The 57,671-nt window shown below is 61.6% G+C and carries 50 protein-coding genes (1 of these 50 running past the window's edge); 26 read left to right on the plus strand and 24 right to left on the minus strand.

The features are described 5' to 3' along the window. Nucleotides 1-452: 452 nt before the first annotated feature. The 3 genes from AC1DYF_RS16100 to AC1DYF_RS16110 form a co-directional block, all read right to left on the minus strand. The gene (locus AC1DYF_RS16100; RefSeq protein ID WP_477877748.1) at nt 453-1,217 is read right to left on the minus strand and encodes an ATP-binding cassette domain-containing protein; all 765 of its coding nucleotides are present in this window, start codon (nt 1,215-1,217) and stop codon (nt 453-455) included. A 2-nt stretch (nt 1,218-1,219) separates the two neighbouring features. After that, nucleotides 1,220-2,206 (minus strand): ABC transporter permease, encoded by a 987-nt coding sequence (locus AC1DYF_RS16105; protein WP_477877749.1) that lies wholly within the window; start codon nt 2,204-2,206, stop codon nt 1,220-1,222. A 69-nt stretch (nt 2,207-2,275) separates the two neighbouring features. Then, nucleotides 2,276-3,217 (minus strand): substrate-binding domain-containing protein, encoded by a 942-nt coding sequence (locus AC1DYF_RS16110; RefSeq protein ID WP_477877750.1) that lies wholly within the window; start codon nt 3,215-3,217, stop codon nt 2,276-2,278. Between the two features lie 350 nt (nt 3,218-3,567). Between AC1DYF_RS16110 and AC1DYF_RS16115 the strand changes: the two genes are divergently transcribed. Continuing rightward, entirely contained in the window at nt 3,568-3,912 is a 345-nt protein-coding gene (locus tag AC1DYF_RS16115) for a hypothetical protein (RefSeq protein WP_477877751.1), read from the plus strand. Between the two features lie 7 nt (nt 3,913-3,919). On the opposite strand, the gene AC1DYF_RS16120 is transcribed toward AC1DYF_RS16115, so the two are convergent. The 6 genes from AC1DYF_RS16120 to AC1DYF_RS16145 all read right to left on the minus strand — a co-directional run bounded on the left by AC1DYF_RS16120 (nt 3,920) and on the right by AC1DYF_RS16145 (nt 12,797). Next, the gene (locus AC1DYF_RS16120; RefSeq protein WP_477877752.1) at nt 3,920-5,002 is read right to left on the minus strand and encodes an ABC transporter ATP-binding protein; all 1,083 of its coding nucleotides are present in this window, start codon (nt 5,000-5,002) and stop codon (nt 3,920-3,922) included. Then, on the minus strand, nt 4,999-6,588 hold the full coding sequence (locus tag AC1DYF_RS16125) for an ABC transporter permease (RefSeq protein ID WP_477877753.1): 1,590 nt from the start codon (nt 6,586-6,588) through the stop codon (nt 4,999-5,001). The genes AC1DYF_RS16120 and AC1DYF_RS16125 overlap by 4 nt, the downstream gene beginning before the upstream one ends. 78 nt (nt 6,589-6,666) lie before the next feature. Next, nucleotides 6,667-7,683, minus strand: coding sequence for an iron ABC transporter substrate-binding protein (locus tag AC1DYF_RS16130; RefSeq protein ID WP_477877754.1), 1,017 nt, complete (start codon nt 7,681-7,683; stop codon nt 6,667-6,669). Between the two features lie 147 nt (nt 7,684-7,830). Then, on the minus strand, nt 7,831-10,983 hold the full coding sequence (locus AC1DYF_RS16135; RefSeq protein ID WP_477877755.1) for an efflux RND transporter permease subunit: 3,153 nt from the start codon (nt 10,981-10,983) through the stop codon (nt 7,831-7,833). 60 nt (nt 10,984-11,043) lie between these two features. Then, on the minus strand, nt 11,044-12,174 hold the full coding sequence (locus AC1DYF_RS16140; RefSeq protein WP_477877756.1) for an efflux RND transporter periplasmic adaptor subunit: 1,131 nt from the start codon (nt 12,172-12,174) through the stop codon (nt 11,044-11,046). A gap of 14 nt (nt 12,175-12,188) precedes the next feature. Next, on the minus strand, nt 12,189-12,797 hold the full coding sequence (locus AC1DYF_RS16145) for a TetR/AcrR family transcriptional regulator (RefSeq protein ID WP_477877757.1): 609 nt from the start codon (nt 12,795-12,797) through the stop codon (nt 12,189-12,191). A 177-nt stretch (nt 12,798-12,974) separates the two neighbouring features. Between AC1DYF_RS16145 and ppk2 the strand changes: the two genes are divergently transcribed. Further along, nucleotides 12,975-13,889, plus strand: coding sequence for a polyphosphate kinase 2 (gene ppk2, locus AC1DYF_RS16150; protein ID WP_477877758.1), 915 nt, complete (start codon nt 12,975-12,977; stop codon nt 13,887-13,889). 69 nt (nt 13,890-13,958) lie between these two features. Here the strand turns inward: ppk2 and AC1DYF_RS16155 are convergent, their stop codons facing one another. From AC1DYF_RS16155 to AC1DYF_RS16175, 5 genes are all read right to left on the minus strand, one after another. After that, nucleotides 13,959-15,242, minus strand: a complete 1,284-nt coding sequence (locus AC1DYF_RS16155) for an NAD(P)/FAD-dependent oxidoreductase (RefSeq protein ID WP_477877759.1) — start codon at nt 15,240-15,242, stop codon at nt 13,959-13,961. After that, complete coding sequence (locus AC1DYF_RS16160; RefSeq protein ID WP_477877760.1) at nt 15,239-16,201, minus strand: branched-chain amino acid ABC transporter permease; 963 nt, start codon at nt 16,199-16,201, stop codon at nt 15,239-15,241. Before AC1DYF_RS16160 ends, AC1DYF_RS16155 begins: the two co-directional genes overlap by 4 nt. Then, nucleotides 16,198-17,106: a branched-chain amino acid ABC transporter permease gene (locus AC1DYF_RS16165; RefSeq protein ID WP_477877761.1), complete on the minus strand. Its 909-nt coding sequence runs from the start codon at nt 17,104-17,106 to the stop codon at nt 16,198-16,200. Before AC1DYF_RS16165 ends, AC1DYF_RS16160 begins: the two co-directional genes overlap by 4 nt. 283 nt (nt 17,107-17,389) lie before the next feature. After that, nucleotides 17,390-18,154 (minus strand): ABC transporter ATP-binding protein, encoded by a 765-nt coding sequence (locus tag AC1DYF_RS16170; RefSeq protein ID WP_477877762.1) that lies wholly within the window; start codon nt 18,152-18,154, stop codon nt 17,390-17,392. Then, complete coding sequence (locus AC1DYF_RS16175; RefSeq protein ID WP_477877763.1) at nt 18,151-18,948, minus strand: ABC transporter ATP-binding protein; 798 nt, start codon at nt 18,946-18,948, stop codon at nt 18,151-18,153. Before AC1DYF_RS16175 ends, AC1DYF_RS16170 begins: the two co-directional genes overlap by 4 nt. A gap of 137 nt (nt 18,949-19,085) precedes the next feature. Here AC1DYF_RS16175 and AC1DYF_RS16180 point away from each other — a divergent pair, with 137 nt between their 5' ends. From AC1DYF_RS16180 to AC1DYF_RS16205, 6 genes are all read left to right on the plus strand, one after another. Further along, the gene (locus AC1DYF_RS16180; protein WP_477877764.1) at nt 19,086-19,820 is read left to right on the plus strand and encodes a GntR family transcriptional regulator; all 735 of its coding nucleotides are present in this window, start codon (nt 19,086-19,088) and stop codon (nt 19,818-19,820) included. Then, entirely contained in the window at nt 19,817-20,302 is a 486-nt protein-coding gene (locus tag AC1DYF_RS16185; RefSeq protein ID WP_477877765.1) for a DUF3830 family protein, read from the plus strand. The genes AC1DYF_RS16180 and AC1DYF_RS16185 overlap by 4 nt, the downstream gene beginning before the upstream one ends. Beyond that, nucleotides 20,303-20,647, plus strand: a complete 345-nt coding sequence (locus AC1DYF_RS16190; protein ID WP_477877766.1) for a TIGR04076 family protein — start codon at nt 20,303-20,305, stop codon at nt 20,645-20,647. Nucleotides 20,648-20,841: 194 nt separating this feature from the next. Further along, entirely contained in the window at nt 20,842-21,894 is a 1,053-nt protein-coding gene (locus tag AC1DYF_RS16195) for an aldo/keto reductase (RefSeq protein ID WP_477877767.1), read from the plus strand. Further along, nucleotides 21,891-22,319 (plus strand): hypothetical protein, encoded by a 429-nt coding sequence (locus AC1DYF_RS16200; RefSeq protein ID WP_477877768.1) that lies wholly within the window; start codon nt 21,891-21,893, stop codon nt 22,317-22,319. The genes AC1DYF_RS16195 and AC1DYF_RS16200 overlap by 4 nt, the downstream gene beginning before the upstream one ends. Before the next feature lie 47 nt (nt 22,320-22,366). Then, nucleotides 22,367-23,629 (plus strand): ABC transporter substrate-binding protein, encoded by a 1,263-nt coding sequence (locus AC1DYF_RS16205; RefSeq protein ID WP_477877769.1) that lies wholly within the window; start codon nt 22,367-22,369, stop codon nt 23,627-23,629. Between the two features lie 774 nt (nt 23,630-24,403). On the opposite strand, the gene AC1DYF_RS16210 is transcribed toward AC1DYF_RS16205, so the two are convergent. Then, nucleotides 24,404-24,658 (minus strand): hypothetical protein, encoded by a 255-nt coding sequence (locus AC1DYF_RS16210; RefSeq protein ID WP_477877770.1) that lies wholly within the window; start codon nt 24,656-24,658, stop codon nt 24,404-24,406. Nucleotides 24,659-24,824: 166 nt separating this feature from the next. Further along, on the minus strand, nt 24,825-25,820 hold the full coding sequence (locus AC1DYF_RS16215; protein WP_477877771.1) for an aldo/keto reductase: 996 nt from the start codon (nt 25,818-25,820) through the stop codon (nt 24,825-24,827). Between the two features lie 920 nt (nt 25,821-26,740). On the opposite strand from AC1DYF_RS16215, the gene AC1DYF_RS16220 reads away from it, so the two are divergent. Continuing rightward, nucleotides 26,741-29,434 (plus strand): glycoside hydrolase family protein, encoded by a 2,694-nt coding sequence (locus AC1DYF_RS16220; RefSeq protein ID WP_477877772.1) that lies wholly within the window; start codon nt 26,741-26,743, stop codon nt 29,432-29,434. A 185-nt stretch (nt 29,435-29,619) separates the two neighbouring features. On the opposite strand, the gene AC1DYF_RS16225 is transcribed toward AC1DYF_RS16220, so the two are convergent. Continuing rightward, nucleotides 29,620-30,291 (minus strand): FadR/GntR family transcriptional regulator, encoded by a 672-nt coding sequence (locus tag AC1DYF_RS16225; protein ID WP_477877773.1) that lies wholly within the window; start codon nt 30,289-30,291, stop codon nt 29,620-29,622. Between the two features lie 429 nt (nt 30,292-30,720). On the opposite strand from AC1DYF_RS16225, the gene AC1DYF_RS16230 reads away from it, so the two are divergent. The 13 genes from AC1DYF_RS16230 (at nt 30,721) to AC1DYF_RS16290 (ending at nt 46,939) form a co-directional block, all read left to right on the plus strand. Continuing rightward, on the plus strand, nt 30,721-31,593 hold the full coding sequence (locus tag AC1DYF_RS16230; RefSeq protein WP_477877774.1) for a fumarylacetoacetate hydrolase family protein: 873 nt from the start codon (nt 30,721-30,723) through the stop codon (nt 31,591-31,593). Then, nucleotides 31,593-32,375: an alpha/beta fold hydrolase gene (locus AC1DYF_RS16235; RefSeq protein WP_477877775.1), complete on the plus strand. Its 783-nt coding sequence runs from the start codon at nt 31,593-31,595 to the stop codon at nt 32,373-32,375. Before AC1DYF_RS16230 ends, AC1DYF_RS16235 begins: the two co-directional genes overlap by 1 nt. 48 nt (nt 32,376-32,423) lie before the next feature. Next, entirely contained in the window at nt 32,424-33,755 is a 1,332-nt protein-coding gene (locus AC1DYF_RS16240; RefSeq protein ID WP_477877776.1) for a metal-dependent hydrolase family protein, read from the plus strand. Then, the gene (locus AC1DYF_RS16245) at nt 33,752-34,804 is read left to right on the plus strand and encodes a branched-chain amino acid ABC transporter permease (protein WP_477877777.1); all 1,053 of its coding nucleotides are present in this window, start codon (nt 33,752-33,754) and stop codon (nt 34,802-34,804) included. The genes AC1DYF_RS16240 and AC1DYF_RS16245 overlap by 4 nt, the downstream gene beginning before the upstream one ends. After that, nucleotides 34,801-35,829: a branched-chain amino acid ABC transporter permease gene (locus tag AC1DYF_RS16250; RefSeq protein ID WP_477877778.1), complete on the plus strand. Its 1,029-nt coding sequence runs from the start codon at nt 34,801-34,803 to the stop codon at nt 35,827-35,829. Before AC1DYF_RS16245 ends, AC1DYF_RS16250 begins: the two co-directional genes overlap by 4 nt. Nucleotides 35,830-35,872: 43 nt before the next feature. Then, nucleotides 35,873-37,117: an ABC transporter substrate-binding protein gene (locus tag AC1DYF_RS16255; protein ID WP_477877779.1), complete on the plus strand. Its 1,245-nt coding sequence runs from the start codon at nt 35,873-35,875 to the stop codon at nt 37,115-37,117. Between the two features lie 13 nt (nt 37,118-37,130). Beyond that, a complete protein-coding gene (locus AC1DYF_RS16260; protein WP_477877780.1) occupies nt 37,131-37,925 on the plus strand; it encodes an ABC transporter ATP-binding protein in 795 nt (264 codons plus the stop codon). Further along, nucleotides 37,918-40,125 (plus strand): Tm-1-like ATP-binding domain-containing protein, encoded by a 2,208-nt coding sequence (locus AC1DYF_RS16265; RefSeq protein WP_477877781.1) that lies wholly within the window; start codon nt 37,918-37,920, stop codon nt 40,123-40,125. Before AC1DYF_RS16260 ends, AC1DYF_RS16265 begins: the two co-directional genes overlap by 8 nt. Beyond that, nucleotides 40,125-40,958 (plus strand): phosphoenolpyruvate hydrolase family protein, encoded by an 834-nt coding sequence (locus tag AC1DYF_RS16270; protein ID WP_477877782.1) that lies wholly within the window; start codon nt 40,125-40,127, stop codon nt 40,956-40,958. The genes AC1DYF_RS16265 and AC1DYF_RS16270 overlap by 1 nt, the downstream gene beginning before the upstream one ends. A gap of 24 nt (nt 40,959-40,982) precedes the next feature. Next, entirely contained in the window at nt 40,983-43,601 is a 2,619-nt protein-coding gene (locus AC1DYF_RS16275) for a flotillin family protein (protein WP_477877783.1), read from the plus strand. A 6-nt stretch (nt 43,602-43,607) separates the two neighbouring features. After that, nucleotides 43,608-44,042 carry an SRPBCC family protein gene (locus AC1DYF_RS16280; RefSeq protein WP_477877784.1) on the plus strand — a complete coding sequence of 145 codons (435 nt, stop codon included), beginning with the start codon at nt 43,608-43,610 and terminating at the stop codon, nt 44,040-44,042. A 289-nt stretch (nt 44,043-44,331) separates the two neighbouring features. Further along, nucleotides 44,332-45,897, plus strand: a complete 1,566-nt coding sequence (locus tag AC1DYF_RS16285; protein ID WP_477877785.1) for a zinc-binding dehydrogenase — start codon at nt 44,332-44,334, stop codon at nt 45,895-45,897. A 166-nt stretch (nt 45,898-46,063) separates the two neighbouring features. Continuing rightward, a complete protein-coding gene (locus tag AC1DYF_RS16290; RefSeq protein WP_477877786.1) occupies nt 46,064-46,939 on the plus strand; it encodes a L,D-transpeptidase in 876 nt (291 codons plus the stop codon). On the opposite strand, the gene AC1DYF_RS16295 is transcribed toward AC1DYF_RS16290, so the two are convergent. Together AC1DYF_RS16295 and AC1DYF_RS16300 are read right to left on the minus strand one after the other, a co-directional pair. After that, on the minus strand, nt 46,926-47,405 hold the full coding sequence (locus tag AC1DYF_RS16295; protein WP_477877787.1) for a DUF2938 domain-containing protein: 480 nt from the start codon (nt 47,403-47,405) through the stop codon (nt 46,926-46,928). The two genes, AC1DYF_RS16290 and AC1DYF_RS16295, sit on opposite strands and share 14 nt — an antisense overlap. Nucleotides 47,406-47,559: 154 nt before the next feature. Then, nucleotides 47,560-48,591 (minus strand): trans-3-hydroxy-L-proline dehydratase, encoded by a 1,032-nt coding sequence (locus AC1DYF_RS16300; protein ID WP_477877788.1) that lies wholly within the window; start codon nt 48,589-48,591, stop codon nt 47,560-47,562. 193 nt (nt 48,592-48,784) lie between these two features. Between AC1DYF_RS16300 and AC1DYF_RS16305 the strand changes: the two genes are divergently transcribed. The 3 genes from AC1DYF_RS16305 to AC1DYF_RS16315 are packed head-to-tail and all read left to right on the plus strand — an operon-like array spanning nt 48,785 to nt 51,473. Further along, nucleotides 48,785-49,807 carry an Ldh family oxidoreductase gene (locus tag AC1DYF_RS16305; protein ID WP_477877789.1) on the plus strand — a complete coding sequence of 341 codons (1,023 nt, stop codon included), beginning with the start codon at nt 48,785-48,787 and terminating at the stop codon, nt 49,805-49,807. Then, nucleotides 49,804-51,051, plus strand: a complete 1,248-nt coding sequence (locus tag AC1DYF_RS16310; protein WP_477877790.1) for an aconitase X — start codon at nt 49,804-49,806, stop codon at nt 51,049-51,051. Before AC1DYF_RS16305 ends, AC1DYF_RS16310 begins: the two co-directional genes overlap by 4 nt. After that, nucleotides 51,048-51,473, plus strand: coding sequence for an aconitase X swivel domain-containing protein (locus tag AC1DYF_RS16315; protein ID WP_477877791.1), 426 nt, complete (start codon nt 51,048-51,050; stop codon nt 51,471-51,473). The genes AC1DYF_RS16310 and AC1DYF_RS16315 overlap by 4 nt, the downstream gene beginning before the upstream one ends. On the opposite strand, the gene AC1DYF_RS16320 is transcribed toward AC1DYF_RS16315, so the two are convergent. The 5 genes from AC1DYF_RS16320 to cyoA are packed head-to-tail and all read right to left on the minus strand — an operon-like array spanning nt 51,461 to nt 56,303. Further along, a complete protein-coding gene (locus tag AC1DYF_RS16320; protein WP_477877792.1) occupies nt 51,461-52,129 on the minus strand; it encodes an SURF1 family protein in 669 nt (222 codons plus the stop codon). The two genes, AC1DYF_RS16315 and AC1DYF_RS16320, sit on opposite strands and share 13 nt — an antisense overlap. Before the next feature lie 11 nt (nt 52,130-52,140). Continuing rightward, the gene (gene cyoD, locus AC1DYF_RS16325; RefSeq protein ID WP_477877793.1) at nt 52,141-52,542 is read right to left on the minus strand and encodes a cytochrome o ubiquinol oxidase subunit IV; all 402 of its coding nucleotides are present in this window, start codon (nt 52,540-52,542) and stop codon (nt 52,141-52,143) included. After that, nucleotides 52,539-53,159: a cytochrome o ubiquinol oxidase subunit III gene (gene cyoC, locus AC1DYF_RS16330; RefSeq protein WP_477877794.1), complete on the minus strand. Its 621-nt coding sequence runs from the start codon at nt 53,157-53,159 to the stop codon at nt 52,539-52,541. The genes cyoD and cyoC overlap by 4 nt, the downstream gene beginning before the upstream one ends. Before the next feature lie 4 nt (nt 53,160-53,163). Beyond that, nucleotides 53,164-55,164: a cytochrome o ubiquinol oxidase subunit I gene (gene cyoB, locus AC1DYF_RS16335; RefSeq protein ID WP_477877795.1), complete on the minus strand. Its 2,001-nt coding sequence runs from the start codon at nt 55,162-55,164 to the stop codon at nt 53,164-53,166. 50 nt (nt 55,165-55,214) lie between these two features. After that, a complete protein-coding gene (gene cyoA / locus AC1DYF_RS16340) occupies nt 55,215-56,303 on the minus strand; it encodes a ubiquinol oxidase subunit II (RefSeq protein ID WP_477877862.1) in 1,089 nt (362 codons plus the stop codon). 409 nt (nt 56,304-56,712) lie between these two features. Here cyoA and AC1DYF_RS16345 point away from each other — a divergent pair, with 409 nt between their 5' ends. Next, nucleotides 56,713-57,671, plus strand: the 5' portion of a protein-coding gene (locus AC1DYF_RS16345; protein ID WP_477877796.1) for an MFS transporter. 394 nt of this gene lie beyond the right edge of the window; the window shows 959 of its 1,353 coding nt (coding positions 1-959); it begins with the start codon at nt 56,713-56,715; the stop codon falls past the right edge of the window.

Below are 57,671 nucleotides of genomic sequence, written 5' to 3' on the forward strand. Positions count from 1 at the left end.
CCTGCAATTTCAAGCACTTAGGCGGCGTGGGGAAATAAGTGAATCGCTTTTTCGATGGCAGGCAGTCTGCACGCGGATTTCTAAGCCAAAAGTCGATGCAGTTATTCCTCGAAATTTCCTTAGTCTTTGCGAGCAACCCTCCCGGGTTTGGCCTTCGTCACGGACGCAAAGGCTAAATGCATGAAATTGTTTCCTGTCCCGCAAGGGGCGAGGAAGAACAGTGGCACCGCCTTTGCCACATTCGCAACGTCGCGATTGGCCGCGAGGTAGCCGCGATTTTACCGCTCCCCTTGCGGGAGAGGAAGCAAAATCATGGGGTTAGCGAATGCGAAACAAACCTGGCGATTAACACAGCCAGCAGACGCATTTGCTAACCCCTTGATTTTGCCGGTGAGGGGCTAACGTTCATCCACCAGTTTGAAGAGCTCGGCGCATCAACTCACCCCACACCCTCAATGCACCACCGCCAGCAACTCCTCGCCGGTGATCACCCGCTCCACTTCCTCGATCGTCGTCTTCTTCGGATCGATATCGTCCGCCACCACCCTGCCCTGACGCATGACGATGATGCGGCTCACCACCTGGAAAACGTGGTGGATGTTGTGGGCGATGAAGATGCAGGAATGGCCGGTGTCCCGCGCCTCGCGCACGAAGCGCAACACTCCTTGCGTCTCCGCCACGCCGAGATTGTTGGTCGGCTCGTCGAGGATGATCAGGTCGCTGTCGAAATGCATGGCGCGGGCGATCGCCACCGCCTGGCGCTCGCCGCCGGAGAGCGAACCGATCGGCGTGTTCGGCGGGATGTCCTTGGTGATGCCCACTTTTTTCAGGAGATCGCGCGCCACCGAATTCATCGCCTCGTGGTCAAGCCGGTTGAGAATGGCCGGCCCCCTCAGCGGCTCGCGGCCGAGGAACAGGTTGCGGGCAATGGAGAGCTGCGGCACCAGCGCTGAATCCTGGTAGATCGTCTCGATGCCATTCTTGATCGCATCCGTGGTCGAATGCATCTCGACGCGCCGGCCCTTGACATAGATGTCGCCGCTGGTGATCGGCACGGCGCCCGAGAGCACCTTGATCAGCGTCGATTTGCCGGCGCCGTTGTCGCCCAGAAGGCCGACAACCTCGCCCCGGTCGACCCTCAGGCTGACATCGCGCAACGCATGCACGCGGCCATAATATTTGTCGATATGTTCCATGCGGATCAGTTCTTCTGCCATGATCAGGTCCCCGCATTGTGACGGCGTTCGAGCCAGGAATGCAGCGCCATCATGCCGAGGATGATCGCACCGATGAAGATGTTGTAGGCAAGTCCGTCCACGCCGACCATGACAATGCCGTTGCGCATCAGGCGAAGGATGAAGATGCCCAGCACCGTGCCGAGGATCGTACCGCGTCCGCCGGTCAACACGGTGCCGCCGATCACCACCATGGCAATGACTTCAAGTTCGTAGCCCGTACCGCTGTTTGGATTGGCGGTGCTCACGCGTATCGAAGACGTAATGCCTGCGAACGCAGCCATGGCAGCTGAGAACATGAACAGCATAACCTTGACGCGATCGACATTGACACCGCGATTGCGCGCCGCATTGGCGTTGCCGCCGGAGGCCTGAATCCAGTTGCCGGCTCTGGTCCGCGTTAGCAGGTAGTGCGTTATGACGGTGAACAGTATGAACCAGAGAACGGACATGTAGACCCGAAAACCACCGATATAGAAGTCGCCAACGAGAACATCCGCGAAGACGGAACCTTCGGCACTCCCGGGACGCTGGGGAAAACCGCTGGTGATATAGAGCGCCGAGCCACGCACGATCAGCAGCATGCCGAGGGTGACGAGAAACGATGGCACCTTCAATCGTGTGACGTAGGCGCCATTCACCCAGCCGATGAACAGCGCAATCGCGATGGCGATCAGGAAGGCAGCCCATATGGGCATGGAGCCTACATTATGGAAAGTCCACATTATCACGGCGGAAAAGCCGAACACGGAGCCGACAGAGAGGTCAAATTCTCCCGCCGTCATCAGCAACGTCATCGCAAGCGAGATCATCCCGAGCTCGACAGTGAACGCCAAAGTGTTTGAGATATTCAGCGGCGACAGGAAAGCAGGATTGATAGCTGCGAAGACAACCATTTCAACGATCAGGAGAACGAGCGGGCCGAATTCGGGCGCGCCGATGAAGCGCTGCAGAAATGTGCGATTGTTCATGGATATCCGCCAGCAGAAGCCTCGAAATCCACCCGGCCGGTCAAGGCCGGGTGGCACACGCGCGGCAAATCACTTCGCCGACATGATCTTGTCGTAGAGCGGCGCGGCATCCTTCTCGTAGAGCGTGCCGACATAGACGTTGAAGCCCGGAGGAATGCCGTCGGCAGCCATCGCGGCCATGGAGAGGCCGATATAGCTGGTCGCCTGCGGGTCCTGCCACATGGCGGCATTCACATAGCCGCCGATGACTTCCTGCGTCGTGTCCTGGCTGTTGCCCCAGCCGACAGCCGGGATTTCGCCGGCCTTGACGCCAACCTGGTCGAAGACGCGCTTGACCGAGCCGGTGACGAGGTCGCCCAGGCCGATAATCGCCTTGACCTTGGCGCGGTTGGCGGTCAGATAGTCACTCATGCGGGTGATGATTTCAGCCTGGTCGAGCGTCGTATCAGTCACTTCCCAGGTGATGCCGAGCGGCTTGAACACCGTAGCAATACCCTGCTCTTCCTGAACGCCATAGGTGGCGCCGGGCACTTCGACCGGCATCCAGACGAAATCGCCCTTCTTCACCAGCTTGTGGTCGACGAGATATTGCGCCCATTGGGCGCCGGCCTTCTGCAGGTCCATGCCGACATAGGCGTTGAACTTCACCGTCGGGTCCGGCGTATTGATGTTGATCACCGGAATACCGGCGGCGCGGGCTTCGTCCACGACCTTCACCAGGCTGCCCGGATCCGGGCTGGACGTGACGATGCCATCAGCCTTGGCGGCCACGGCCGCACGCACGGCTTCCTGCTGCGACGGCACGTCGCCGCTATGGAACGAGGTGTTCACCTTGTTGCCGGTGTCGCTCTCCCATTGCTTGGCGCCGGCGAGAAAGTAGGTCCAGACCGGATCGGTCGGGGCGCCGTGCGAAATCCAGTAAAACGTCTTGCCTGCCGCAAATGCCGGCGAGAATGCGCCGGCCGCGATGGTCACCGCCGCGGCGATGCCAAGAAAAGTCCTTCTGAGCATGAGTATCCTCCTCCAATCGAGCCGACCCATTCGACCCGTTTTTCTCTCCCGAGCGGCGACGGCGAAAACCGCGCAGCGATCGCCGCCCCTCCAGGCGGCGAAACGTCGTCATACAACCCATGAATGCAGTTGAGCCCCGGAGATCTGCTCCGAAACGATCAGGCAGCCATGCATTTGATGTCAGTCAACGCATTTTGAAGCCTCATTTTGATTTGATGTCAAGCTGCAAACGCAGCAGCGATGACGCCACGGCATGCCGCTGCGATCAGATCCGGCATAGCTTGCCTCGAATTCGGAACAACCCATATGAGTGAATAGCGCGTCGCCTGCGCCATCCGGAGATTCATGCGATGACGAAGACCAGCACCATCACCCTCCTGTCCGCCCTTGCGCTGGCGCTTGCAGCACCTGTCGCCAATGCCGAACCAGCATTCTTTGCCCGCGCGCCGATCCATGCATGGCAAGGCCAGCATTTCTCCGTCATTCGGATAGATCAGATGGACCGTTTTGACGGACTGAGGGCGATGCTGGAAAACTGGACAAGCAGCTTTCCGGATCAGGTCGAGGCGATGCAGGCCGGCATTCGCCAGAACAGGGCGCTGGCCGACGCACTGCGTGCACGCGGAGTCCAGATCGTCAACGTCGTGGCGATCCAGCAGGGTTTTAACGGAAACCTGGTCTTCTATTTGCGTTGAGCGATGCTCAGTCGAAGGCGTGAACGCTGCCGTTTACCGCAAGCGACACCGTCTCGCCTGGTTCAGGCAGGCTGAACGCCGAGGCATGAAGGACGAATTGCGGCAGGCGCAGAGCACCTTCGCCGTTGAAGCCGGCTGCCGGCTGAATGAGATCCAGAGTCATCAGGCATTGGGCGCCAGCAAACTCGGTGGCGGCCACCTTGGCGAGAATGCCATTCGAATCCGCGCCTGCACCTGCAATGCCGCGGCGGACGGCGATCTGCTCGGGCCGGATCATCACATGCGAGGCACTCCCCGCATGATTCTGGTGCACCGGCAAGGCGCCAAGCACCGTCGAAGCCACCCCGCCCTCGATGCGCGCCGGTACGATCACGGCCTCGCCGAGAAACTCGGCCACCATGCGGCTTTCGGGGCGGAAATAGAGCTCGCGCGGCGCGCCGGCCTGGATGATGACCCCATTGTTCATCACCGCCACCTGATGGGCGAAGGAAAGCGCCTCCGCCTGGTCATGAGTGACGAGGATCGTCGTCACCTGGGCATTGTCGAGAACCTCTCCGACCGCCTTGCGCATGGCGCTGCGCAGCCCGGTATCGAGCGCGGAGAACGGCTCGTCGAGCAGCATCAATTTGGGCTTGCGGGCAAGCGCGCGGGCGATCGCCACGCGTTGCTGCTGGCCGCCGGAGAGTTCGTCCGGGCGGCGCTTGAGCATGGCCTGATTGAGACCGACAGTCTCGGCCAGGCCGGCAATCAGGCTGGTGCGGTTCTTCTCGTCGCGGGGGATTGCGAAACCGATATTGTCGCCGACGGAAAGATGCGGGAACAACGCGCCGTCCTGGGCAATGACGCCGATGCCGCGCAGATGCGCCGGCTTGGTCTGCTTGCCCTGTGCCAGATCCTCGCCATTGAGCGTGATCGAACCTGCATCCGGCACGTCGAAACCGGCAATCAGGCGCAGCAGCGTCGTCTTGCCGGAGCCGGACGGCCCGACGATCGCGGTGCGGCTGCCGGCATTGGCACTGAGGCTGACGCCATCGAGCGCGGTGACCGCGCCAAAGCGTTTCACGAGACCTTTCAACTGCAGGAATGTCACCTTCCGGCCATCCTCTTGGACTGATGATAAAGAATGAGGGTGAGCGGCAGCGATGACAGAACCATCAGCAGCGCATAGGGTGCTGCGCCAGCGTAATCAAGCTCGCCGGAAAGCGCCCAGAACGCCATGGCGAGCGTGCGCGTGCCGTTCGGCGCCAGCATCTGCGTCGCCGTCAATTCGTTCATGATACCCAGCGCCGAGAGCGCCACGCCGGCGGCGGCGCCCGGCGCCGCAAGGCGGATGGTGATCGACCAGAAGGCATGCAGGGGCGACCGCCCGAGGCTGCCCGCCGCCCATTCGAGCTCGACCGGCGCCTGCGACAGGCCGGCCCGCAGGCTTACCAGCGCTCGCGGCAGGAACATGATCATATAGGCCGCAAGGATCGTCGCCAGCGTCTGGTAGAAGGGATGAGCAAAACGCACGGTGATCGTCACCATGGCCAGCGCCACGACCACGCCCGGCAGCGCGCTGGTGAGATAGTTGCAGCCTTCGATCAGATGCGACAAACGGCCGGGTGTGCGGATGGAAAGCCAGGCCGTGGGGATCGCCACCAGCGTCGTCAGAATACCGCCGATCACCGCCAGATAAGCGGTCTGGTAGAGCGCAAACCCGATTTCATCCCATTTCCAGATTTCCGCGCCGCCGGCGAGAAGCCATTTCGTCAGCGTGAACAGCGGCACGCCGATCGACAGCAGCGCCAACAGCATCGGCAAGGCCAGTGCTGCGGGCGTCCAGCTCCCAAGTGAAAACCGCACACGCTTCCGCGCAGCACCCGGCCCAAGGCGGGCATAGCGCCGGTTGCCGCGCAGGCCGAATTCGGTGCCGAGCAGCAGGATCGAGAACACTGCCAGCACACCGGCCAGCATATTGGCGGCCGAACTGCTATAGGTCGACTGGAACTGATCGACGATCGCCGTGGTGAACGTGTCGAAGCGAATCATCACATAGAGACCGTATTCGGCCAGCAGATGCAGCCCGATCAGCAGGCTGCCGCCGCAGATCGCCACGCGCAATTGCGGCAGCACGACGCGCAGCCAGATTTCCGACGGCGTCAGGCCGAGCGATGCCGCCTGGTCCTCCAGCCCTGGATCAAGCCGCCGCAGCGTCGCCGAAACCGGCAGGTAGAGAAACGGAAAATAGGCGAGCACGGAGATGAAGATGCCGGCCGAAAGCCCCGCCATGTCAGGCTTGACGCTGACCCAGGCATAGGAATGGACGAAGGCCGGAATAGCCAGCGGCGCAACCGCCGTCCAACTCCAGAGACGTGCAAACGGCAGATTGCTGCGCTCGGTCAACCAGGCGAGCGCGACCGACAGAACAACACAGATCGGCACGGTGAACAGCACCAGGAAGACCGTGTTGATCGTCAGATCGGCGACGCGCGGACGCAAAACCAGCGCGATCGATTCGCTCCAGCCGGTGTCGATCGTCGCCCAGACGATGTAGCCGAGCGGCAGCAGCATGAAGAGCGAAACGACGATGGCAGCGATCTTGACGAACGGCGGCGCCGACACGCTTGCCCTGGCCGGCAACGCCACGGGGGGCGGTGCGGCGAGAAGCTCGTCCTTGTCGATCACAGCATGCATGTCGTCTGCCAAAAATTATGCCACGGAAGCGCTTTCCGTGGCATTGTGTGTGCTCTTAAGCACAATTTTCAGAGAATTTCAAAGGATGCCTGCCTCGGTCATCAGGTCTGTCACCTTTTTGTTATCGAGCTTCGACGGCTCGACCTTGGGCGCATCGAGATCGGCAAGCGGCACCAGCTTGGCGTTCGATTGCGCGCCATTGCCCACCGCATATTCATAGGACGTGCCGTTCTTGAGCACATCCTGCCCGCCCTCGCCGACGATCCACTTCAGGAAAGCCATGGCTTCCTTCTTATGCTTGCTCGGCGCCAGCACCCCGCCACCGGAAATGCTGACGAAGGCGCCCGGATCCTGGAGCTTGAAATAATGGAGGTCAACATTCTTGCTGTTCTCACCGGTCTTGGCCTGATCGCCGATGAAATAGTAGTGATAGATCAGCGCACCTTCGACTTGTCCGGAATTCACCGCCTTCATGCAGGTGGTGTTGCCCTTGTAGAAGACGGCGTTTTCCTTGAGCCCCTTGAGCCAGACCTTGGTCGCATCCTCGCCCTTGAGCTGCAGATAGGCAGAAACGATCGCCTGGAAATCCGCGCCCGACGGTGAAGCCGCCCAGCGGCCCTTCCATTCCGGCTTGATCAGATCGTCCATCGACTTCGGCAGTTGGTCGGGCTTCAGCTTGGTCTTGTCATAGGCAAATACCGTGGAGCGGGCGGCAATTCCGACCCACTTGCCGTTTTCGGGCTGATAGGCCTGCGGCACTTCGGCGAGAATGTCCTTGTCGAGCGGCTCGAACAGGCCGGCACGGTCGACCAGCGCCATGGCCGGAGAATTCTCGGTCAGGAAGACATCGGCCGGCGTTGAGTCGTCCTCCTGGACGATCTGGTTGGCGAACTCCATGTCGGAGCCGTTGCGCACCGTCACCTTGATGCCGGTCGCCTTGGTGAAACCGTCCACCCATTCCTGGGTCAGCGCCTCGTGCTGGGCATTGTAGACGAGGATGCCGTCGCTATCGGCGGCGCTGGCGCTGAGCGGCAGGAAGAACGCTGTCAGCGCAAAGGCGCCGGCGATCAGTTGGGGCAGGAATCGGCTTGGCATGTGACCCTCCAAAGTGGGCATTACTTGAAGATTGCGGCCCACTTATGGAAAGATGACGTATGCAGTCAAGTTAATTTATGTCGCGGGCAGGCATTCCACCTATGAGCAAAATGCCTGCCTCTCCATGCGCCAGATCAAGGCAGATTTCTATTCGGCTGCCAGCGGCAACTTGTAGACATTGCCGGCTTCGATCGTCTTGTCGTCGCTCTGCTCCTCGGCTGGCGGGTCCTTGCGCTTCGGCGCGCGGCCGAAGAACAGGGCATAGCCGGCCGGCAGCACGAAGATGGTGAGCAAGGTCGCCACCAGAATGCCACCCATCATCGCATAGGCCAGCGGTCCCCAGAAGACGCCGCGAGAGATCGGGATCAGCGCCAGCACCGCCGTCAGCGCCGTCAGCGTGATCGGCCGGAAGCGGCGAACGGCCGCACCGATGATCGCCTCTGACCGATCCATGCCCGCCGCGATATCCTGGTCGATCTGGTCAACGAGGATGATCGAGTTGCGCATGATGATGCCGAGCAGCGCGATGACGCCGAGGATGGCAACGAAGCCGAAGGGCGCACCCGAGATCAGCAGCGCCCCCGCCGCACCGATAATGCCAAGCGGACCTGTCGCCAAAACCAGCATCGCCTTGCCGAAATGCTGCAGCTGGATCATCAGCAGGATGATGATGACGGCCAGCATGACCGGCGCCTTGGCCGCGATCGACTGCTGGCTGGTCACCGAATCCTCGAGACTGCCCTGCACTTCGATACTGTAGCCGGCCTGCAGGCTGTCGCGCAGCGGCTGCATGTCCTTATACATCTTGGAAACGACATCGTTGGACTGCACGCCATCCGGCAGCGTCGCACGGACGGAGATGGTCGGCAGGCGGTTGCGCCGCCATTCGATGCCCTGCTCCATCACAGGCACTACCTTGGCGACCTGCGACAGCGGCACGAAAGTGCCGTTGTCCGTCGGAATAGAGACGGAGTCGACCGAAGTCAGCAGCTTGCGGCTCGCATCCGGCTCGCGAGCGACGATCGACACCGTCTCCTCGCCATCACGGAAGTCATCGAGCGGCGCGCCGGACATGGTTTCCTGCAGCATCTGGCGGATACGTTGCGAGGTGACCCCGAGCGCCCTCGCCCGATCCTGGTCGACCACCAGCTTCATCGCCGGCACCGGCTCCAGCCAGTCGTCATGGATGGCGCCGAGCAGCGGGTTTGCGGCGAACTTCGCCTCAACCTGGTCGGCAATCTTACGCACTTCGGCACGATCCGGACCCATGACGCGCATCTGCACCGGCCAGCCGGTCGGCGGACCAAGGAACAGGCGATCGACCTTGCCGCGGATCGACGGGAAGTCCTGGGCGAGGATGGCGCGCAGCTTGACGATCAGCCGCTCACGCGCCGGCTCGTCGTTGGCCATGACCAGAAGCTGGGCGAAGTTCGGATTGCGCAACTGCTGATCCAGCGGCAGGAAGAAGCGCGGCGCGCCCTCGCCGATATAGGTGGCGACGAATTTCTTGTCCGGATCGGGCATGATCTTCGTTTCCAGCGCCTTGGCCTGGGTCTCTACCTCCTTGATCGACGTGCCCTCGGGCAGCCAGAGGTCGACCAGGATTTCCGGCCGTGAGGATTGCGGGAAGAAGTTTTGCGGGATGAACTGGAAGGCCCAGAGGCTGGTGGCGAAGGTGCCGAGCGTCAACAGCAGCACGATCACCCGATGCCGGACCGCCCAGCTCACGGTATGCCGCAGGCCGCGATAGAAGCGCGTATCGAAGACATCGTGGTGTTGGCCGGCATGCGCCCTTTGCTTGAGGATCATGTTGCCGAGCCAGGGGGTGAAATAGACCGCCACGAACCACGACGTCACCAGCGCGATGCCGACGACATAGAAGAGCGACCGGACATATTCACCCGCGGTGGAGGCGGCAAAACCCACAGGGATGAACCCAGCCGTGGTGATCAGCGTGCCGGTCAGCATCGGGAAGGCGGTAGAGGTATAGGAAAAGCTTGCGGCATCGACCTTGCGCAGCCCCTCCTCCAGCTTTCGTTCCATCATCTCGACCACGATCATCGCATCGTCGACCAGGAGGCCAAGTGCGATGATCAGGGCGCCGAGCGAGATGCGCTGCAACTCGATGCCAAGCTCGAACATGATGCCGAAGGTCGCCGCCAGCACCAGTGGGATGGTGATGGCGATGACGAGGCCGGAACGCCAACCGATCGACACGAAGGAGACGACCAGCACGATCGCCAAGGCCTCGCCCAGCGCTTCCATGAACTCGCTGACCGCGTCGGTCACGACCTTCGGCTGGTCGGCGATCTGATGCACCTCGACGCCATAGGGCAGCGACGCTTCGAAGCGCTTGTAGGTCTTCTCCACGTTGGCGCCGACATCGGTGACCTTGAAGCCCTTGGCCATGACGACGCCGATCTGGACGCTATCCTCGCCATCGAAACGGTATTTGCGCTGGTAGGGATCTTCGAGGCCGGATGTCACGGTGGCGATGTCACCCAAGCGGGTAACCTGGCCGCCGGCCATCAGGCGCAGGTTCTTGATGTCCGCGACCTTGTCGACCGCACCCTCGACGGAGATGCGTACCGAGCGCGTGCCGGTATCGACGCTGCCCGCCGGGTCGATATTGTTCTGGCCCTTGATGGCGTTCTGCAGAGCGGGGATGGTGATGCCGCGTTCTGCCAGCGCCTTGGAGGAGACGTCGATATAGATCTTCTCCGGCTGGTCGCCGATGATGACCGCCTTCTCGACGCCCGGCGTCGTCAGCAGCATGTCGCGCGCCTGGATGGCGAATTTCTTCAGCTCGGGATAGCTGAAGCCCTTGCCGGAGAGCGAATGCAGCGTGACGAAGGTGTCGCCGAACTCGTCATTGAAATAGGGGCCGAGCAAGCCTTGCGGCAGGTCGCTGGAGATATCGCCGACCTTCTTGCGCACCTGATAGAAGGCGTCGGCGACATCGGCGCTGTTGGTATCACCCTTGATCTGGATGGTGATGATCGCATTGCCGGCGCGCGTGAACGATTTCACCCAGTCCAGATGCGGCACTTCCTGCAGCTTGCGCTCGATCTTGTTGACAACCTGGTCTTCCATGTCCTGGATCGACGAACCCGGCCAGATCGCCTGCACGACCATGACGCGGAAAGTGAAATCCGGATCTTCCTTCTGCCCCATATTCATCAGGCCGAACACGCCGGTCAGGATGATCAGGCCAAACAGGAAGCGGGCGATGGAGGGATGTCCGATGGCCCAGCGGGACAGGTTGAAGGGCTGCTTGCCCTCTTGGGAAACAGATGACATCGGCGTGGTTCCGCGTTGCGAGGATCGTGGACTGCGGGCGCGCTCGGCGCGCCGCGCGTGCTAGAAGAGATCAGCCGTCATCTTGCCGATGATGTCAGGCAATTTGACCTTGAGGTTCTCGGTCATGAACTGCGTGCCAGCCGAGACGACGATGTCGCCGGGCTTCAACCCCTGGGTGACGCCGACGCCATCGCCGGTGAAATCGGCGACTTGCACCGACCGGGCGTGCACCGTGGCGGCCGTGCGGTCGACGGTCCAGACGATCTTACCGCCGTCCTTCTCGGCAAGCGCCGACAGCGGCACGGTGATCTGATCGGCACCAGCCGCGACATCGGCGACCACATTGGCGGTCATGCCGATCAATACGCGCGGATCGTCCGGCAGGCTGACGCGGACCGAGAATGTCCGCGACTGCGGGTCGGCGCTTCCAGAGACTTCCCGCACCTTGCCATCGAGCGAAAGCGTGGCGTCCGACCAGAAGCTGACCTTGACGCCCTTGCCAGGCTTGAATTCGGCAATGTCGYTTTCGGGAACGGCGATCTGCACTTCCTTCTCATCGTCGGCGACGACGGTCAGCACCGGCGTGCCGGCGGCAACCACCTGGCCACGATCGGCGTCGATGATCGTGACGATGCCGTCTCGGTCGGATTTCAGCTCCGCATAGCTCATCTGGTTCTTCGCCTGGTCGAGCGATGCGGCGGCCGCCGTGCGGGTCGCAGCAGCCTGATCATAAGTCAGCTGCGCCTGTTCGACCTGCGCCTTCGGCACGGCATCCTTGGCAAACAAGGTGTGTGACCGCTTGTTGGCGATATCAGCCGTCTCGACCGCCTTTTGTGCCGCATCGAGATTGGCCTGTGCCGAATTGACGGCCAGTTGGTAGTCCGTCGCATCGATGCGGGCAACGACCGTGCCCGGCTTCACCCGGTCACCGACATCGACAAGGCGCTCGGTGATCTTTCCGGCAACGCGAAAGCCGAGATTCATCTCGGTGCGCGATTTCACCGCACCGGAATATTCGAGTTCGCGGACATTGCTGGCCTTGGCGATTTCGACCACCTTGACCGGGCGAATGACGGCCGCCGCATCGTTTTCAGCTTTCTTTTCACTGCATGCGCCAAGCGCCAAAGCGCTCACGAGGAGAATGCCAGCGGCGGTTGCCCGCGTCATGCTTGCGAGATCGAGCGAATTCATATCCGCCTCCATTGTTATTTCTTCAGGGCTTTAAGTGCGAAGTCGATCAGTTCGTCGGGCGTGGCCCGGTTGGTCTTGTGCAGGCATTGGGCGACCATCTGGGGATGGCAAAGGATCACGGTAGCGGCGCCGAAGCAGCGCGACGCCGAATCCGCATCCATCTGGCGAAACTCGCCGCTCTCGATGCCTTCACGGATGACATCGGCAGCAAGGTCGTGGACACGATTGATATGGGCATCGATGACATGCCAGTCGCGTTCCAGGGCCACGACCACCATTTCATGAACCTTCTCGTCGTCCATCATGGTTTCGAGCGTCATCTTGTGGAACGCGTGGATCCATTGCCGTAGCCGTTCCTCGGCGCTGATCTTCTGGCTGAGGATCGATCTGGCGATATTATAGGCCTGCAGCAGCATCCGGCCGCAGACCGCCTGGTGGATCTCCACCTTGGAGGCAAAGAAGCGGTAGATATTGGCCGGCGACATGCCCAGATCCTTGGCAATGTCGGCGACATTGGTTTTCGAATAGCCATAATGGCGGAACAGCCGCTCGGCGCTGTCGAGGATGCGGGTGACGCTTTCCTGACGCTGCATCTCGGCCGGCGTGTCGAGAATTTCGATCATGGAGATCGCCTTCGATTTACGAGTGACGAATTTCAATTTTCGTCACTTATAATATGACTGACAAAATCCGTCAATATGTCAAAGCCAAGAAATTTTTGCATCTGCGAACGGTCACGCGATTGTCACATCACTGTCGCAAACTCCTGTTTCTGTCTGGCGAAACAGGAGGGTGCGCCCATGTCTATGGATCATCAGGAACAGCTCGAACGCATCAAGGCCGAGATCGCCGACAGCTTCGACGAAGAACTGGAAATGCAGATCGAGGAAGACCGTCTCGACGAACTGGTCACCGAGGGCATGACCCAGCCCGCCGAACAGACGCTCGAACGCAAGGTCTATTTCCGCGAGCTCTTCCGCCTGCAGCATGAGCTCGTCAAATTGCAGGATTGGGTGCAGCACCAGAAGCTCAAGGTCATGGTGCTGTTCGAAGGCCGTGATTCGGCAGGCAAGGGCGGCGCCATCAAGCGCGTCACCCAGCGCCTCAACCCGCGCGTCTGCCGCGTCGTGGCGCTCCCGGCTCCGACGGAGCGCGAGCGCAGCCAGTGGTACTTCCAGCGCTACACGGCGCATCTGCCGAGCGCCGGCGAAATGGTGCTGTTCGACCGCTCCTGGTATAACCGTGCCGGCGTCGAGCGCGTCATGGGCTTCTGCACGCCTGACGAACTGGAAGAATTCTTCCGCTCCGTGCCGGAATTCGAGCGCATGCTCGTCCGCTCCGGCATCATCCTGATCAAATATTGGTTCTCGATCACCGACGAGGAGCAGGAATTCCGCTTCAACATGCGCATCCACGATCCGCTGAAGCAATGGAAGCTCTCGCCGATGGACCTCGAAAGCCGCGTCCATTGGGAAGACTATACCAAGGCCAAGGAAGAGATGCTGGCCCGCACCCATACGCCGGAAGCACCCTGGTGGGTCGTCGAAGCGGTCGACAAGAAGCGCGCCCGCCTCAACATGATCAGCCACCTGCTGGGCCGGATCCCGTATGATGACGTCGAGCGGCCGGAAATCGTCCTGCCGGAGCGCATTCACCATTCCGACTACGTGCGCCATCCAGTGCCGCAGGAAATGTACGTTCCCGAAGCGTATTGACCGAAAACCCTTTCGGCGCGATCGCATCTTGCAATTTTCCCCACCGGCGCGGCCATCGCGCCGGCTTTTTTATGGGGCTCGCTCATCCCGCCAATCCCGCAGCATACTCCACGGAAGCAAGGCGTTCGGCGCATGCCGCATCAATCCATGCGCAGGGATGGCCTTGGCCTGCCCATAGGGAATCGGCAGATCCCTCGGCTCCGTCCCGGCCGCCCAGTCGGCAATCACCTTCCCCATTGCCGTCGTCAGCGTGATGCCGCGCCCATTGCAGGCAAATCCGGCAATCATGTCCGGCCCGAGATCGACGAGATGCGGCAAAAAGTCCGGCTCGACGGCAGCCATGCCGGACCAGGCGAATTCGATCGGCGGGATATCGGGCAGTTCCAGCTTGTCGGCCATGCGCCGGTGGATGGCGCGCGGCACGCGGTCTGCAGCACCAGGGCCAAAAATGTGCATACCGCCGGTAATCAAACGGTTTGCCGCGTCGAAGCGGAAGGTGAAGAGATTGCGCCGTGTGTCGGAAACACATTGGTTTCCGGGCACCAGGCGCTGGCGCACCGATTGCGGTAGCGGTCTTGTGGCGATCTGGAAGACGCGCAGCGGAATATAGGTTTTCGCCAGGCCAGGGTTGAGTGCGCGGCCATAGGCATTGGTCGCGACGAAAACTTTCCCGGCACGCACCGCGCCCTTGTCGGTGGTCAGGCGATAGCCCGCCGCTTCCCGCGTGATCACGCGCACCGGGCTATGCTCGAAAATCCTGGCGCCGGCCGATTCGGCGGCATCGGCGAGGCCGCGGGCATATTCGACCGGGTTGAGCACACCAGCCGACCGATCCGTCCAGCCACCGAAATAGCCCTTCGCCCCAGTCGCGTGCTCGACCTCCAGACGATCGAGAATCGCGACCGGCCGCCCGCACTTCGCCCATTGCGCCGCCCGTGACGTCACCTTTTCAAATGCGGCGGCGGTATGCGCCGGCTGTATCCATCCACTCTGCACGGCGTCGCAGACGATGCCATGCCGCCGGATCAAATCGAAGACGAGATCGCTGCTGCCGCAGGCCATCCGGATCAGCCGCTCGCCGCGTTCCGGACCGAGCAGAGCCAGGACATCGTCCGGGTCCATCTTGGCGAAATTGGGCACGACGAAACCGGCATTGCGCCCCGAAGCGCCCCAGGCGATCATCTCCGCTTCGAGCACGACGACGGAGAATCCTTTTTCGGCCGCATGCAAGCCGGCCGACAGGCCGGAGAAGCCGCCCCCGATGATCGCCAGGTCGGCGTCGAGCGTGCCATGCAGTTCCGGCCGATCCTTCCGGTTGCGGCCGACAGCATGCCAGAGTGAAATCTCGCTCATGTTGATTTCCGCGGCTTCAGGCCGAAGCGCCGCCGGTAAGGCAGGTTGCCGAACAGGCCATTCGGACGGAAGAGCAGGATCAGGCAGAGCATGACGCCGATGGCGACGATCTGCAGCGATGCCGCCCGCGCCTGCTGCTCCGGCGGGAAAAGCGTGGCCGTCAGCGCGCCTGAGCCCGCCCAGATCCCCCAGACCAGAATCGCGCCGACGACCGCGCCGAGATTGCTCCCCGAACCGCCGACGATCAGCATTACCCAGACCTGGAATGTCAACATCGGCACGTAATTGTCCGCTGCGATGAAGCCGATGAAATGCGCCTGCACCGCGCCCGCCAATCCCATCAGCGCTCCGCCGACGGCAAAGGCCTGGACCCGGTAGAAGCGAGCACTCTTGCCGAGCGAGATCGCCGCCCGCTCGTCTTCCCGAAGCGCCTTCAGCACCCTGCCCCACGGGCTTTTCGCCAGGTGTTGCAGCGCCAGATAGGCGAGCAGCGTGACGACGAAGACGATGGCCAGATTGGAGAGATTGAACAGCAGCGGCGTCTCCGCCAGGCTCGCGAACGGCCGCGGAATGAAACCGATGCCGAAGGCGCCGCCGGTGAGCGGCTGGGCATTCAGCGCCACCAGCTGCACGACGACGGCCACGCCGAATGTGGTGATCGCCAGATAGTCGGATTTCAGCCGCAGCGTCGCAAAGCCGGTGATCGCCGCAGCCAGGCCGGCCACAGTCATCGCGCCGAGCCAGCCGACGACGATCGGCATGTCGAAGCCGCCGAAACGGTTGGGATCATCCGGAGTCGTTATGAGCGCCGAGGTATAGGCACCAATCGCCACAAAGCCGGCAACGCCGACATTGAACAGGCCGGTCAGGCCCCATTGCAGGTTCAGCCCGAGCGTGATCAGCGCAAAGATCAGCGCCGTGGTGAGGAAAAAGCCGCCATAGCCGATAAGGTCGATCATCTTTCCCTCACACCGAACAGGCCGATCGGCCGGACGAACAAAACCGACATCAGGATGATGAAGGCGACAGCCGCCCGCCATTCCGCGCCAATGAATTGCACCGCACCGGCCTCCGCCAGCCCGATGATCAGCCCGCCGAGCACCGCGCCCGGAACGCTGCCGATACCGCCAAGGATCGCCGCGGCAAACATCGGCAGCAGCATGTCAAAACCCATCAGCGGCCTGATCTGCACGAGAATGCCGATCATTACGCCGGCCACACAGGCGAGCGCTCCGCCAAGCACCCAGGTGACACGCACGACTTTCGCCACATCGATACCGACGACACGGGCAAGCGCCGGGTTCTGGCTGACCGCCTGCATGGCGCGGCCGGTCTGGGTGCGGGTCATCATGAGATGCGTCGCCAAGACCAGCATGGCAGTGATCAGCAGCAATGCAATCTGGTCCGCCGTGATGCGGATGCCCAGGCCGATCGGCACGGCAATCTGGATCGCCCGCGAAAAATAGGTCGGCCGTGAGGTGAAGATGAATTCCAGCAGGCTGCGCAAAGCCATCGAAGCGCCGAAGCTTGCCATGACGACGATGATCGACTGCCCCTTGGCCCGCAACCGGGCAAACAGCACCTTGTCGAGCGCCAGCGCCATCAGCCCGGTAAAAGCACAGCCAAGGATGGCTGCCACGATCAGCGGCCAGCCGAAGGACAGTGCCCCGATCGGCGCAACCTTGCCGAACATCGCCCCGATCGCGCTGACCGCGACCAGCGTTGCATAGGTGCCCCAGGCCATGAAATCGCCATGGGCGAAATTGGAGAACCGCAGGATCGAATAGGTGAGCGTCACGCCGATCGCGCCCAGCCCGATCATCGACCCTGTCAGCAGGCCGTCGACGATGAATTGCAGGTTCATGGGGTGGCTCCTGCAGTTCTATCGGATAATTTCATTCGGCATACCTGGCCACCAACACCCCGCCCCAAACTTACAGGGTCGAGCCACCGGTCTCGACCCGTCCTTCGGACCCCCACAAGCGGGAGGGGCTTAACCCAGCCGCACCGCCGTGCCCCGATTAAGGCAGGGAGAGTGCCGCGAGTCTTCTCCCCCCTTGTGGGGGAGATGGCCGGCAGGCCAGAGAGGGTCTTGTCCCACGGAGAAACGAACGGGGAGATATTTCGGCGCAAAAGGTCGTTTCCTGTCATGGCCTGCCCCCCAGATCCATCTCTTGACTACCCGCCCCATGCGATCGCTGCCCCAGATAGAGCTCCGCGACAACCGGATCATTCCACAGCTCGGACGCAACCCCTTCATGCGCATCCCTGCCCTCGACCAGCACATAGGCCCGGTCGCCAATCGCCAGTGCCGCCTTGGCATTCTGCTCCACCAACAAAATCGTGACGCCGGACTTGCGGATGTCGGAAAGCATCGCAAACACCATCGAAACGAATTTCGGCGACAGGCCTGCCGAGGGCTCGTCGAGCACAAGAAGCTTCGGCTCGACAATCAGCGCCCGCGCCACGGCCAGCATCTGCCGCTGCCCGCCCGAGAGGTTTCCCGCCCCCTTCCGACGGAAAAGTTTCAGATCCGGAAATGTGTCGTACATGCGGGCTATACGCTCAGCCGCTTCTCTCGGCTTCAAAATCCCACCCGCTGTCTTGAGATTGTCTTCGACACTCATCAGCGGAAAGATGTTTTCCGTCTGCGGCACGAAAGCCAGGCCCATGCGCACCATCAGATGCGCAGGCAGTTCAGTGATGTCCCTGCCATCGAGCAGGACTTGCCCGCCCGTGACCGGGACCAGGCCCGCCACCGCCTTGATGAAACTCGATTTTCCCGCCCCGTTCGGGCCGAGCACGACGACGATCTCGCCCCGATTGACCGTGATCGACGCCCCGCGCACGATCGGCACGCCCGGCTCGTAACCGGCGACGAGATTGTTGACCTGAAGCACCGGCACGCTCATGCCGCACCTCCGAGATAGGCCTCGACGACCCGCGGATCGCGCGCCACTTCACCGGCCGTGCCTTCGCAGATCAATTGCCCGCTCGCCATGACCAGCACCCGATGGCAAAGCCGTGTCACCATATCGATATTGTGCTCGATCAACAGGAAGGTGACCCCCCGGGCATTGATCTCGCGGATACGGTCCATGATCACTTCGAGCAGGGTGGCATTGACGCCCGCCGCCGGCTCGTCGAGCAGGATGATCGCAGGATCCGCCATCATCACCCGCGCCAGTTCCAGCAGCTTCCGCTGGCCGCCAGAGAGGACGCGGGCGGGCTCATGCGCCAGCCGGTCGAGCGTCACCAGTTCGAGCAGTTCCATCGCCTTCTGTTCGGCAACCTTCTCTTCGACGGAAACGCGGAACGGCCTCAAAAAATTGGCGAGCAGGCTCTCGCCCGTCTGCCCCTGCCCCGCCAGCATGACATTTTCCACCAGGCTGAGATTGGCGAGCGGCCGCGGGATCTGAAACGTCCTGCCGAGGCCGCGACCGATGCGGCGATGGGCGGATTCACCCGACACCGTGATGCCGTTCAGCAGGATATCGCCGCTCGACGGCAGGATGCTGCCGGCGAGCAGGTCGAACATGGTCGTCTTGCCGGCGCCGTTCGGCCCGATCAGGCCAAGGATTTCACCGCGCCGCACGTCGAACGACACGTCGTTGACGGCATAGAGGCCGCCGAAACGCCTGACGACATTCCTCGCGATCAGCACGGGGCTGTCGGACAGCGCCCCGCCGGGAGACATTGAATTCATCGATCCCTCTGGTCCGGAGCGTTTCTCGCTCCGTGATTTTGATTTGTGATCACACTTGCGTTGATCACAATATTAAGCTTAAAATATTTGGCAAGACAAAAATTGAGCCGAACGGCCAAAGGGAACCGGGAGCGGAAATGCAGAAGGCCACCGCCGAGAAGAACGAACTGTTTCCCGCTCAGCTGGCGCCGGTGGGTCGCGAGACCGTGCAGGACCGCGTCTATACCGAGCTGCGCCGCGCCCTGATCGGCGGCCTGTTCGAGCCGAGCCAGGTGCTGACCATCCGCAGCCTTGCCGATGCCTTGGCCACCAGCACCATGCCGGTGCGCGAAGCACTGAGCCGGCTGATCACGGAAAAAGCGCTTGAAGCACTGCCCAACCGGTCTGTCCGCGTGCCGCCGATCACACTCGAGCGCATGGACGACCTGCTCAGGACCCGCATCTTGATCGAGGGCGAGGCCATCGCGCTTGCCGCGAGCCGCATGACGCCGCGCCAGATCGCCATGATCGAGGGCATGCTCGGCGAATGGGACGAGATGCGGGCGCTGAAGGCGAAGAAGGATGTCGATCGCGAAGTGACGCTCAACCAGAGTTTTCACTTCGAGATCTATCGCGCCTGCGGTTCCTCGGTGCTGATCCCGATGATCGAAAGTCTCTGGCTGCAATCGGGTCCCTGCATCCGCGTCGCCATCTATGCCTTCTCCGAGGCTGGAGAAGTCGACACCGCGCATTATCACCGCAGCATCGTCGCAGCGCTTGCGGCGCAGGATGGGCAGGCCGCCCGCGAGGCGCTGGTCGCCGATATCAGCCGGCCCTTCGCCTTCCTCCGCAACAAGATGCAGGCCGAAACCGAGGGGACCCAGGACACATGACCCGCGCCATCAGGATCACCGAACCGAAATCCGGCCTCTCCGTCATCGCCCCGCTGCTCGACGGCAAGGCTCCGGAAAACGCCGCTTTCCTGTGGGAATACCTCGCCGGCCCGCGCGTGGTCGGCGGCATCCACGCCATGTGGACCGGTCCGGAAATCTCCTGCCCGATCCCGTCCGAGCACCTTGAGGGCGCGTCCTATGCCCGGCCCTTGCCGCCGGAAAATGCCACGCTCAACCCGCTGGCCGGCGATATCGTGCTGGCTTACGTCCCCGCCCGCATGTGGGGCGGCAATCCGAATCCGATCTTCGACATCGGCCTGTTCTATGGCCATGGCGCCCGCCTGCTCTTCCCGATCGGCTGGCTGGCCGGCAGCGTCGTGGCGCAGGTGCGGCCGGAAGATCGCGAAGCACTGGCGACCGCCTGCGGCATCATCCGCAGGAACGGCGCCTGCGACGTCACCTTCGAACGGACGGAGGCGTGAATGGACGACGCTTTCGAACTCTACGACCTCCGCGTCGAAGCCGTCATTCCCGAGGGTAAGCCGATCTATTGCGGCGCCAGACCGGGCGACTATTTCGAACTGCGCGGCGAAATGCTGACGCTGCCGCCCGGCCAGGGCTTTTCGATCTATTCGCTTGCCGCCGTCCTGCCGCTGCTCGCTGCCAAACAGCGCCCGACCCACAAGAACGACTGGATGACCTCGGACGCCGAGATCGCCTGCCCCGATCCGAATTGCGCCAGCCGGCTGAGGATTGTGCGGTTGGATAAACGCCGCTTCAGCCATGCTGAGACGACGGCGGTGCCGCTGGCGAAGGAAGAGGACTAGGCGAATGGTGTGCACGGCCCCTCATCCGCCTGCCGGCACCTTCTCCCCGTCAATACGGGGAGAAGGGACTTGTGGCACTGTCGGCGCCCCATCTGCCTTCTCCCCGCCTGCGGGGAGAAGGTGGCGGCAGCCGGATGAGGGGCAAATCGCAAGCGTAAGCGTTAATTTTATGCAGATTCCGAAAGCCCTTTGACATGACCAAAACCTTCGAACTCAGCCCCGGCTATCACATTTCCCGCGTCATCCGCGGCGGCTGGCAGCTCGCGGGCGGCCATGGTGCGATCGACCGGCAACAGGCCGTCACCGACCTCGTCGCCGCCTTCGACGCTGGCATCACCACCTATGACTGCGCCGACATCTATACCGGCGTCGAGGAACTGATCGGCGCGGCCCGGCTGAAGCTCGCTAACGAACGTGGGCTGGATGCCGCGGCGAAGATGAAGGTGCACACCAAGCTGGTGCCGGATCTCGAAGTCCTGCCGCGCATCAGCCGCGACTATATAAGCACGATCGTCGATACCTCGCTCAAACGCCTGAAGACCGAACGCCTGGATCTCGTCCAGTTCCACTGGTGGGACTATGCCAATCACGGCTATGTCGATGCCATGGGCTGGCTCGACGAGCTCCATGCCGGAGGCAAAATCCGCAATATCGGCACGACCAATTTCGACGTGCCGCGCCTCGCCGATATCGTCAATTCGGGCGTCAAGCTCGTCAGCCAGCAGCTGCAATATTCTGTGCTCGACCAGCGCCCGCTCAATGGCCTGACCGAATTCGCCAAGGCCAACGACATCAGGTTCCTCTGCTACGGCACGGTCGCCGGCGGCTTCATCAGCGAGAAATGGCTTGGCGCCCCCGAGCCCGACATGCCGCTCGAAAACCGCTCGCTGGTCAAATACAAGCTGATCATCGACGATTTCGGCGGCTGGGACCTGTTCCAGGAGATGCTCAGGACGTTGAAGGCGATCGGCGACGCCCATGGCACCGACATCGCCACGATTGCCAGCGCCTGGGTGCTGGAGCAGCCGCTTGTCGCCGCCGTCATCGTCGGCGCCCGCAACCAGGCACACGCGCTGGCCAATGCGAAAATCATGGATGTCGCACTCACCGAGGCCGACTGCGCCGCGATCAAGGCCATCATCGATCGCAGCACCGGGCCGGAAGGCGATGTCTACACGCTGGAGCGCGACCGCACCGGCCGCCACGGCTCGATCATGCATTACAACCTGAACGCGGGGAAGCAATGAACGAGAACGCTTCCCTCTCCGATTTCGCCAGCGCCGAGATCATCGCCTTCCACCGCTTCTTCGTCGCCTGGTACGACGCGGCGACCGCCGACGGCGTCGATTTCGGCCGTTGCGAGCAGGTGTTCGGCCCCGACTTCCACATGATTCCGCCGCCTGGCCGCGTCTTCGACCGCACCGAAACGATCGCGCTGATCCGCGGCAACCGTGCCAGCTTCAATGGCGATTTCACCATCGACATCGAGGCTATCGGCACCCTCTGGGAAGACGGTGACATGATCCTCATGACCTATGTCGAAAAGCAGGATCGACGCGGCGTCAAGACCGCCCGCCGCGCGTCCGCTCTTTTCACCAAGAATTCATCGGCGCCGAACGGCGTCCAATGGCGCCACCTGCATGAAACCTGGATGCAGGTGGCTGGAAGCTGAACAGGGACGAAACTGGGATCAATCACACCTTGAAAAGGGGAACCACGATGAAGAAGACAATGCTGCAACTCACTGCCGCCCTGCTGCTTGCCGGCACGGCAGGCGTCGCCAACGCGGCCGATTGCAAGATCACCGTCGGCCTGGTGATGGAACTGACCGGCCCGGCCGGTGAATATGGCCAGGCCGGCGCCAAATCGGTCGAAATGGCCTTTAAGGACCTCAACGATGCCGGCGGCGTCGCCGGCTGCGATCTCGTCACCGACACCCGCGACAGCCAGAGCGCCGGCAATGTCGCCGTCGATGCCGCAACGCAGCTCGTGCAGGTCAAGAAGGTGCCCGTCATCATCGGCGGCATCATTTCGTCTGTGTCGATCCCGATCCTGACCTCGGTCACCGCACCGGCCAAGATCGTCCAGGTCTCGCCGGCCTCCTCGTCGCCGACGCTGACCCAGCTCGGCCGTGACGGCAAGACCAACGGCATCTTCTTCCGGACAATAACGTCCGATGCGCTGCAGGGCGTTGCCGCGGCGAAATACGCCATCGACAAGGGGTTCAAGAAGCTCGCCATCATCCATGTCAACAACGACTTCGGCGTCAACATGGAGAAGGAATTCGAGCGCGCCTACAAAAAGCTCGGCGGCACGATCGTCTCCGACACGCCTTATAACGAAAAGCAGTCGAGCTATGCCTCGGAAGTTACCGCCGCCATGGCCGGCAGCCCGGACGGCCTCTACCTGATCAGCACGCCGGTCGATGGCGCCACGATCGCCCGCACCTGGATCTCCCAGGGCGGCGTGCAGAAATTCCTGCTCAATGACGGCATGAACAGCCCGGACTTCATCGATTCCGTCGGCGCCGACTATCTGAAGGACGCCTATGGTACGTCTTCGGGCACCAGCCCGACCAAGTCGACGGACTATTTCAATGCCAACTACAAGGCCTTCTCGGGCGGTATCGAGCCGAGCAATCCGGCCGCCGACCGCTCCTACGATGCCGGCGCCATCGTTGGCCTGGCGATCGCCATTGCCGGCTCGCCGGATCCGGCCAAAATCAAGGACGCCATGTATAAAGCGGTCGACCCCAAGGGCGAGCCGATCTTCGCCGGCAAGGAAGAATTCGCCAAGGCCCTGAAGCTGATCAAGGAAGGCAAGCCGATCCGTTACGAAGGCGTCATCGGCCCGGTGAGCTTCGACCAGTATGGCGACATTACCGGCCCCTTCCGCCTTTGGAAGATCGCCGACGGCAAGGTCGCCACCGATGGCCAAATGTCCATGGACGACGTCGCCAAGCTGCAGGCGCAGTTGCAGTGATGAAGCGAAGGCCGGCGCTGCCCATGCGCCGGCCTTCGATTGATGCGCACGCTCAGGGCAAGCGTCGACGAATTTCCCAATTGGTCGAGGCACCGCGCTCGCATGCCTGCGGAACCCGCCTTGCCGGACAAAATTCCACAAAGCCCGTGTCGGCTTCCATGCCTTGCCAACGCCTGCACCCGACGGGCCATCGGAGCGTTGTCATAGTGCATCGGTCTCGCCACATACCGGATTGCCGCGGCCCGGGCTTTCGCCTTCCGAATGCGCGCCGGCAAACGCGCCTTCTTCCGGCAGGGGGGCACACGATATCGCCACCCCTCGTCTCATGCCATTCGACATTCACCCGTTACGCGGTGAACAGCCAGTTCATCCAGGACATGGGCCTGCGGCCCCGGATCCTCAAGGGCGGACCGGTGCATCGCCGTCGCGAGCGACGATGGCGTATCCGCAGAACGTGCTTAGTATCCGGGGGCAGCGCCCAGACCGGATCAAGCAGGGCAACAGATCAGATCACAGGGCACGGTCCCTGTCTGGATAGTTCCTATTTCGTTCTCGAAATCGATATTATCAAGATCGATCGCCGCCATTTCTGCCGGCAGTGTCGACAAATGTCCCGACCGACCGGCGCGCCCCATCCCGGATCGATGCCGCCGCCTCCCCGAACGACATACCATCGCAGCCCTTCCCTTTTCGGAAGGCGCGCCGGCAAGCGCGCCTTCTCTCCGTAGGAGAGACCCCCTTGCCGTACCTTGCCGTTTCAATGATTTCAACAACTTAGGAATACGTTGCCGTGCTTGCCGTAATTTGCTTGCCGTCCTTGCCGTAGTTATCGATTTCGTTGAAGAAAACATACGGCAAGCCCTTTTTGCCATCGGGCTTGCCGGCGCTTGCCGTGCCCTTGCCGTATGCTTGCCGGGCATCGATTTGGACACACTGCGATGCAATCTGCCGCCCATCTTTTTCGGAAGGCGCGGCGGCAAGCGCGCCTTCTCTCCGTAGGAGAGAGTTGTTTGCCGCCGCTTGCCGCATAATGATTTCAATGACTTACAGCTGCTTGCCGCCCTTGCCGCCTTTGCTTGCCGCTTTTGCCATAGTCATTTGATTTCATTGAATAAAACAGGCGGCAAGCAACTTTTTTGCTGGACATTGCCGCCGCTTGCCGCACCCTTGCCGCAGGCTTGCCGCCCGACATTGTCTAACGCAATGCATCGCCCCAGCGATATTCCACGGTCAGATCGTCGAGCTTCTGCACGAGCGCCGGATCGAGCTTGATGTCGGCGGCCGGCAGGCTGCCATCCAGTTGATCGGCGCGGCTGGCACCGACGATCGCCGAACTGATCACCGGATTGGCCATCACCCAGGCGATTGCCAGCTGCGCCAGCGGATGGCCGGCCTCGTCGGCGATGGCCCGCAATTTCTCGATCGTGACGAATTCGCGTTCGTGCCAGTAGCGTTCGGCATACATCGCGCCGGCATTGCCAACCTGTTCGGTGAAGCGGCCTTCGTTCGGCTTCTGCTCGAGTTTGTATTTGCCGGTCAGCATGCCGCCGGCCATCGGATTGTAGGGAATGACCGCAAGCCCTTCTTCGTCGCAGAGCGGCAGCAGCTCCCGCTCGATTTGCCGGAACAGCAGATTGTACCGCGGCTGCACCGAGACGAAGCGCGAAAGCCGGAGCAAATCGGCGCGGCCGAGCGCGCGGGCCAGCCGATAGGCGAGGAAATTGGAGACGCCGATATAGCGCGCCCTGCCCGACTTGACGATGATATCCATCGCTTCCAGCGTTTCCTCGAGCGGCGTTTCCCGGTCGTCGCCATGCAGCTGATAGACATCGATATAGTCCGTGCCGAGCCGTTTCAGCGAGGCGTCGATGGCATCGAGCAGGTGCTTGCGCGACGAGCCCTGGTCCCAGACATTGGTGCCGACCTTGCCGAAAGCCTTGGTGGCGATGATGAAATTCTGCCTTTTGCCCTTCAGCCACCGGCCGATGATCTCTTCCGTCGTGCCGGCCAGCCGCTCATTTCCGCCGAGCGGATAAGCATCGGCCGTATCGATCAGCGTCACCCCGCCTTCCGCCGCCTTGTCGAGAATCGCATGTGATTCGGCCTCTTCAGTCTGCAGGCCGAAGGTCATTGTGCCGAGGCAGATGCGCGAAACGGTGAGGCCGGTACGGCCGAATTTGCCATATTGCATGGAAAAATCCTCAATTTTATGGTGCGGATCGCCCGGAAGCGTTGGGAGGAAGATCGGCAGGTTACTCCCTCCAGCCGCAGCTGACAAATGACAAAATCGAGACGAGGACACACCGTGTTTTCCTTTTCCCTTGGAGGGGCCACGGCACTCAGACATCTGATTTGCTTAAAAACGACAGATGGTCAGCAAGTTAGCAGAGCATCCGGTTGATTTCCTCTCTAGAGCAAGAAGTAAAGAGCGACAGAAAATCGGTGCTATTTCACCGATTAAACAGGAAAACCTGAATTCGTCATCTGACAACCAATTGAAATAATTAACATTTTTAATACAAATCAAATATGTGAACGCCTAGCCTCCGAACGAACGGACACGAAGGCCGGAGCAATCTATGCGAGCAGACTCCCCAAGCCATACCTCCCTCAATGGTAAACAGTGCGGAGAAATTCGCGCTTAACGTTGTAGCGCTCCTGGGCGAGGCTCGCTAGTTCTAGCTCCAGGCGAAGCGGCGGAAACGCATAGGGGTGAAGGAGGCTCGAGGTCAAAATCGAGTGCAGACACGCGCAAGATTCTCGATGTTTTGTGCAGGGCAAGGTCGCCCATTCTCTCTCGAAACCGGCTGTTATGGGGTCATAAAGCGTAATTTCTCCAGCCTGACACAAGTTGGGACAGTCATTTTTACGGAACAGACTTGGTTAACCTAAGCTGGGATCAGAACCCCAGTTCTTGATCTTTGTCAATGTACAGCGCGGCTGCCATTGGCATGAGGATGTCGTTGCGCGTCACAAGGACGCGAGCGGGCATTGTAGAAAGCACTTTGGACTAAAAAAACGACAGTCCATAAAATTTTAACCGTTCTGGTGATCGGTTTTTGCTTTCTCGCAGACAAGCTTCTCACGAGTTAACAAACTGGAACCATCTATATGTCTAATAGTAATTCAACCGCGTCGAGCTTTCTTTCTTCGCTCGGCGTTAACACACATGGCGGTGACTATCTCGACGCTTACGACAATTCCAGCCTTATCATAGAATCGTTAAATTATATCGGCATCTCCAAGGTAAGGGATGCGTATTCAACATATGGCCAGGCTTCGCCGGTCTTGGACGCCATGGCAGCGGCGGGAATCACATTTGATTTCCGTGTCAGGTCCTGCACGGCGGTGGGCGGCACGGCCGCCCTGACACAATATCTTGCCGACCTGAAGGCCTTCGTGGCAGAGCATCCGGGCTCAGTCGTGTCCATTGAAGGGCTCAATGAAGTCAATCTCGATACAAGTCTCAGCTACAAAGGCCTGACCGGCGCTGCAGCCGGTGCGGTGTTTCAGAAAGATCTCTATCTGGCGATCAAAGCCGATCCGGTTTTGAGCCACATTGGTGTCATCAACCTGTCGGTCGCCAATAACAGTTCCTCGGCCTACGGGACCATCGGCAATATCAGCGATTACGCCGACTTCGCCAATGCGCACGCCTACGCAACGACGACAGGTTCGACAGATTCGCAAATCGAGAAGACGATCGGCCTGGCGAAGCAGGCGTCGTCGGGTGATCCCCTGGTCATCACGGAAACTGGCATTACCACCTACAAAGCTGACAGCTATGTCGGCGCTAGCGAGACGGCTCAAGCGAAAATCATCCTCAACGAGCTTTTCGAGGCCTATGAAGACGGGTCGGTATCGACTTATGTCTACGAACTCTTCGACACACCCTCTTCCGCCGTACGCGGCGAGAAGGAAGCGCATTTCGGCCTCTTCAATGCCGACGGCTCGCCCAAACTTGCCGCCATCGCGCTTCACAATCTGACCACGATCCTGTCTTCCGGGGCGAGTGGCGCAACAGCGACCACCTTCAACTATGCGCTGGCCGGCGCTCCATCGCAAACGCATTCGATGCTGCTGGCGAAGTCTGGCGGGGTCGAAGACCTCGTGGTCTGGGCCGACAAGCAGGTCTGGAACGCCACCACCGACACCGACATTACCAACCCAACTGTCTACGTCACGGTGACGCTCGATCATGTCGAGCCTGTTGTCTATGTCTATGATCCGCTCTCCGGTCTGGCGCCGATTACTGTCTACAGAAATGTCAGTTCCTTCAAGATCCCGGTAAGCGACCATCCGCTGGTCGTGGAATTCGGCGCATCCGGCGCGGTGCAGCAGCAGGCCGAAACGGTTTCCGCAAATCTGACGATGACATCGGCGGAATTCGTCGCGCAGATGGCCGACCTGAAAACCGCGTCCGGCCTGCAATCAATCACGCTCTCCGACACCCACACCCTCGCCGTTTCCTCACTGGAAACGATGAATTACCTGATCGCGCACTATGGCAGCCTGCTCGGCAAGATTTCCGGCGGTTACGATTTCTCCGTCACCTATGGTGATGCCACCTGGACCAAGACGCAGGAATTCAATGCCGCAGGCAGCCTGACTCTTCGCACCGAATATGGCCTGACGAACGGCGTGATCATGAGCAAGGCCGTCTATCATAGCGACGGCTCGATCGAAAACTATGCCTACCACATCACTGGCCAGAGCTACACCTCGACCCACCAGGTCAGAAATGCCGCAGGCAACATTACGCTGATCGAGCGCCTCCATACCGACGGCACCTACGCCTACCGCGAAATAGATGGCACCGACGGCAGCCGGGACATCGCCAACTACAACACTGCCGGCAAGATGGTGACCGACGTCAAGATCGCCAGCGACGGCACCAACACCACCATCTACTACAACACCACGACCGGCTATCCAACGCGCCAGGTGGTCAAGGAAACCGATGGCGACGTGCTGACCACCGTCTATGCGAACGGCATCAAGTCGAGCTATGTCCAGGCCAGCCATCTTGGCTGGACCGAGACAACGACCTACGACACTTCCGGCAGGATGCTGACCGACTACACCGCCTATAGCGACGGCCGCGCGGTCATGAAGACCTACACTGCCGGCGTGCTGATGAAGCAGAACGTTGTCAATGCCGACCACTCGACCGACAACTATATCTACAATATCACCGGCCAGACCTATACCTCGATCCATCAAGGCAACGACGCCAGCGGCAATATCAGGCTGATCGATCGCTTCCACGCCAACGGCACCTACGACTACCACGAAGCGCGCGCCACGGATGGCAGCAAGGTCATCGACAACTATACGAGCAGCGGATCGATCCTCAATCACACGGCGATCGCCAGCAACGGCGCGCGCACTGTCGATTACTATCTTCAGGACGGCACGGGGACCATGCGCGAAGACAGGCTCAGCAGCGGCGGCACCCTGCTGACAAGCGACACGCGCCTGTCCAACGGCACTCACACCATCACTGACTATGCGGACGCGCAAACCCTGAGCGGCGGCACGCTGAACGATACGTTCTATTTCCGCAATATGAAGACTGCGACGCTGAACTATCAGGGCGGCAACGACACGGTCTACAATCTCGACGTGACGACATCGGCACACGGCCACATTGACATCGACTCTGCATTTGCAACGCAGTTCTCCGGCCTGCACATGGCACAGGTCGGGTCGGACGTGGTCATCACCTTCGACAGCCATGACAGCATCACGCTCAAGGCGACGCAGCTCGCCAGCGTCACCGCGGACGATTTCATCTTCGGGTGATCGGCGCGATCGGCGCTGTGCATGGATCTAAATATCTGGCCCGCCCAGCCGGGCGGGCGGAGACGTGGGATCGACGGTGCAGCGCCTTTGGTGACGAGCGCATCAATAATGGCAAGGCGGCACACGCAGCCGAGCAGCACGAAATTCGCCGTTGAATAGATCGGCGAATTCGTCGACGTCCGCCCTCACCGCCCCAGCAGATTCCTCTGCACCGTCAGCAGATGCGCATGCATGGCTGCCCGCGCCGCTTCCGGGTCGCGACGCAGGAGCGCGGCGAGGATCACGCCATGCTCGGTGCAATAGATTTGGCGCCGCTCCTCGGAGAAGGACCGCCGCTTCATCTCGAACCATGGCAACTGGTTGCGCAGGATACGCATGACATTATGGATTTCCTTGAGGAAATCATTGCGTGAGCAGGCGAAGATACGGTTGTGGAACTCGGCATCCCAATGCTCGAAGTCGGGCATGTCAGTGCTGTCACAGGCGGTCTGATGCGCCTCGCGGACGAGGTTGAGTTCACCGGTGCTGGCATTGGTGGCGGCGAACTGGGCTGCCGAGGGTTCGAGCAGCAGCCGGATTTCCATCATGTCGGCAGGGCTTGCGCCCTCCATGCGCGCCACCGCCTGGGCCAATGTGTCCTTCTGCTCCGGCTGCAGGAAAGTGCCGCGGCCGGACTGCTTGGTCACCGTACCATCCTCTTCCAGCAGGCTGACCGCGCGGCGGATGGTGTTGCGCGCCACGCCGAATTCGCTCGCCAGATCCCGCTCCGGCGGCATGCGGCCGAGATCGGCCCATTCGCCCGAGGAAATCCGCTTCCGCAATGCGCCGGCAATGTCTGACGCAACAAGTCTTGGCATGCAGGACGATCCTTATCTGACCCGGAACTGAACCACGTTTACCAACAGTCGCACAGGAATTCCAGTGGTTCATTGTGCGAAATATCGTCACGATTTACGTCGGCAACCGAAAAATCGGTGGATTCCGTAGATACAAGGGCAGACGGAGGACCAAACGCCGAGGTTTGCAGCCGGCGACCGTGAAAACCTCATTTCTCTATAAGCAGCAGAATATTAAAGGATTTCCTTACCAATCACCAGTGATTGCGATGACCTCTGGCATCTCGCATTTCGACACTGACGAACGAGTTCTTCCGGATCGGAGGATATCGGGCAACGCGTTTTTCATCCTGGACCCCTCACAGAATCCGCTTGCGTTGTAAACCAAAGGCCTCTACGCTGGCTCAAAATCAGACCGAATTGGTTCAAAACCGGTTCACTGGAGGAAGCATGAAGATCGCAACTTTCACCCAGGCGGGCGAACGCCGTGTCGGCATCGTCGACCTCGATCGCAATCAGGTCTCGCCCTTCGACCTGACCGTCGACGAGGCGCGTTGCGGCCTGATGGCAATCATCGACCGCGGCGGCAATCTTCCCTCCACCCTATCGCCGGTGCCGCTCAGCCAGGTCGAGATCGAGGCACCTATCCCGCTTCCCCGCCGCAACATTTTCTGTGTCGGCAAAAATTACTACGAGCACGCGCACGAATTCGCCAAGAGCGGCTTCGATTCCAGCGCTGCAGCCGGCGCTGTGCCGAAAGAACCGATCATCTTCTCGAAACTGCCGGAAACGGTGGTTGCCAACCACGCCCGCGTGATCATCGACCCGGCCGTGTCGACGGCGATCGACTATGAGGCGGAACTGGCCGTGATCATCGGCAAGCCCGGCCGCCGCATCGCCAAGGAAAATGTTTTCGACCATATCTGGGGCTATACGATCGTCAATGACGTCACGGCCCGCGACCTGCAGGGCAAATACAGCCAATGGCTGATCGGCAAGTCGCAGGATACGTTCTGCCCGATGGGCCCCTGGGCCGTCAGCAAGGACGAGATCGACATCGTCAATTCCGGTATCCGCAGCTATGTGAACCAGGAACTGCGCCAGGATGCCAAGATCGCCCAGCTGATCTTCGATATCCCGACCCTGGTCTCGACCATTTCACAGGGCATTACGCTGAATGCCGGCGACATTATCGCCACCGGCACGCCGGCCGGTGTCGGCATCGGCTTCAACCCACCAAAGTACCTCAAACCCGGCGATGTCGTGCGCGTCGAGATCGATGGCATCGGTGCGCTGGAAAACCGCTTCGCGGAGGCGGTGTAATGCCGAGCAAGACGGCGGGCGGCATCGTCTTCGACATTGCCGGTGATGGCGAACCGGTCGTGCTGGTGCATGGCCTCGGCGGTTCGTCCAACACCTGGCAGCCGCTGATGACGGCGCTGAGGAATTTTGCTGTCTACCGGCCGGACCTGCCTGGTTCGGGCCGCTCAGCCGTGCCGGTGGAACCGCAGACCATCGCGGCTTTCGCTGAAGCCATTGTCGCCGGTCTGAGAGAATTCGGTGTGCCGAACGCGCATTTCGCCGGCCATTCACTCGGCACTTTGGTCTGCCAGCATATCGCGGTCCATATGCCGCAATGTGTTCGCTCGCTCGCACTGTTCGGCGCGCTGACGGAACCGCCGGATGCCGCCCGCAATGGCCTGATCAGCCGCGCCGCAACGGCCCGCAGCGGCGCCATGGACACGATTGCCGACCAGATCATCGCCGCGACACTGTCCCCCGCCACTCATTCCGACAAGCCGGCGGCCGTGGCTTTTGTGCGCGAAAGCGTCATGCGCCAGCCTCCCGAGGGCTATGCCAAGAGCTGCGAGGCGCTTTCGAAGGCGCAAGCCTTGCCCGCCGAGCGCATCCTCAGCCCGGTTCTGCTGGTGGCCGGCGACACCGACCCCGTCGCCCCACCGAGCATGGCGACGGCACTCAAGGATAAAATGCCGAATGCGAAAATGGTGCTGCTCGAACGCAGCGGCCATTGGCTAACCATAGAAAAGGCCGAGGAAAGCAGCCGGCTGATTGCAGACTTCCTACAAAAGCATAGACTAAATTGAGGAGCCGAGGCGACCGGGGAGGACCGGTCCGATCGGCGGGAGGAAAATATGGCAATAGACTCAACTTCGTGGAGCGGCTCCGCGTCTTCAGGCACGCTGTTCACCAATGTCCGCATTTTCGACGGCACCGGCGAATATCCTTATACCGGTGAAGTCCTGATCCAGGGCAATCGCATCAAGCAGATCACCAAGGGCTCGTCCCGCTTCAGCACCGGCCAGACCTCCTATGGCTCGGGCGTCACCGTTATCGACGGCATGGGCGCCACGCTGATGCCGGGCCTGATCGACGCGCATCTGCACCTCTCCTGGAACAATGCCCCCGGCATCGACCCGATCCAGATGATGGAGGTCGAGGAGCACATGCTGGTGACCATGGAAATGGCCAAGCTGGTGCTCGACGCCGGCTTCACCGGCGGCCGTGGTGCCGCTGCCGCCAAGCCGCGGCTCGACGTCGTCTGCAAGCGCTTCATCAACGAAGGCCGCTTCCCCGGACCGCGCTATCTCGCCGCCGGTCCCGAAATCACCACGGTCGGAGGCTTGGGCGACTCCGCCCCGTCGCATATCCCGCATGAGGGCCTCAATCTCGGCATCGTTGTTTCCGGCCCGGAAGAGGTCCGCCGCACCGTTCGCACGCTGATCAAATATGGCGTCGACTCGATCAAGCTCAATCTTTCGGGCGAAGAAATCACCGGCATGGGCGCCGAGGAAACGCCGATGTCGGAAGAGGAAGTGGCGATGGCCGTTTCCGAGGCCCGCTGCCGCAACAAGGTGGTCTCGGCACATGCCCGCTCCTCCGGTTCGGTCAAGCAATGCATCCGCCACGGCGTCGACAATATCTATCACGCCTCCTTCGCCGACAGCGAAGCGCTCGACATGCTCGAAGCGGCCAAGGACAAGCATTTCGTCGCTCCGGGCATCGCCTGGCTGATCAACACCGCCCGCTATGCCGAGCCCTGGGGCATCAAGCCAGGCTCGCGCATTGCCGATCTCTACGAGCGCGAGCTCGAAATGTGCGTCGACACGATGAAGAAGATGCATCGCCGCGGCATCCGCATCTGCATCGGCGGCGACTACGGCTTTGCCTGGACGCCGCAGGGCACCAACGCGAAGGACATCCAGACCTTTGTCGAAATGCTCGGCTTTTCGCCGATGGAGGCACTGCTGGCAGCAACCAAATATGGCGGCCAGATCATGCGCATGGGCGATGAGTTGGGCCAGGTCAAGGAAGGCTATCTCGCCGACCTGATCCTGGTCGATGGCGATCCGCTCGCCGATGTCCGCATCCTGCAGGACCATAAACGACTGCTGGCGATCATGGCCAATGGCAAGTTCCACAAGGCGCCGCAGATGAACGAACAACGCCGGCGGCTGACCGCATGACCACGCCAGTTCAGCCAGCAGGTTCGACCGATCTGACGACCGCGCCGGTCAGCGCGCGGTCGCTGAGGATCGTCGTCTATCTGCTGATTGCGGCTTTGCTTGCCTGGCTAATTTTCGGCATCTGGCCGGCATGGCTGAATGGCATCCTGATCTCCAAGAAGGCCTTCGTCAGTGCGCTCCTCAATGGCTTGACGCTCGCCGGCCTCTACTTCCTCGTCGCCAGCGGCTTCACGCTAGTCTTCGGCCTGATGCGCAATGTCAACCTCGCCCATGGCTCGCTCTACCTGCTCGGCGCCTATATCGGCTATGAAGTCGCCGACCGCACCGGCTATTGGCTGCTCGGCGTCGCCGGCGGTTTCCTGGCGCTTGCCGTCATCGGCGTGCTGATGCAGGTCTTCGTCTTCCGCCGGCTGGAGGGTGACGATCTTCGCCAGACGCTGGTGACCATAGGCATTTCCATCGTCGCCGCCGACCTGATGCAGGCCGTCTGGGGCGGCACGACCTATCAGTTCCAGCTGCCCGACTGGCTGGGTGGCGCAATAAAACTGCCGATCGTCACCGCGCTCAAATCCAACGGCACAGCAGTCTTCCTCTCCTACCCGCTCTACCGCATGCTGGTTCTGGTCGCGGCCGTCGCCATCGGCATATTGCTGTGGCTGATGCTCAATCGCACCCGTGTCGGCATGATGATCCGCGCCGGCGTCGATGACCGCGCCATGCTTTCCGCTTCCGGCGTCAATGTCCACGTCGTCTTCGCCATCGTCTTCGCGCTCGGTGCCGGGCTGGCGGGCTTTGCCGGCGTCGTCGGCGGCTCGGTACTCTCCGTCGCCCCAGGCGAGGACGTGCGCTACCTGCTCGCTTCGCTCGTCGTCGTCATCGTCGGCGGCATGGGTTCGATCACCGGTGCTGCGATCGGCGCGCTGCTGATCGGCCTCGCTGAGCAGATCGGGCTTGTCTATTTTCCCACCTACGGCGTCGTGCTGACTTTCGTCATCATGGTGGTCACGCTCGCCATCCGGCCGCAGGGCATTATGGGGAAGGCGCGATGACCGATCGTTTTCTGGACCAGCGCGACGCCCAGCAGCCGATCTGGCTCGATCGCATAGGTATCGGCCATATCCTGCTCGCGGTCGCGGTGCTGGTGTATCCTGCCGTGGCCTCGGACTTCTTCCTCACCCAGATCGGCGCCTTCTCGCTGATCTATGGTCTGATGGCCCTGTCGCTGATGATGCTGGCCGGCTATGGCGGCATGATCAGCCTCGCCCAGGTCACGGTCGCCGGCATCGCCTGCTATACCGTGGCCGTGTTCGGCGCCAACAATACCGGCGTGCTCGGCTTCGGCTGGCCCTGGTGGATCGTGGCGCCGATCGCCGTGCTGTTTTCCGCAATCGTCTCGGCGCTGATCGGCTGGATCTCGGTGCGTACCACCGGCATCTACACGATCATGATCACGCTGGCGATCGCCACGGCCATGTTCTACTTCGCCCAGCAGAACTATTCGATCTTCAACGGCCATTCCGGCTTTTCCGGCATCAAGGCGCCAAACTTCTGGGGCGTCTACTGGCGCGATCCCACGCCCTTCTACTATCTCTGCCTGGGCGTGGCTGCACTCGCCTACATCGCCGTGCTTTACGGTCGCAGCAGCACGTTCGGGCTGACGCTGCAGGCAACGCGCGACAACCCGCGCCGCATGCGCGCCATCGGCTACGACGTAACGGCCCACAAAGTGTTCGCCTGGTTCCTGGCGGGCATCATTGCCGGTCTTGGCGGCGTCTTGCTGGTCTGGTTCAACGGCCGCATCTCGCCCGGCACGATCGACGTCGGTGCCGCAATCGACGTGCTGATCATTGCCGTCATCGGCGGCATCCGCCATCCGATCGGCCCATTCATCGGCGCCGTCGTCGTCACGCTGCTGCAGACATTCGCGATCGACATCGTCGGCGCGGAACGTTTCAACACACTGATCGGACTTGTCTTTCTATTGATCGTCTTCGTCTCGCCTGACGGCATTCTGGGGCTGTGGAGGAAATTCGGCCCCCGGATGACGCAGGAATCTCTCCGATCCGGTCACTAGCCGGACGGCTAAGCGTATCCGAATGAAACCAAGGGAGGAAATAATGCGGATATACAGGCGTACACTTCTGGCAATGGCGGTCGCGACCGGCCTCGTAGCACCAGGTCTCGCATTCGCCGAGGACACGATCAAGATCGGCCTTCTGGCCACGTTCGAAGGCCCCTTTACCGTGCTCGGCGAAGACGGCGAACGCGGCGCAATGACGGCGATCGAAGAATTCAAGGGCATGGTCGCCGGCAAGAAGATCGAGATCATCAAGGGCTCGTCCGACGCCTCGCCGGATAGTGCGGCGCGTGCGATCCGCAAGCTGGTCGAGCAGGACGGCGTCAAGGTCGTCATCGGCCCGCTCTCGGGCGACGAAGGCCTGGCCGTCAAGGAATATGCCAAGACCAAGCCGGACGTGACCTTCATCAACGGCACGTCGGCGGCCCAGGATACGACGCTGCGCGACCCGGCCCCCAACTTCTTCCGGTTCTCGACCGATGGCGCGCAATGGATGGCCGGTCTCGGCACCTATGCCTTCAACGACAAGCACTACAAGAAGGTCGCCACCGTGGCGGAAGACTATTCCTTCCCCTACACGCAGGTGTTCGGCTTCATGGCCGAGTTCTGCAAGGCCGGCGGCCATGTGCCGTCAAAATCCTGGGTGCCGATCGGCAATAAGGACTTTTCGTCTGTCATCGCCGCTATTCCTGAGGATGTCGATGCCATCTATGTCGCGCTCGGCGGCGCCGATGCGGTCAACTTCCTGACCCAGTACCAGCAGGCCGGCGGCACCGCGCCGCTGATCGGCGGCTCGATCACCGTCGACCAGACCGTGCTCACCTCCAAGGGCAAGCTGCGTGACGTGCTGGTCGGCACACCGTCTGCCGGCCCAACGGCCGACACCAACGACGCGCAGTCCTGGAAGGATTTCTCCGCTGCCTATAAGAAGCAGCCGGGCGCCTTCCCGTCCCCGTCGCTCTTCGCGCATGGTTATTACATCAACATGAAGGCAGCCCTGCTGGCGCTCGACAAGGTCGGCGGTGATGTCTCGGATGGCGGCAAAAAGCTGCGTGATGCGCTCTCCGGCCTCTCCTTCGACACGCCGACCGGCAAGGTCTCGCTCGACAAGAACCGTCAGGCGATCGCCGACATCTTCCTGACGGAAGTGAGCGCTGCACCGGATGGCACGCTGCTCAACAAGCTCGTCAAGGTCGTGCCGCAGGTCAACCAGACGCTCGGCATTCCCGAAAAGGATTTCCTGGCACTCGGCACCGTTGGCCGCGACAATCCAAGCTGCCCGTGATCTGCATTTAAGGATGCCGCCAGTGGTCGAAAGCAATGCTGTACCGCGTTTGCAGGATACCGGCGCCCATGCGCTGGAACTCAGCGACATCGCGCGTCATTTCGGGGCGCTGGTGGCCCTTTCGGGCATAAACATGAGGATCGCGGCCGGCGAACGGCGYGCGATCCTAGGCTCCAATGGCGCCGGCAAGACCACGCTGTTCAACGCCATCACCGGCGATTTCCTGCCGACGAAAGGCTCGATCCGCTTCTTCGGCGAGGACATCACCGATCTGCCGCCGCATGAGCGCATCCGGCGAGGCCTGCGTCGCACCTACCAGATCTCGCAGCTCTTCGGCGGGCTGACCGTGCTGGAAAACATCTTTCTCTCCTGCCGCGGCGTGTCGCGCAAACGTTTTTCGCTGGTCCGGCCTGATGACCGCGACGTCAACATGGCGCAGGCGATCTCCATCCTGCATGCCGTCCACCTCGAAGCCTTGCGTGACACCAGGGTCGCCGAACTCAGCCACGGCCAGCAGCGCCAGCTCGAAATCGCCATGGCGCTCGCCGGCGCGCCACGCTTCATCCTGTTCGACGAGCCCGCCGCCGGCCTCTCGCCAACCGAACGCCGCGACCTGATCGCCCTCCTCAACGCGCTGCCAAAGCATATCGGCTATATCATCATCGAGCACGATCTCGACGTGGCGCTGCGCGTCTCGGACTATGTGTCGATGATGCACAATGGCAAGCTCTTCAAGGAAGGCACGCCGAGCCAGATCGAAAGCGACCCGGAAGTGCAGGAAATCTACCTCGGAGGCAAGCATGGCTGACCGTAGAGAACGCAGCGCCAAGCCGGTCCTGAAAGTCGACGACCTGCAAGTCTACTATGGCGAAAGCCACGCTTTGCAGGGCGTGTCGCTGACGCTGGATGTCGGCGTGCTCTCCGTCGTCGGCCGCAACGGCATGGGCAAGACCACCCTCTGCAACACGATCACCGGGCTGAAACGCGCGCGCGGCGGCTCGATCCGCTTCAACGGCCGCGAGATATCCGGCCTCGAACCACACGAAATCCACCGCCTCGGCATCGCCTATGTGCCCCAGGGTCGCCGAACCTGGGCAAGCCTGACTGTCGATGAACACCTGCGCCTGATCGCCGGCAATCGGCGCGATGCGTCCTGGACGGTCGAGCGCATCTACCAGACCTTTCCGCGCCTTGCCGAACGCCGCTCGAATGGCGGCTCGCAACTCTCCGGCGGCGAGCAGCAGATGCTGGCGATCTCGCGCGGCCTGCTCTCCGACCCCAAACTCCTGGTCATGGACGAACCAACCGAGGGCCTAGCGCCGGTGATCGTCCAGCAGGTCGAGCGCATGCTGGTGACGCTCGCCGAAGAAGGCGAGATGAGCATTCTCGTCATCGAGCAGAATATCGGCGTCGCCACCGCCGTCGCCGACAAGGTGGCGATCATGGTCAACGGCCGCATCAACCGGCTGATGGACGCACAAGCACTGGCGGGTGACCGCGAACTGCAGCAACGCCTGCTCGGCGTCGGCCGCCATGCCGAGGAAGAGCCCGCTCCGGCCGAGATCAAGCAGGCCGAGGAACAACTGACGCGGGTCTACGCCGTCTCGCGCGGCAATGGCGAAACCGCCGAGCCGGTGGACGGCGTCTATCGGCCGGTCACCGCCCTGCCCAACCGCTGGAACCTGCCCGCGACATCGCTCAGGCAGGAGATCATCGCCGAGACCAAACCGCAGTCCGACGACAACCACATCTTCCAGATACCGTTCAGCGAACGCCTCGGCCGCACCATCCTGGTCGCCGGTACCTTCGACACCAAGGGCCGCGAACTGCGCTACATCGTCGAGCGGCTTCGCGCCCTCGGCATGCACACCCGCACCGTCGACCTCTCGACCTCCAGCAAACCGTCGATCGCCGAAGTCAGCGCATTGCAGGTCGCAAGCATGCATCCGCAGGGCATATCGGCTGTCTTTTCCAACGACCGCGGCCAGTCGGTGACCGCCATGGCAGATGCGTTTGCCCGCTGGATCTCCCGCGAACCCGGCATCGGCGGCGTCATTTCCGCCGGCGGTTCAGGCGGTACGGTGCTGGCAACCGCAGGCATGCGGGCGCTGCCGGTCGGCATCCCCAAGATCATGGTTTCGACAGTCACGTCAGGCGAGATCAGCCGCTATGTCGGCGCTGCCGATATCATGATGTTCAACTCCGTCGCCGATGTGCAGGGCCTAAATTCGATCACCGAACAGGTGCTCGGCAATGCCGCCCACGCCATGGCCGGCATGGTGGCACAGCTTCCCACGGCGGAGGCCTGGGAAGCCAAGCGCAAGATGGCTCGGCCGGCCATTGGCATCACCATGTTCGGCGTCACCACGCCCTGCGTCCAGGCCGTGACCAAGAATCTCGATGGCGAATATGACTGCCTGGTGTTCCACGCCACCGGCACCGGTGGCCGGGCGATGGAGAAACTGGGCGACTCCCGCCTGCTCGCCGGCTTCCTCGACATCACCACGACCGAAGTGGCCGACATGCTGGTCGGCGGTGTCTTCGCCGCCGACAAGGATCGGTTCGGCGCCCCGATCCGCACCGGCCTGCCTTATATCGGCTCCGTCGGCGCGCTCGACATGGTCAATTTCGGCCCGCGCGACACCGTGCCGGACAAGTTCAAGAGCCGCAAATTCGTCATCCACAATCCCACCGTCACCCTGATGCGCACCACCCGCGACGAAAGCCGCGCCATGGGCGAATGGATCGGTTCGCGCCTCAACGAGATGAACGGCTCGGTCCGTTTCCTGCTGCCCGAAGGCGGCGTCTCGATGCTCGATGCCGCGGGTGGCCAGTTCTGGGACCCCGAAGCCGACAATGCCCTCTTCGAAGCCATCGAGCGGACGGTCCACACCAGTCCGCAGCGCCAAGTCGAGCGCGTCCGCGCCAATATCAACGACGAAGCCTTCGTCACCCGCCTCGTCGACAGCTTCCATTCCATCATGCCGAAAGCTCTGAGGAGAGCCTGATGCCCCGTTTCGAACGCAAAGCCCTGCTCGAAAAATTCCAGGAGATGAAAGCGCGACGCATTCCCATCGTCGGCGGCGGCGCCGGCACGGGCCTGTCGGCCAAATGCGAGGAAAATGGCGGTATCGACCTGATCGTCATCTACAATTCCGGCCGCTACCGCATGGCCGGCCGCGGTTCGCTCTCCGGCCTGCTCGCCTATGGCAATGCCAACGAGATCGTCATGGACATGGCCCGCGAAATCCTGCCGGTGGTGAAGCACACGCCGGTGCTGGCCGGCGTCAACGGCACCGATCCGTTCTGTAATTTCGACAAGTTCCTCGACGACGTGAAGGCCGAGGGCTTTTCCGGCATCCAGAATTTCCCGACCGTCGGCCTGATCGACGGCACCTTCCGCAAGAATCTCGAAGAGACCGGCATGTCCTACGGCCTCGAAGTCGATCTCGTGCGCATGGCGCGGGGCAAGGACATGCTGACCACGCCCTATGTCTTCAACGCCGATGAAGCCCGAGCCATGGCCCGGGCCGGTGCCGACATCATTGTCTGCCATTTCGGCCTGACCACCGGCGGTTCGATCGGCGCAGAGACGGCGCTGAAACTCCAGGATTGCCCGGCGCTCGCCGACGAGTGGTCGGAAGCAGCACTCAGTGTCAACAAGGATGCCATCATCCTCGTCCATGGCGGCCCGGTATCGGAGCCGGAGGACGCTGAGTTCATCCTGAAGAACACCAGCAATTGCCACGGTTTCTATGGCGCCTCCTCGATGGAGCGCCTGCCGACCGAACGGGCGCTGACCGAACAAACGAAAAAATTCAAGTCGGTCGCCTTCGGCTGACCGCGCATATGGGGGAGAACGGATATGGCCGCTGAGACTTTTGGCAATATCATACTGGCGATCATCATTATCGCCGTCATCATCGTGATCGCGGTCTATATCCTGCGCTGGCTCTACCGGCGCTCGACCAAGGAGGTCGCCTTCGTCCGCACCGGTTTCCTCGGCGAAAAGGTGGTGATCAATGGCGGCGCCTTCGTCATCCCGGTGCTGCACGAGATCACCCCGGTCAACATGAATGTCATGCGCATCGAGGTGCGCCGGCAGGACGGCAATGCGCTGATCACCAAGAACCGCATGCGCGTCGACATCATCGCCGAATTCTTCGTCCGCGTCGGCGCCAGCAAGGAGCTGGTCGCCTCCGCAGCCCAGACGCTCGGCCGCCGCGCCATGCAGGTCGACGGCATCCGCGAACTGCTGGAAGGCAAGTTCGCCGGCGCCATGCGCACGATCGCCGCGCAGATGACGCTGGAAGAGATGCACGAGAAGCGAGGCGACTATGCGTCGAAGGTCAGGGCGCTGGCCTCCGAAGCCCTGCTCTCCAACGGCCTTGAACTCGAAAGCGTAGCCCTTGTCGATCTCGACCAGACCAGCCTCGAATATTTCGATCCGTCCAACGCCTTCGACGCCGAGGGCCTGACACAGCTCACCGAGAGCATTGAAACCCGCCGCCGCATGCGCAACGAAATTGAGCAGCGCACGCTGGTCGACATCCGCAACCAGAATCTCGACACCCAGCGCAAGGTGCTCGAAATCGACCGCGAAACCGAATATGCCCGCCTGGAGCAAGAGCGCGAAGTCGAAATCCGCAGGGCAGCCCAGCGTGCCGACCTTGTTCGCGAGCGCGCCGTGCGCGACCAGGAGGCAGAGCAAGCGCAACTGACGTCGCGCGAGGCAATCGAGAAGGCTCGCCTCTCCCAGGAGCGCTCCATCACCGAAGAGCGTATCCGCACCGAGGAAGACACCCAACGCCGAGAGATCGCCCGCCGGCGGTCGCTCGATGAAGCGCAATTGCAAGCCCGCGAACTGACCGAGCGCGAGCAGATCGCCCTTGAACTGGAGCTTGAAAAGGCCCGCATCGAGCGTCAACGCGAGCAGAATGAACTGGAAATACAGGCCCGCCAGACGCTGGAGCTGGTCGAGCTTGAGCGTCAGATTGCCCTCGCCAACAAGGCGCTGGAAGTTACCGCCGCCGACGTCGTCAAGCAGAAGGCCGAGATTGCGGCCAGTCAGGAAACGGAATCCGACAAGATCGCCCAGACCCGTGCGCTCGACGAACTTCGCCTTGGTCGCGAACGCCAGCTCGACGCGCTGCAGATCGGCAAGCAGCAGGCTTTCGAAGCCGCCGAAATCGTTGCTCACGAAGAGGTCGAGCGTGCTCGCATCACCTCCGAACGTGAAGTGGAAGAGGCGCGGCTGATCAAGGACCGCGATCTGCAGCACCTCGCTGTTGAGCAGGACCTGCGCGTCGAAAAGGCCCGCATCGAGCGCGAACGCGCCCAGAGCGAGGCCTCGATCCAGGCGAAAAAGACGCTGGAACTGGTCGAACTGGAGCGGCAGATCGCGCTGGCCAGGAAGGCGCTGGAAGTCACCGCCGCCGAGGTCAGCAAGGAAAAGGCCGAGATCGCCGCCAGCCAGGAAACTGAAACCGACAAAATCGCCCAGAACCGCGCGCTCGACCAGCTGCGGCTGGAGCGCGAACGGCATCTCGATGCATTGCAGATCGCCAAGCAACAGGCCTTCGAGGAAGCCGAAATCGCCGCCCGCGAAGAGATCGAACGCGCTCGCATCACCTCCGAACGCGGCATAGACGAGGCCCGCCTGATCAAGGATCGCGATCTCAGGCACCTGACAGTCGAGCAGGACCTGCGCATCGAAGCGGCGGAGATACAGAAGGCCGTAGAACTCGCCAAGCGGACACAGGAGCGTTCGTCGGCCATCGCTGCTGCGGAAGCCGTCCGCGCCAAGGCTATCCAGGCGGAGGAGCAGGCCTTCACCGCCCGTGAGCGCGAAATTGCCGAGCGCCGCTCAGTCACCGAGATCATCGCTGCCAAGCGTGAAGCCGAGCGCGAGGCAATCCGCCTCACCGCCGCGGCCGAAACCGAGATGAAGGCGGCGAAAAGCCATGCCGAGGCGCTGAAAATCCAGGCTGAGGCCAGAGCGGAAGCCGACAAGATCGCCGCACTCGCCGCCGCCGCCCGCTACGAGGTCGATGCCGCAGGCAACCGTCAGCTCAACGAGGCGGAGAACATGCTCTCGGACGGCGCCCGCGCTAGCCGCACCCGCGCCCGCATCCTCGACAAGCTCGAAGGCATCATCCGCGAGAGCGTCAAGCCGATGGAGAAGATCGAGGGCATCAAGATCCTGCATGTCGACGGCTTCAACGGCAATGGCGGCACCGGCCAGCGCAATGTCACCGACGAGGTGATCGACTCCGCCCTGCGCTACCGCGTCCAGGCGCCGATGATCGACAACCTGATGAAGGATGTCGGCATCGAAGGCGGCTCGCTCGGTCGCATGACCGACGTTCTGCGCGACGCCAAGGATATTGCCAGCCTCACCAAATCGAAATCGCCTGGAAAGGGCGACAAGCCCTGGGACAAACAACAGTCCTCGTCCGACCGCGACGACGATCGTGACCGGTAAGTTTTGATGACCCAGGTCTACGTCTCCTCCGTCATCAACGCGCCCGCGCCCGACATCTGGCGTCTCGTCCGCAACTTCAACGGCCTACCCGACTGGACGCCCTTCGTCGCCGACAGTCGCATCGAGCAGAACCTGCCGGCCGACCAGGTCGGCTGCATCAGGAATTTTACCCTCAAGACCGGCAGCCGCATCCGCGAGCGTCTGCTGGCGCTGTCGGACTACGACCTCTCCTGCACCTATTCGATTCTCGAAAGCGATATGGGCGTGGAGAATTATATCTCCACCCTGTCGCTGACGCCGGTGACGGACGGCAACCTCACCTTCGCCGAATGGACAGCGGATTTCGACTGCGCCGAGGAACGCGAACAGGCGTTGATCCAGCAGATCGGCCGAGAGGTGTTTCAGGCTGCGTTCGATAATCTCAAGCAGCGGTTTCGGTGAGCCGCATGGTCACACTTTGCGGCGCTGCGGACGTTGGCAATTTTCGTTTGATGCCGCCGCTTACCCCCCTCTGCCCTGCCGGGCATCTCCCCCTCAAGGGGGGAGATTGGATGGGGCAACGCTTCGGCTCAAATGCTCCATCGCCCAGTGTGCAACGATCGCGTTGCGCGAGGCTGCGCCTCTTGCCAATCTCCCCCCTTGAGGGGGAGATGCCCGGCAGGGCAGAGGGGGGTGCGCGACGGAACGACCGGCCAGAAACAGCGCCACCCGCCCTCGGAACGCCCTGACCATGGTCAAAATCCGCCAAAGCGCAATCATCGACGCCCCCATCGACTTGGTCTGGGACATCTTGCGTGATTTCAACGGCCACGACCGCTGGCACCCTGCCGTAGCCGCCAGCCATATCGAAGGCAACGAACCCTCGACCCGCATCGGCGCCATCAGGAGTTTCCGGCTCCGGGACGGCTCAATGCTGCGCGAGCAACTTCTCTCGCTGTCGGACAAGGACCACAGCTTCCGCTACTGCCTGCTCGAAGCCCCCATTCCGCTGATGAATTATGTCGCCGAAGTCCGGCTCAAGCCGGTGACCGACGGCAACGCCACCTTCTGGGAATGGGCGAGCAGTTTCGACCCACCGCTTCGCCGCCGTGACGAACTCGTACGGCTGGTGACGCGCGAGATCTACCAGGCGGGCTTTGCCGCAATCCGGCAAATGCTGAGCCGGCGCTGGACAAGCAATGCCCCGAGGTCAGCGGGGTACGAGCCTGATGGAATAAGGTCACTGCCCACGCCGCTAGCGCTTGAGAACGCCACGCCAGCACCACCGGCCTCGCCCCTCGCGACCCCGCAATTCGCTTCTCATGCGATCGCCGGCAACGACACGACCCGCGCCATTGTCGTCGACCAATATGGCGGACCGGACGTGCTGCAAATGCGCGACATCGCCCTGCCGCCGCTCCGTCCAGACGAGGTCAGCATCCGCCACACCGCCATAGGCGTCAACTATATCGACGTCTATTGCCGCACCGGCTTCTTTACCCTGCTCACCCCACCGGGCACGCCCGGCATGGAGGCAGCCGGCGTGGTCGAAGCGGTCGGCCGCGACGTCGCCGATCTCGATGTCGGCGACAGGATTGCTTATGCCTGCCCTCCGGTCGGCGCCTATAGCGAGCGGCGCAATATCAATGCCGATCTGCTGCTCCGGCTCTCGAACGACATTTCCGACGAGACCGCGGCCGCAGGCTTGTTGAAGGGAATCACAGCCAGTTTCCTCTTGCAGGAGATCGGCCGGGTCGAACCTGGAATGACCGTCCTCATCCATGCGGCGGCCGGTGGCGTCGGGCAATTGCTGGTCCAATGGGCCCGGCATCTCGGGGCCACCGTCATCGCCACGACGTCGAGCGAGGACAAGGCGCGGCTGGTGCGGTCGCTCGGCGCCCATCATGTCATCAATTACAGCCACACGAACTTCAGCGACGCCGTGATGGATCTCACCCGCGGCCAAGGCGCCGACATCGTCTATGATGCGGTCGGCCGCGACACGCTGGCCGGATCGATCGCGGCGCTCGCGATTCGTGGCCATCTCGTCAGTTTCGGCCAGGCCTCCGGGCCGATCGGCGAATCGGACATCGACAAATTCGCTGCAAAATCGATCACCTTTTCGCGACCGAATTACGGGCACTATTCCGACACGCCGGAAAAGCTCGGCAAGCATGTCCGTTCGTTTTTTCAAGTGTTGCGCCAGGGCACCGTGCAAATCGCGGAGCCGACACGCTTTCGGCTAGGTCAAGCCGCCGATGCGCACCGGCATATCGAGTCTCGCCAGTCCACCGGCTCGACGATTCTGTTGCCTTAACGACACATAGACAGTCTGCTTTCTTTTAGCCACGAAAAGCACTAAGTTCAGTCGCAACAAAATCGTCGTGAAGGCGGAACCCGGCACGGCATTCCCGAATTCTTATGCGGAAGTGCGTCCCATCCCGGCCGCAATGCGTCAGGATATTGAATTGTCAGAGTATAGTTTGAAGAGAAGAGTCTTCCTTCTGGGTGCTGGCAGCACCGCACTCGCATCATTGGCAGGCTGCTCGACAGAGGGCCAGACAGTCGTCTACCAGGACCGGCCGGTCGCCAAGAAAACCGAAGAAACGGCAACCTATGCCGACAACTCGGAAGCGGCCGTCCTCTACGGTCCCAAGCCGGACGAGGAATTCCCGCTTCCCGCCATTCCCTATCAGAAGATCAATCCGCGTTTCTATCGGCAGATGGTCGACAACACCACTGGCCAGCCGCCGGGCACGCTGGTCGTCGATACGGGCAACCACTTCCTCTATTATACCTACGCCAACGGCAAGGCGATGCGCTATGGCGTCGGGTTGGGACGTCAGGGTTTCCTCTGGGCCGGTCGCGGCGTGATCCAGTACAAGCGCAAATGGCCGCGCTGGGTGCCGCCGGACGAAATGATCGCCCGCCAGCCCGAGCTCGAACCCTATTCCGGCGACAACGGCGGCATGCCCGGCGGTCTCGACAATCCGCTCGGTGCGCGCGCGCTCTACATCTTCTCGCACAACGAGGACACGCAATATCGCCTGCATGGTTCGCCCGAATGGTGGACGATCGGCAAGAACGTCTCCTCGGGCTGCGTGCGGATGATCAACCAGGACGTGGTCGACCTGTTTGACCGTGTGCCGGCGAAAACGCCGGTCCTCGTCACCAATCTCGACAATCCGTCTGCCGATGTCGCAGCCCTTCAGCCCGCCCAGGCAGCCGAACAGGCCGAGCGAGACCCGATCCGGCGCCCGCGCCGCGGCGATGACCTCGGTCAGGACCAGGATCCGAACGACGACCAGTTGCTGGGTCCCGCCGATAACGATGACGACAGCGACGTCAGCGGATGGTAACCGCGGCTCCCCAGAGCCCGAGCGCAAACACCGTGTGAGCGATCAGGCCGAGCACCCGCACCTTCCACGGGTTGGGCGTCTTCGACGCCGCCCAGCCGATGCCAAGGCCGGGCTGCAACAGGAACCAGCCGCCGGCGATCGTGACAATGCCCCAGATCCAGGCCGGAATAAAGGTCGGCGCCACGAACCATGCGTGGCCGACAATCAGCGCGAAGATCACGCCGTAAAGTAGTCCGACGACATAGTGGAACACCCAGCCGAGCGCCAGTTCATGCTCATAGGGCGCGGCCTTGGCGATGCTGTCGTGGAACACCTTGCCGTATTGCAGGTGCCAGCACCAGCGTCCCGGCGGCGCCCAGTTCGGTGCGCCTTGATTGAACGCTTTCCACAGAATGACCGCCCAGATGTCCATGAGTGCAGTCGCCGCGACACCGATCACGGCCCCGCGCCAGATGAGATCAAACATTGCAAATCCAATGAGATGACAGGAGAAATTGACTCCGTTTGGTAAATCACTTCAAGCCCATCGATGCAATGGGCTGGCAAGTTTTGCTTATGAAATTGCCGATAGCGCAGACCTCATCGATCCGATCACCCTTCAGACGGAAGCGGCGATCATCCTACTCCTTCGGCATCGGCCATGTATCCGACAGCCGGTAGCCGCCGGGGAACGGATCGGACGGATCGAGCATCAATTGCGTCGTGCCTGTCACCCAGGCGCGGCCGGAAATGATCGGCACGATGCCCGGCCTGCCGCCGACCACGGCATCCGAATCGATCATGCAATGGAATTCACTTCCCAGCACCGATTTACCGACAAAACGGTCGCCGACCTTCATCCGGCCCTTGGCATGCAGCACGGCCATGCGCGCCGAGCAGCCGGTTCCGGTCGGCGACCTGTCGACCTTGCCGGGCCGGATCGCCACGGCGTTCAGGCCGGTCATCACACCATTCTCGACGGTGACCGGCGCGGTCACCTGGCAGAAGGAAATATGCTTCCACTCTTTTTCCGGATGCACGAAGCCCAGTTGCTCATTCGCCGCCTTGGTAATGCGGATACCCGTTTCGGCAATGTCGCGCGCCTCATCCGGCTTCAGCGCAAAGCCCAGTGTCTTGGCATCGACGAGCACGAAGCTGTCGCCGCCATAGGCCGTATCCACTGTCAAGGTGCCGATGCCCTCGACTTCGATCGTTGCATCCAGCTTGTCGGCGAAAGACGGCACATTCTTGACGCTGATCCGCTCTGCCTTGCCATTCCTGCAGGTGGCAACGACTTCGATCAGCCCGCCCGGCGGCTCGAGGATCATCCGCGTCTCCGGCTCCTTCATCGGGATGATGCCGGTGTCGAGCAGCACGGTGGCCACGCAGATCGAGTTCGAACCGGACATCGGCGGCGTGTCGGCCGGCTCCATGATGATCCAGCCCATATCGGCCCCCGGGCTCTTCGGCGGCACCAGCAGGTTCACATGCCGGAAGACACCGCCGCGCGGCTCGTTGAGGACGAAGTTGCGCAAAGTCTCGTCGCGGGCGATGAAACGCGACTGCTCCCAGATCGTATCGCCCGGCGGCGGCGCGACACCGCCGACAATGACATCGCCGACCTCGCCTTCCGCATGGCAACCGACAATGTGGATGACTTTGGACGATCGCATGGAGGCCTCCCCTTTACCTGCCGAAAAAACATTGTCCGCCTCTTGCTGATGCGTCTCGAAGACTTGCAGCCAGAGGAAATTTCGTACTATCCAATCTAATATATCAGCGATCGCGACCGCGGCGTGAAGAGCCTTTTTGCCGAAAGGCCACTTTCTGATCGCTAAGCCCAGCGCTGCAAATGGAGGAATTTCCTTGGCCGACGACACAGTCCATCTCACCCTGGCCGAGGCCGATGACCTCAGCTACCGCATCCTGATCGGTGCGGGATTGAGCGAGGCGCATGCGCGCGCCATTACCGATGTCGTCGTCGCCGGCCAGCGAGACGAGTGCCATTCGCACGGCCTTTACCGCGTGCTTTCGGTGATGAAGACGATGGAGGCCGGCAAGGTCGACCCCAAGGCCGAGCCGGTGCTGACGGACACCGCACCCGGCATCGTCCGTGTCGATGCGAGATATGGCTTTTCGCTGCTGGCCTTCGAAAAGGGCTTGCCGGTGCTGGTCGAGAAAGCGAAGAAAGTCGGCCTGGCGGCACTCGCCATCAACAACTGCTTTCATTTCTCCGCTCTCTGGCCTGAGGTAGAGCGGGTCGGGGCAGCCGGCCTCGCAGCACTGGCGCTGACGCCCAGCCACGCCTGGGTGGCGCCGGCGGGCGGCACGAAGCCGGTCTTCGGCACCAATCCGATCGCCTTTGTCTGGCCGCGGCCAAATAGCTATCCGTTCGTCTTCGATTTCGCCACCAGCGCCACCGCCCGCGGCGAGATCGAACTGCATCGGCGCGCTGGCAAACCGCTGCCGCTCGGCTGGGGCATCGACGCCGAGGGCAAGCCGACCACCGATCCGCTGGAAGTGTTCAAGGGCGCCATGCTGACCTTCGGCGGCCACAAGGGTTCGGCGCTGTCAGCCATGGTCGAACTGCTCGCCGGCCCGCTGATCGGCGATCTCCTGAGCATGGAATCGATCAAATATGACGAAGGCGCCGGAGCCGCCCCGATGCATGGCGAACTGATCATCGCGCTCGACCCCGCTTCATTTCTCGGCGCGGCGCTCAGCGAAAATCTCGAACGCGCCGAACTCCTCTTCGATGCGATCGTCGGCCAGGGCGCGCGCCTGCCCTCGCAGCGCCGCTACGAGGCCCGCGAACGCTCGCTCAAGAACGGCGGCGTCACCATTCCCAAGGCGCTCCACGACGATCTGAAAGCGCATCTGCCGTCATGACGCTGGCTTTGGATAATATCGATCAGGCCATGGCAGCCGGTGAGATGGGCGGCGCGCCCGCCTTTGCCTTCGAAATCCTCCAGGGCTATGGCGAAGCCGTCGGCGCCACCCACTTCCTCGACATCACCGGCGCTCATATCGACGGCTGTCTCTATCACGGCCAGGTCAGCCTCGATTTCGTCGAGCGGCTGATCGCGCTCGGCGGCAGGGTGAAAGTACCGACGACGCTGAACGTCGGCTCGATGGACCTCATCCATCCCGAGATCATGCGCCAGCCCGCAGCCGAGAAACCGCCTTTGGCGCGCCTGATGCAGGCCCATGAGGAACTCGGCTGCATGCCGAGCTTCACCTGCGCCCCCTACCAGACGCTTTTCCGTCCGGCCTTCGGCCAACAGATCGCCTGGGGGGAATCCAACGCCATCGTCTTTGCCAATTCGGTGATCGGCGCCCGCACCAACCGTTATGGCGACTTCATCGATCTCTGCGCGGCGATCACTGGACGCGTGCCCGCCTGCGGCCTGCATCTCCCGGAGAACCGCCTGGGCCAGATCCTGTTCCGCCTCAAGGGCTTTTCCGATGCCGAACTCGAAAGCGATACGACCTTCGTCGGCATCGGCCTGATCATCGGCTTCGAAAGTGGCCAGAAAATCCCTGTTATCGAGGGCCTGCCAAAGCCGCGCGACGAGGACCAGCTGAAGGCGCTGGGCGCTGCCTCCGCCTCGAGCGGCGCCGTCGCCCTCTTCCACGCCATCGGCATAACGCCGGAAGCGCCGACGCTGACCGAGGCCTTTGGCGGACGAGAGCCGGAACGGGTCATCGACGTCACGCCGGCCGATGTCCGCCGCGTCATTGCGCACCTTTCCGGCGTGGCGGACGGCACTGCGCTAACCGCCGTCTGCCTCGGCACGCCGCATTTCTCGCGCATGGAGTGGGACAGGCTGCTGGCGCTTGTGGCGGAAGGACGACCGGAGGTGCCAATCTACGTCAATACCGGGCGCGAGACCTATGATGGGCTGGTGCGCGACGGCAGGCTGCCGGAGATCGAGGCGGCAAATGTCCGTATCGTCACCGATACCTGCACCTACCTCACCGCCATTCTCGAAAGGCTCGACGGTGCCGTGATGACCAATTCCGGCAAATGGGCGCATTATGCACCTGCCAATATCGGGGTGAAAGTCGCGTTTGGCGAATTGCAGGATTGCGTCGCCTCGGCGATGGCGGGCAAGGTCGTGAGGACTGGATGACCATGCGCACAGGCACCTTTTATGTCCTAGGCGCTGCAAGCGGCCCCGCCCTCGTCCTGCCCTCGCCGCTGAGCTTCTGGGGCGGCGTCGATCCGGAAACCGGGAAAATCATCGACAAGACCCAAGCTGCCTGCGGCGCGTCGCTGGCCGGCAGAGTGCTTGTCATGCCGAGCGGTCGCGGTTCTTCCTCATCGTCATCCGTATTTGCCGAAGTCATCCGCAACGGCCTCGGCCCGATCGCGATCATCATGGCGCGGCCCGATCCGATCATCACGGCCGGCGCCATCGTCGCGCGCTCGCTCTATGGTATCGTCTGTCCCATCCTGACCGCTGACATCAGCGGTATTGCAGACGGTGACAGAATCGAAATCACCCAAACGCCTGACGGCAGCGGCGAAATCCACATCGCTCAGCGCCGATAGAACAGCATCCAGCCGCCAACCACCGTCATCGCCGCCAGACCGAACCAGGTGATGGCGTAGACGAGATGGTTGTTTGAAAACGCGATCACCGTCAGTCCACCCACCGGAAAGCCGCCGGAATTGGGCGTCGCGTCGGCATCGATGAAATAAGGAACCACAGGGTCCAGGTGCCGGGCAGCCAAAATCGCGGCAACGTCACGCGAATACCAGCGGTCATCAGCCGGATCATTCGAGCGCAGGAAGCCACCCTTGGGCTCCGTCAGCCTCAACAAACCGGTGACCGAGACCGTTGCCGCCGGTTGCGAATGCTGTGACCAATCACGTCGTTCAGCCGGCACGAAACCGCGGTTGATCAACAGGATCGAACCGTCAGCCCGTTTCAGCGGCGTCATCACCCAGAAGCCCGCGCCAAGACTGGTCACCGCCTGGACGAAGGTTTCCTTGTCGTTCAGGAAAATGCCGCTCGCGGTCACCTTGCGATATTCGTCATCCGCTGACGCAGAAACGGGTGCCGCGACCGGAGCCGCATGCACCCGTTGATCGACGCGCGCGATCAGGTCGAGTTTCCAGGAGAGCCGGTAGACCTGCCAGATACCGAGCGCCACGAAGGCAGCAAACAGCAGGGTCAGCAAGCCTCCGAAGATCGCGCGCCGCATATCGACATGCCTCAGGGCATGTTCTTCATCACTTCCGGGCTCATCGGCATCATGTTCTCGTTGAGATGATGCATGACCCAGAGCGAGCCGGCGAGCGCGATCCCTACGATCACGAGCGTGAAGATCAGTGCCATGAAGGTCCAGCCGCCTTCCGACTTCGTATTCATATGCAGGAAGTAGACCATGTGGACGACGATCTGCACGGCGCCGATCAGCATGACGGTGACCGCGAGCAACACCTTGTTCTCGATTATCCCGCCCATTACGAGCGCGAAAGGGATGGCCGTCAGGATGACCGACAGCACGAAGCCGGTCATGTAGCTGCCGAAGGTCCCGTGGCCGGCCTGATGACCGTGGCTATGGGCGTGATGAGCCTCGAGGGCATCCTCGTGTGCAGGTGCTTCAGAACTCATCCGATGACTCCAAGAAGATAGACGAAGGAAAAGACGCCGATCCAGACGACGTCGAGGAAGTGCCAGAACATCGACAGGCACATCAGACGGCGGCGATTGGCTTCATTGAGGCCGTGCATAGAGACCTGGACCATCAGCGTGATCATCCAGATGATGCCGGAGGTCACGTGCAGGCCGTGTGTGCCGACCAGGGTGAAGAAGGACGAGAGGAAGGCGCTACGTGTCGGGCCGGCACCTTCGCGGATCAGATTGCCGAATTCGTAGAGCTCGATGCCGATGAAGGCGGCGCCGAACAGGCCGGTAATCAACATCCAGATGAGGACGCTGCCCTTGTTGCCCTTTTCCATTTCCAGCATGGCGAAGCCGTAGGTGATGGAGGAGAAGAGCAGCATGGCGGTGTTGACTGCCACCAGCGGCAGTTCGAACAGATCCGCCGGCGACGGGCCGGCCGCGTAATTGTGGCCAAGCACGCCATAGGTGGCGAAGAGGATCGCGAAGATGAGGCAGTCGCTCATCAGGTAGAGCCAGAAGCCCAGCATGGTGCTGCCTTCCGGATGATGCTCCTCGGTGACATAGAATTGCGGCGCTTCGGCCGTATGGGCATGCGATTCGATCATGGCGTTACACCTTTGCCAGAAGCGCCGTGCGCGCCTTTTCGGTTGCGGTCACTTCATCGGCGGGGATGTAGTAGTCGCGCTTGTAGATGAAGGTATGGCCGATCGCCACCACCAGCATCAGGACGAACGACAGGCCGGCCAGCCACCACATGTACCAGATGAGACCGAAGGCAAGGCCGATGCTGAGCATGCCGAGGATGAAGCCGGTGCCGGTATTCTTCGGCATATGGATCGGCTTGTAGCCTTCGAGCGGGCGGGTATAGCCGCGCGACTTCATGTCGTACCAGCTGTCATGGTCGTGTACGACCGGCGTGAAGGCGAAGTTATACTCCGGCGGCGGCGACGAGGTCGACCATTCGAGCGTGCGGGCATCCCAGGGGTCGCCGGTCGTGTCGCGCAACTGCTCGCGCTTGAAGAAGCTAACCACGAGATCGATGAGGAAACAGCCGATGCCGGCGGCAATCAGCAGCGCACCAAAGGCGGCGAGGATGAACCAGATCTGCAACGACGGATCTTCGAACTGGCTGACGCGGCGGGTGACGCCCATCAGGCCGAGCACATAGAGCGGCATGAAGGCGAAGTAGAAGCCGATGAACCAGAACCAGAACGACAACTTGCCCCAGAACGGATCGAGCTTGTAGCCGAACGCCTTCGGAAACCAGTAATTGAACCCGGCCATCACGCCGAACAGCACGCCGCCGATGATGACATTGTGGAAGTGGGCGATCAGGAACAGCGAATTGTGCAGTACGAAGTCGGCCGGCGGCACTGCCAGCATGACGCCCGTCATGCCGCCGATAACGAAGGTGATCATGAAGCCCACCGTCCACAGCATCGGCACTTCATAGCGGATGCGGCCGCGATACATCGTGAACAGCCAGTTGAACATCTTCGCACCCGTCGGGATCGAGATGATCATCGTGGTGATGCCGAAGAAGGAGTTGACGCTGGCGCCCGAACCCATGGTGAAGAAGTGGTGCAGCCAAACCAGGTACGACAGGATCATGATCACGCAGGTGGCGTAGACCATCGACGCATAGCCGAACAGCCGCTTGCCGCAGAAGGTCGCAACCACTTCCGAGAACACGCCGAAAGCCGGCAGGATCAGGATGTAGACTTCCGGATGGCCCCAGATCCAGATGAGGTTGACATACATCATCGGATTGCCGCCGAGGTCGTTGGTGAAGAAGTTGGTGCCGACGTAACGGTCGAGCGACAACAGCACCAAAGTGGCGGTGAGGATTGGGAAGCTGGCGACGATCAGGATGTTGGTGCAGAGCGACGTCCAGGTGAACACCGGCATCTTCATGAAGGTCATGCCGGGCGCACGCATCTTGACGATGGTGGCGATCAGGTTGATCCCCGACAACGTCGTGCCGATACCCGCCACCTGCAGGCCCCAGATATAATAATCGACGCCGACGCCTGGACTATAGGCGCCTTCAGACAGCGGCGGATAGGCGAGCCAGCCGGTGCGGGCGAATTCGCCGATGAACAGCGAGATCATGATGATCACCGCGCCGGCCACCGTCATCCAGAAAGAGAAATTGTTGAGGAACGGGAAGGACACGTCGCGGGCGCCGATCTGCAGCGGCACGACGAAGTTCATCAGCCCCGTGACAAACGGCATGGCCATGAAAAAGATCATGATCACGCCGTGCGCGGTGAACACCTGGTCGTAATGGTGTGGCGGTAGAAAGCCCTCATTGCCGTTGAAGGCGATGGCCTGCTGGCCGCGCATCATCAGCGCGTCGGCAAAGCCGCGCAGCAGCATGACGAGCGCCAGGATGATATACATGATGCCGATCTTCTTGTGGTCGACGCTGGTCAGCCAGTCGCGCCACAGATAGCCCCAGAGCTTGAAATAGGTGATGGCGACGAACACGGCCAGGCCGCCCACGGCCACGCCGGCGAAGGTCGCGACGAGGATCGGCTCATGGTAGGGGATCGAGTCCAGCGTCAGCCGGCCAAAGATCAGTTTCTGCATTTCAGGGTCGGAAAACATGGATGGAAAATCCGTTCTGCGATATTTTCTCGGCGGGGTTCACGCCTGTTTCACTTCGTGGAGGGCTTGGCCGCATCCGTGTTGTCATGGCTCATGCCCGGCATGTTCGACATATCGTCCATGCCCTTCATGTCACCGGAGTCCTTCTTCGCCTCGGGAACGACGATCGCCTGCGTCTCGGTCATCTTGAAATTCGGGCTGCCGAATTCGTCGATCGGCGCTGCGTCGATCTTCAGCTTGTCGCGATTTTCATGGCTCTCCTTGCCCGCGCCGCCGGTCATGTCGATATGCATCATCTGGTCGGTGCACATCTTGCCGGGCGTCGCGCACATGTTGAGGATCCGGTGGTACAGGTCCTTCTCGGCCGAGGCGTAGTAATGGACAGGCTCTTTCTCGCTCGGCTTTTCGAGCTTGAGATAGGCGTCGGTATTGAGCGCCGTGCCCTTTTCCTTCACCGAGGCAACCCACTGGTCGAAGCCGGCCTTGTCGAGGCCATGGAACTTGAAGCGCATGTGGGAGAAGCCGGGGCCGCTGAAATTGGCCGAAAGGCCTTCATATTCGCCGGCCTTGTTGATGACGGCGTGCAGCGGCGTCTGCATGCCCGGCATGGCATAGACCTGACCCGCCAGTGCCGGAATGTAGAACGAATTCATCACCGAGGAGGAAGTGATCTGGAATCTGATCGGGGTGTCGACCGGTGCCGCCATTTCGTTGACCGTAGCGATGCCGAGGTCTGGATAGAAGAACAGCCATTTCCAATCGAGCGCCACGACCTGAACGGTGATCGGCTTGGTGCCGGCCGGGATGGCGCGCTCGGCGTCGATCCGGTCGAGCGGACGGTAGGGGTCGAGCTTGTGGGTCGAGATCCAGGTCACGGCGCCGAGCGCGATGATGATGGCCAGCGGTGCGGCCCAGATGATGATTTCCAACCGCATCGAATGATGCCATTCGGGATCATATTTCGCCGTGACGTTGGCCTGCCGGTAATGCCAGGCGAAAAGCAGCGTCAGGAACAGGACGGGCACGATGATCAGCAGCATCAGGACAACGGAAACCAGGATGAGGTCCCGCTGCTGGACGGCGACATCGCCGGACGGCGCCATGACAACCCAATTGCAGCCGGCCAGCGGCAGCAGCATCAGGATGGCAAGAAATAGCCGGGAGAACTTCTTGAATTCCTGCACGTCTCTAATTCCTCGTGTTTATCGATGCGGCGACTAAAACACTGACTGATTTAGTGAAATGAGGCGTGTTGTCGCGGCGCAGCAAAGATGTCGCAATGCGACATAATGTACTTTTCGAACTAGCGGCAAAACCCGGATACGGGTATCCAGGTTTTTGCATATGAGGCATGCGTGAGCGGCGGCACTATAGCAGACGCCGCGGAAGGTGCCATGGCATCACGAAAGTTTTGCAACCAAGATCAATTATTGTCTGGCTTCCAAGCGGATAGCGAACTTTTTGTCCCAGTAGCTCTTGATATCCGCGCCAACTGCGCCAAGATCGGTTCTGAGGCGCTTTGTCACAGAAGCGTAGGAGGAAGAGCAGATGAATGCAGCAGCCAAATTGGGACCATCGTCGGTCACGCTCGAACGTGATGCCCGACATATGTATGAGGGAAAGCCGGTTTCGCCGGGCAGTATCGCCATCGGCGTGATCATCGGACGCATGTCCGAATTCTTCGATTTCTTCGTCTACGGTCTCGCCTCGGTTCTGGTGTTCCCACAAGTTTTCTTCCCCTTCGCCTCGGACCGGTTGACGGGAACCCTCTATTCCTTCGCCATTTTTGCACTGGCCTTCTGCGCACGGCCCGTCGGTTCCGTGGTCTTCCAGACCATCGACCGTTATTACGGCCGCGGTGCCAAGCTGACGATCGCATTGTTCCTGCTCGGCGGCTCGACGGCGTCGATCGCCTTCCTGCCGGGCTATGAGACGCTCGGTCACTGGTCGATCTGGCTTCTGGCACTGTTCCGGCTCGGCCAGGGCTTTGCGCTGGGTGGCGCCTGGGACGGCCTGGCCTCGCTTCTGGCGTTGAACGCACCGACGAATCGTCGCGGCTGGTATGCGATGATTCCGCAGCTCGGTGCGCCGATCGGCTTCGCGCTGGCCAGCATCCTGTTCGGCTATTTTGTCGCCAATCTTTCCAGCCAGGATTTCCTCGAATGGGGCTGGCGCTATCCGTTCTTCGTCGCCTTCGCCATCAACGTCGTGGCGCTCTTTGCCCGTCTGCGCCTTGTGGCGACCGGCGAATTCGGCGATGCGTTGGAGCAAAGCGAGCTACAGCCGCAGCCGATTCCCCATGTCATCCGCTATTACGGACGTGACATCCTGATCGGCGCTTTCGTGCCGCTGGCGAGCTTTGCCATGTTCCACCTGGTCACCATCTTCCCGCTCACCTGGATGAGCCTGTTCGGCACGCAGTCGATCGGCGAGTTCATGGTGGTGCAGGTGATCGGCGCAGTGGTCGGCATCTGTGCAATCGTCGTCTCCGGCCTGCTGTCGGACAC

The organism is Rhizobium sp. P2_G9 (genome assembly GCF_056403475.1).

Bases quoted from the DNA above. Each gene is read 5' to 3' on its own strand.
- AC1DYF_RS16110 (WP_477877750.1), bottom strand. From the start codon at position 3,217: ATGCTCAGAAGGACTTTTCTTGGCATCGCCGCGGCGGTGACCATCGCG.
- AC1DYF_RS16155 (WP_477877759.1), bottom strand. From the start codon at position 15,242: ATGAGCGAGATTTCACTCTGGCATGCTGTCGGCCGCAACCGGAAGGAT.
- ppk2 (WP_477877758.1), top strand. From the start codon at position 12,975: ATGTCTATGGATCATCAGGAACAGCTCGAACGCATCAAGGCCGAGATC.
- AC1DYF_RS16280 (WP_477877784.1), top strand. From the start codon at position 43,608: ATGACCCAGGTCTACGTCTCCTCCGTCATCAACGCGCCCGCGCCCGAC.
- cyoC (WP_477877794.1), bottom strand. From the start codon at position 53,159: ATGATCGAATCGCATGCCCATACGGCCGAAGCGCCGCAATTCTATGTC.
- AC1DYF_RS16145 (WP_477877757.1), bottom strand. From the start codon at position 12,797: ATGATCGAAATTCTCGACACGCCGGCCGAGATGCAGCGTCAGGAAAGC.
- AC1DYF_RS16115 (WP_477877751.1), top strand. From the start codon at position 3,568: ATGACGAAGACCAGCACCATCACCCTCCTGTCCGCCCTTGCGCTGGCG.
- AC1DYF_RS16225 (WP_477877773.1), bottom strand. From the start codon at position 30,291: ATGCCAAGACTTGTTGCGTCAGACATTGCCGGCGCATTGCGGAAGCGG.
- AC1DYF_RS16270 (WP_477877782.1), top strand. From the start codon at position 40,125: ATGCCCCGTTTCGAACGCAAAGCCCTGCTCGAAAAATTCCAGGAGATG.
- AC1DYF_RS16205 (WP_477877769.1), top strand. From the start codon at position 22,367: ATGAAGAAGACAATGCTGCAACTCACTGCCGCCCTGCTGCTTGCCGGC.
- AC1DYF_RS16295 (WP_477877787.1), bottom strand. From the start codon at position 47,405: ATGTTTGATCTCATCTGGCGCGGGGCCGTGATCGGTGTCGCGGCGACT.
- AC1DYF_RS16185 (WP_477877765.1), top strand. From the start codon at position 19,817: ATGACCCGCGCCATCAGGATCACCGAACCGAAATCCGGCCTCTCCGTC.
- AC1DYF_RS16315 (WP_477877791.1), top strand. From the start codon at position 51,048: ATGACCATGCGCACAGGCACCTTTTATGTCCTAGGCGCTGCAAGCGGC.
- AC1DYF_RS16210 (WP_477877770.1), bottom strand. From the start codon at position 24,658: ATGCGGCAAGCGGCGGCAAACAACTCTCTCCTACGGAGAGAAGGCGCG.
- AC1DYF_RS16240 (WP_477877776.1), top strand. From the start codon at position 32,424: ATGGCAATAGACTCAACTTCGTGGAGCGGCTCCGCGTCTTCAGGCACG.
- AC1DYF_RS16265 (WP_477877781.1), top strand. From the start codon at position 37,918: ATGGCTGACCGTAGAGAACGCAGCGCCAAGCCGGTCCTGAAAGTCGAC.
- AC1DYF_RS16300 (WP_477877788.1), bottom strand. From the start codon at position 48,591: ATGCGATCGTCCAAAGTCATCCACATTGTCGGTTGCCATGCGGAAGGC.
- AC1DYF_RS16250 (WP_477877778.1), top strand. From the start codon at position 34,801: ATGACCGATCGTTTTCTGGACCAGCGCGACGCCCAGCAGCCGATCTGG.
- AC1DYF_RS16215 (WP_477877771.1), bottom strand. From the start codon at position 25,820: ATGCAATATGGCAAATTCGGCCGTACCGGCCTCACCGTTTCGCGCATC.
- AC1DYF_RS16105 (WP_477877749.1), bottom strand. From the start codon at position 2,206: ATGAACAATCGCACATTTCTGCAGCGCTTCATCGGCGCGCCCGAATTC.
- AC1DYF_RS16285 (WP_477877785.1), top strand. From the start codon at position 44,332: ATGGTCAAAATCCGCCAAAGCGCAATCATCGACGCCCCCATCGACTTG.
- AC1DYF_RS16310 (WP_477877790.1), top strand. From the start codon at position 49,804: ATGACGCTGGCTTTGGATAATATCGATCAGGCCATGGCAGCCGGTGAG.
- AC1DYF_RS16130 (WP_477877754.1), bottom strand. From the start codon at position 7,683: ATGCCAAGCCGATTCCTGCCCCAACTGATCGCCGGCGCCTTTGCGCTG.
- AC1DYF_RS16170 (WP_477877762.1), bottom strand. From the start codon at position 18,154: ATGAGCGTGCCGGTGCTTCAGGTCAACAATCTCGTCGCCGGTTACGAG.
- AC1DYF_RS16175 (WP_477877763.1), bottom strand. From the start codon at position 18,948: ATGAATTCAATGTCTCCCGGCGGGGCGCTGTCCGACAGCCCCGTGCTG.
- AC1DYF_RS16100 (WP_477877748.1), bottom strand. From the start codon at position 1,217: ATGGCAGAAGAACTGATCCGCATGGAACATATCGACAAATATTATGGC.
- AC1DYF_RS16180 (WP_477877764.1), top strand. From the start codon at position 19,086: ATGCAGAAGGCCACCGCCGAGAAGAACGAACTGTTTCCCGCTCAGCTG.
- AC1DYF_RS16200 (WP_477877768.1), top strand. From the start codon at position 21,891: ATGAACGAGAACGCTTCCCTCTCCGATTTCGCCAGCGCCGAGATCATC.
- AC1DYF_RS16125 (WP_477877753.1), bottom strand. From the start codon at position 6,588: ATGCATGCTGTGATCGACAAGGACGAGCTTCTCGCCGCACCGCCCCCC.
- AC1DYF_RS16230 (WP_477877774.1), top strand. From the start codon at position 30,721: ATGAAGATCGCAACTTTCACCCAGGCGGGCGAACGCCGTGTCGGCATC.
- AC1DYF_RS16275 (WP_477877783.1), top strand. From the start codon at position 40,983: ATGGCCGCTGAGACTTTTGGCAATATCATACTGGCGATCATCATTATC.
- AC1DYF_RS16160 (WP_477877760.1), bottom strand. From the start codon at position 16,201: ATGATCGACCTTATCGGCTATGGCGGCTTTTTCCTCACCACGGCGCTG.
- AC1DYF_RS16135 (WP_477877755.1), bottom strand. From the start codon at position 10,983: ATGTCATCTGTTTCCCAAGAGGGCAAGCAGCCCTTCAACCTGTCCCGC.
- cyoA (WP_477877862.1), bottom strand. From the start codon at position 56,303: ATGCTGCTGCCGCTGGCCGGCTGCAATTGGGTTGTCATGGCGCCGTCC.
- AC1DYF_RS16320 (WP_477877792.1), bottom strand. From the start codon at position 52,129: ATGCGGCGCGCGATCTTCGGAGGCTTGCTGACCCTGCTGTTTGCTGCC.
- AC1DYF_RS16190 (WP_477877766.1), top strand. From the start codon at position 20,303: ATGGACGACGCTTTCGAACTCTACGACCTCCGCGTCGAAGCCGTCATT.
- cyoD (WP_477877793.1), bottom strand. From the start codon at position 52,542: ATGAGTTCTGAAGCACCTGCACACGAGGATGCCCTCGAGGCTCATCAC.
- AC1DYF_RS16235 (WP_477877775.1), top strand. From the start codon at position 31,593: ATGCCGAGCAAGACGGCGGGCGGCATCGTCTTCGACATTGCCGGTGAT.
- AC1DYF_RS16165 (WP_477877761.1), bottom strand. From the start codon at position 17,106: ATGAACCTGCAATTCATCGTCGACGGCCTGCTGACAGGGTCGATGATC.
- AC1DYF_RS16195 (WP_477877767.1), top strand. From the start codon at position 20,842: ATGACCAAAACCTTCGAACTCAGCCCCGGCTATCACATTTCCCGCGTC.
- cyoB (WP_477877795.1), bottom strand. From the start codon at position 55,164: ATGTTTTCCGACCCTGAAATGCAGAAACTGATCTTTGGCCGGCTGACG.
- AC1DYF_RS16245 (WP_477877777.1), top strand. From the start codon at position 33,752: ATGACCACGCCAGTTCAGCCAGCAGGTTCGACCGATCTGACGACCGCG.
- AC1DYF_RS16220 (WP_477877772.1), top strand. From the start codon at position 26,741: ATGTCTAATAGTAATTCAACCGCGTCGAGCTTTCTTTCTTCGCTCGGC.
- AC1DYF_RS16255 (WP_477877779.1), top strand. From the start codon at position 35,873: ATGCGGATATACAGGCGTACACTTCTGGCAATGGCGGTCGCGACCGGC.